Genomic DNA, 57,057 nt, shown 5'->3' on the forward strand with positions numbered 1-57,057 from the left:
CGCTGCAAGGCGTTGAGCTAACGTGTACTAATGGCCCGTGAGGCTTGACCCTATAACACCCAAGGGGTCTGGTCGTGATGATAACGAAGAGTGTGAACGCACTCGACACACCGGATACGCCGCAGTGAGCCCAAGTGCTTGCTGACAAGAGACGCACACAATACACGTCAACGAATACTCAGCATGATATGCATTACCTGTTACGCCTGACGACCATAGCACGCGTGAACCACCTGATCCCATGCCGAACTCAGAAGTGAAACCGCTTAGCGCCGATGGTAGTGTGGGGTCTCCCCATGTGAGAGTAGGTCATCGTCAGGCACTTATATCGTAGAAAGCCCCGAGCACACTGTGTTCGGGGCTTTTTGCTGTGTGCTGATATTCAAAAACCTTGATATTCAAAAACCTTAGTTACCACTCGATGGGCTCTCCTGCCCAATCCCAGAAGCTGCCGGTCTCTTCGGGCGTGCGTTGCGCCATGACTTCGAGAAGTCGATCAGCGACATACTCCGCTGTGAACAGCTTATCGCTGGGCACCCTGGCCTGAAAGGGCTTGGAGAGTAATGTGTCCGTCGTGCCCGGATGAAGACATAGTACGATGGCTTGCTTGTTGAGACGAGCAATCTCGATGGCCGCCGTTTTCATCAGCATGTTATGGGCTGCCTTGCTGGCTCGATAGCTATACCAGCCACCGTAACCGTTATCGGTAATAGACCCGACACGCGCCGAAAGGCTGGCGATGATGCAGGGGTGCTTCCCTTGCAAGCAAGGCTTGAGTGCTGCAAGCAGCATGGCGGGCGTCATTGCATTGACCTGCATGACGCGGATGAACGCTTCTTCACTTAGCTGTTCGAGGCGTTTTTCGGGCTGGATATGCAGATCTGAGCCGTGGAGCATGCCAATGGTGTTGACCAGCAGGTGAACTGGCCGGTCTCCTGCGGCTTCTGCCAAAGTGTGACGGCCGATGCTGGTCGTCAGATCCGCTACCACGGAGGTGATTTTGTCATGCTGCAGCCCCAGCGGTGAGCGGCTGACGGCGATGATGTGGCCAGGCTGAGAGGACGAGAGTAGACGCTGCAAGATGGCGTTGCCAATGCCGCCGTTGGCCCCTGTGACCACTGCATTGAACTGTTTGGGAAGATGAGGCAGCATGACGACTCCAGAGTTAGACGATATTGCCTAATTGAAGCGTCTTGTATAAAGATTGTCCAGGTATGTTTTAAGCAGAGGCGTTGATTCGCCCAGGTTGAGCGCTATTACGCCCATCAGGCTTGTAGAGGGTTTTTTCAGCGATTTGCCGAATATAATCAAGCATTTCCTGGTTGTGCTTCATGCGCACAGACAGCATTTGTCCGGTGAGGGCGTTCATGCGAGCCACTCGCTCACCTTTTTCCAGCATCTTTTCCCAAACAGGTAAACACTCGGCATCATGGGCTGCCTGGCGAGCACCTAGAGAGCCTTCCGGGTAGCCAAGCTTGTTCTGTACACCACGCCTCAGTACTTCGACACGCTCCAACTCGACCAGCAGCACCTGCTTTTTATGGGCAAGTTCAGCGAGTGCATCGCCATCGATGCTGCCCTTGGTCAGCTCTTCTTGCTCATGTGTCAGCAATCCAATCAAATCGTCAAGGCGTTGGAGTTGGCTGGAAAGAAGGCGAGATAAGCTCATGACCGGGACTATAGTTCTTTCAAGTTTGCAATGAGGCCATCGGCAATGCGATCAGCACGAATTTCCATGCGCCCTTCACGAATGGCATCACGGATTTCCTGCACTTTGGCCATGTCAATGTCTTGGCTACTATCCGCGCTGAACTGACTCAGTTGCGTCGATTCGCGGGCGGAGTTGGCACTGTCCGGCGTCTTGGGGCCGGTGATTTTTTGAGTGTCTTCACGCTGCTGTGCTTGGTTGGTGCGCACCAGCGGATTAAGGTTGTCGATTTTCACGTTGTGGGCCTCATCGTCAACGTCTGGGCATCTCGGGCTGTGTAGTAACTATCGGCCTGGGCAATGAAGACTTTAGGTGCTGAATCAAAAATCCACCACTAAAATGCCTTGATCAATGACACGTGCCGTCGCGATTTCGCGACTCCCAAAGCGTACTCGGATGATGTCGCCTCGTGCGCCGTTGGCCATGGCTTCTCCTTCACGAGAAACACGAAAACCAGACCCTTGTGCTATGACCGTGACACGCTGGCCCCGTTCAACCAGATGCGGCGCCTGTAGAAAGTGTGCCTGAAAAGAGCTACCGCTACGAATCGGTCGCTGGGCTACCTTGCCGATGATATCGGCTTGATCTGTCAGCGTCTGTGGTGCCAGATTGCTCAAGTTGCCATCCCTCTGGCTCAGCATGTCGGCAGTGATGAGTGTGCCTCGCTCGATGTCGCGTAGCGCGACAACATAGCTACCTACGACGTCGACCTGGGCTTGCATGTACCTGACTTGGCGACCATCGGTGCCACAGCGCACGCCCACCGAAACCCTGCCCACTGGCGGTTGTGCGGTATTGGCTAGAAAAGGGTCTGGCTGAACGCAAGCAGGCAGGTGTGGGGATGGTGGCGTGACGGTGATGACCGCCTCCTGCCCTAGTGCCTGGGTATGCTGATAAAGGAACATATGCACGCTCTCTTCCAACGAGAGGTCACTCGCCTGTGCCCCATGAGGAAGGGCAATGACTATTAATGCTAAGAGTGTTAATAGTTTGCGCATGGCAGCGGCAGAAACGAGAGACAGCGCATGGAGCATGAAGAGGGCCACTCAGTGTGAAAGCTCAGAGTCTACGCAGGCCGGATGCTGCATAGACTCGGCAGTGTAATGCAAAAGTACCCACCGTATCATGGGAAATGCTGGTGGAAACGCTACCTGTTCCATGCTTTAAGATGAAAGCCTCGCCTCTATTATCCATGATCAAGAATTTCCGATTTATTTTTGCCTCACGGCGAGCGAGGGTCGGCATGATTGATCAGCTTGAATCTGCCTTTAATTTTCACCAGCAGGCACTTGGCTTGCGCCAGGCGCGGCACCAGGTCCTGGCCGCGAACATTGCCAATGCGGACACGCCGAATTACAAAGCGCGCGACATCGACTTTGCCAGCGAATTGCAAAAGGCGGTCGATAATGGCCAGGCCCAGTTGCGTCAAGGCGGAGGATTGGCACTGTCACGCACGGCGGATCGCCATTTGGCTGGCCAAGGGCCTGCTTGGCAGGGAAGTGCGAACACTGATCTGCTCTACCGCATTCCAGATCAACCGAGTCTGGATGGCAATACGGTGGACATGGATCGTGAGCGTACACAGTTCGCTGACAATGCCGTTCGCTATCAAGCGGCTCTCACCATCATTAACAGTCGTATTCAAGGCCTGAAAAATGCGATGCAGCCTGAATAACCTGGTGATAGGAGAATACTAAGCCATGTCCATGTTTTCAGCGTTTGACATCGCTGGTTCAGCGATGAGCGCACAGGCGCAGCGCATGAACGTCACGGCCAGCAATATGGCCAATGCCGACAGCGTCGCAGGCCCGGATGGTGAGACTTACCGTGCCAAGCACGTCTTGTTCGAGACGCAGCTGCAGAGCAACCGCTACGGTATGGGCGGTGTTCGCGTGCGTGACATTGTCGAAGACGACTCACCGTTGCGTCTCGAATATCAACCCAACCATCCCGCTGCAGATGAAGACGGCTATGTGGCCAAGCCCAACGTCGAGCCGGTACACGAGATGGTCAACATGATCTCTGCATCGCGCTCCTATCAGGCGAACGTCGAGGTCTTCAATACCACCAAGCAAATGATGATTCAAACACTGTCGCTGGGTGAGGGCTGATCATGAATATTGATACCAGTGTCATTAACGCGGTTAATGGCGGCGGCTCAAGCGGCATGCCTGCCAGACAGTCCCAGGAATTGCGTGAAAGCTTCCTGACGCTATTGATTACTCAGTTGCAGAATCAGGATCCACTCAATCCCATGGACAATGCTGAGATGACCTCTCAGTTGGCACAAATCAATACCGTCAGCGGTATCGAAGAGCTGAATACGACGCTGAACGGCATTACCCAGCAAATGGACGCTGCGCAGACGTTGCAAGCGGCAGGATTGATCGACAAGGCCGTTCTGGTGCCTGGTAACAACGTCATGGTGAGCTCCGATGCTGAAAACGGCACGTATGCCACGCCATTTGGTATCGAACTCAGCGCTCCCGCTGAAAAAGTAGAAGTGACGGTGACCAGTCAGTCGGGTGAAGTCGTCTACACCAATAATCTGGGACGAGTAGCCGCGGGCGTCGAGTCGTTTAGTTGGGGAGGTACTACCAACGCTGGCGAAGCTGTTCCAGCCGGTGCCTATCGCGTCAACTTCAGGGCCACCAATGCCGATGGAGAGCTGCTGGAAGCCAAGCCGCTCAACTATGCCTTGGTACAAGGAGTATCTCCTGGTGCTGGGGGCCGTGATGTTCGGCTTGATCTAGGCGCTATTTATGGCCAGGTCACGCTCGACCAGATCAAACAAATTCTTTGATGACTCGCTAGCCGTCACTATTTTCAGGGGAATATCATGAGTTTCACTCAAGCACTTAGCGGCTTAAATGCTCAGCAAGAAAAATTGGGCGTCGTTGGTAACAATATTGCCAACTCGCAAACAGTGGGTTTCAAGAATTCGAATGTCCAGTTTGCCGATGTCTTCGCTAACTCCCGGGTGGGGTTGGGCGTTCGTACTTCGGCGGTTTTGCAAGATTTTAGCCAGGGTAACATCGAGTCCACTACGCGTAACCTGGACTTGGCCATTGCCGGTGAAGGCTTTTTCCGCTTTCAGCAAACCAATGGTGAAATAGCCTACTCACGCAATGGGCAGTTGACCATGACCGCAGATGGTCGATTGATCAATGCGCAGGGCGCCCAAATCATGGGCTATCCAGCCGATGCCGATGGTAACGTGCAAGAGGGCGGCAACGTCATTCCTCTGCAAATTCCGCCGGGCGACCTGCAAGCCAATGCCACGTCAGAGCTGTCGTTATCGCTTAACCTCAACTCTGGTCAGCCTGTCATCGATGCGGCGTTCAACCCGAATAACGCCAATACCTATAACTACTCTACGAATGCCACGGTATTCGATTCGCAGGGTAATGCACGTAACCTGACGCTGTACTTTACCAAAACGGCACCCAATGAATGGGATGTCAACGGCCGCCTGTCCGGCGGGCCGGCAGGGGCTGACACCTACGATATTGACTTGGGCAGCCTGTCATTTACTCAGAACGGCACGCTTGCACAGGACAATGCCAATAATGCCGTGTTCGCCAATGGTGAGTTTGGCGCGGGGAACCCATTGGCTGAACTCGATATCGACCTGTCCTTCGAGGGGACAACGCAGTTCGCGAGTGACTCAACGGTCAATGACACCATTCAGGACGGCTATTCATCGGGTGCTTTGGTAGGCATTACCATCGAAGAAGATGGCACGGTGATGCGCAACTATTCAAATGAGCAGTCACGCGCATCTGGCCAGGTGACTCTTGTGACGTTCCGTAATCCTGAAGGGCTGCGCCCCGATGGAGATAACCTGTGGGCTGCTACGGCATCCTCGGGCCAAGAGCTTCTGGGAGCGCCCGGTGCTGGCCTGAGAGGGCTGATCCAGCCCAATGCCATTGAAACGTCGAACGTGGATATGGCAAGAGAGCTGGTTGACATGATCGTAGCGCAGCGTGCCTATCAAGCGAACTCCCAAACCATCAGCACCCAGGACGAGCTCCTGCAGACCATTATTAACCTCTAATAGTGGCGTCATCGCGCTAAGGAGCACGCTGTGGATCGTATGCTTTACACCGCCATGAGTGGCGCAAAACACACCATGGACCAGCAGGCAGTGGTCAGCAACAACCTGTCTAACGTTTCCACGGCAGGGTTTCGCGCCCAGCTGCAGGCGGTACGCTCAGTGCCCGTGCAGGGCGATGGCGTGTTGCCGACCCGTGTGTCGGCCGTCACCACGACGCCGGGAACCGACTTCTCGCAAGGCCCCATCGAGCGTACCGGCCGAATGTTGGATGTCGCCATGCAAGGCAATGCCTGGATGGCGGTGTTGGCGGAGGATGGCACCGAGACGTATTCCCGGCGCGGCGACCTGCAGTTGGATAGTGATGGCGTGCTGCTAAGCGTTGGCCGCCCAGTGATGGGGGATGCGGGCCCCATTGCGGTGCCTCAAGGCGCGCAGATCTCCTTTGGCGCAGATGGGACCATCAGCGCCATTCCTCAAGGCGAGGGCCCCGCAGCGATGGTGGACGTTGGTCGCATCAAGCTGGTCACGCCAGATCAACAGGCACTGATACGTGGCGACGATGGCTTGTTCAGAGCGCCGCCCAACGAGGATGGAGAGCCTGGCACCTTGCCGGCTGACGAAGACGCCCGGTTGGTCAGTGGCGCATTGGAAGGAAGTAATGTCAGTGCCGTCGATGCCATGGTGTCCATGATCGACGTTGCGCGGCGTTATGACATGCAAATGAAAATGCTGAGCACGGCCGATGAGAATGCGCAGCGTGCCAACAGTATCCTATCGATTCAAGGCTAATCGCAGCCACTCAGCCAAGGGAACAATGTCATGATCAAGTCTTTGTGGACTGCCAAAACCGGGTTGGAGTCACAGCAAACCAAGCTCGATGTCATCGCCAACAACCTGGCGAACGTCAGCACCAACGGTTTCAAGCGCTCTCGTCCGGTATTTGAAGATTTGCTGTATCAAAACATGCGCCAACCCGGTGCGCAGAACAACATTCAGGACCGACTGCCCTCGGGCATGCAGATAGGGACCGGTGTGCGTGCTGTTGCCACAGAGCGCTTGCACACACAGGGTGGCCTTGAAGAGACCGGCAATTCTCGTGACCTGGCCATCAATGGCGAGGGCTTTTTCCAGGTGTTATTGCCCGATGGCACCATTGGCTATACTCGCGACGGTAACTTTCAGTTGAATGAAAATGGCCAGATGGTCACGGCGAATGGTTACCCCCTCGAACCCGCCATCTTTATCCCTGCCAATGCACTGGCAATCACGATTGGTGAAGACGGTACCGTGAGCGTCCGTCAGCCGGGTATTGCTCAGGATGCAGACATCGGCCAGATCAACGTCGCTTCGTTCATCAACCCGACGGGTCTGGAAAGCATCGGTGGCAACCTGTATCTGGAAACCGGTGCGTCAGGTGCGCCCAACCAGAATGTACCGGGTAACAATGGCGCTGGCCGTCTGTTCCAGGGGTATGTCGAAACGTCTAACGTCAATGTCGTTGAAGAGATGGTCAATATGATTCAGACGCAGCGCGCGTATGAAATCAATAGCCGCGCCATTTCCACCAGCGATGAGATGTTGGCGCGCTTGAGCCAGCTCTAATGCTGCCGATTCGTAGAGCATAGAGATAGGGTCGCGTTATGTTAGAACTTCATGGCAGTTTGCGTCGTTTGGCGCTCGTTGGAATGGCAGTGTTCATTCTGATGGCGGCAGGGTGTGCGCAGATACCACGCGCCTCGGTAGTCGGCGAGCAAGAGCAGATCAATATCGTCGACCGTCCGCCTCCCGTTCCTAATGGCTCTATTTATCAAGCCAGACGTGGTTATCAGCCGCTGTTCGAAGATCGGCGCCCACGTACGATTGGCGACATCCTGACCATCGTGCTGGACGAGGAAGTCAGTGCCAGCAAGAGTGCGCAGTCGAATGCCAATCGTAGCGGATCGGCTAGCCTGGATATCGCACAAATACCGGAAATCATCGATTTTCTGGAAGACTTCGGGTTCGATGTTTCGTCAGACAATATCTTTGCGGGTGGCGGTGGTTCCCAGGCCACGAACTCGTTTACCGGCACCATCACCGTCTCCGTTCTGGAAGTGATGAACAACGGTAACCTGCGGGTGCGTGGTGAGAAGCAGATCGCCATCAATCAGGGAACGGAGTTCATTCGCTTCTCTGGCGTTGTGAATCCCCGCACGATCACTGCCCAAAATACGGTGCCATCCACTCAAGTGGCGGATGCCAGAATCGAGTACGTCGGTGATGGCTACATTAATGAAGCGCAGCATATGGGTTGGCTACAGCGCTTCTTCCTCAATGTATCGCCTTTCTAGGCGTGTTGATCCGTTCGACAAAAGAGGCCTGCTGCAATATGGCGAATCTGTGGAAGGTGAGTAGTCCCATTAAAGCCCTGTCGTGCGTAATGGTATGGGTGTCTTGTTGCCTCTTGGCACTACCCGCTCAGGCTGAGCGGGTTCGTGAGCTGGCCAACTTTGCTGGCGTTCGCGACAACCAACTGGTGGGGTATGGCTTGGTCGTAGGCCTGGACGGCAGCGGCGACCAGACCACGCAAGCGCCTTTCACTAGCCAGAGCTTGACGAACATGCTTTCCCAGCTGGGTGTCACCGTGCCTCCGGGTACCAACCTGCAGCTGCGTAATGTCGCGGCCGTCATGGTGACCGCCGACTTGCCGCCGTTCTCCAGGCCTGGCCAACGACTCGATGTCGTGGTGTCGTCCATCGCCAATGCCAGCAGCTTACGTGGCGGTACGCTGTTGATGACGCCTTTGAAAGGTGCCGATGGCGATACCTATGCCATTGCTCAGGGCAATATGCTGGTGGGTGGGGCCGGCGCTCAGGCGGGTGGCAGTAGCGTACAGATCAATCAGCAATCTTCTGGCCGGATCCCCAATGGTGCTCTGGTCGAGCGTGAAGTGCCGCTCAACCTGGGTGGCAATGGTGGCGCGCTGGAACTGCAGCTCAACGACGCTGATTTTGGCACCGTGCAACGCATGGTCTCGGCGATCAACAGCGAGTTTGGACGTTCGGTGGCATATGCCAGAAATGGCCGGGTGATTGCGCTGGATGGCCCCATGGACGCCAACGAGCGGGTCAACTTCATGGCGCGTGTCGAAAATGTGCAAGTGACACCTACGGAAGCACCTGCCCGCGTGGTCCTGAATGCGCGGACCGGCTCTGTGGTGATGAACAGTGCGGTGACTCTGCGTCGTGCAGCGGTCGCCCATGGCAACCTCTCCATCATGATCGATACCCAGTTTGGGGTAAGCCAGCCCAATCCACTGGGCCAGGGTGAAACGGTGGTCGTGCCCGATGCGGATATCAACATCGAGCAGCAGGAGGCGTATTTGCAGATCGTCGAAGGCGCGCAGCTCAATGAAGTGGTCAATGCGCTGAATGCTCTCGGGGCGACACCACAAGACTTGATGTCGATTCTCGAGGCGCTCAAGGCCTCTGGCTCATTACGCGCCGAGCTGGAGATCATTTGATGAGCATGGGAGACATGACGAGCCAATTCGCATTGGACATGAATGGCTTTCAGCGCCTTCAGCATAACGCTCGGGTCGACCCCGAGGCGGGTGTGCAAGGTGCTGCGCAGCAGTTTGAAGCGCTGTTCATTCAAATGATGGTCAAAAGCATGCGCGATGCCACGCCAACGTCAGGCCTGATGAACAGCCGTGACATGAGTTTTTATCAGTCGATGATGGATCAGCAGTGGTCGCAGGTCATGGCGTCTCGCGGCATTGGGCTGGCGGATGCCTTGATCGACCAGTTGCAGCGTCAAGGTGCTATTGGCCAAGCGTCGGATGCCGACCAGGAGCTTCAAGCACTGATCGCCGGCATACCTCGTGGGACACCCAGAGTGCTGGATAATCCGCTTCAGCCACCAGAAGCATGGCGTGATGACAACACCGGCAATGGTCGTTTCTATCACGAGCTGGATATCGTTCGTCAGCGCGAGTCTCGTCAGGTCGAGAGCCAGGCCGCCACCCCGCGAGCGGCTCATCCGCATGAACACGTCGAGCGTTTCATGAACACGCTGGCGATGCCTGCGAAAGCGGCGAGTGCGGCCACGGGTGTCCCTGCTGAGTTGATTCTTGCCCAGGCGGCGCTGGAAACCGGTTGGGGAAGGCATGAGATAGCCACCCAGCAAGGGCGTAACAGCTTCAATGTGTTCGGCATCAAGGCGGGTAGTCACTGGCAGGGGAACACGACCAATATCGTGACCCACGAATATATCAACGGTCGACGCACACAGGTCGTCGATGCTTTTCGTGTCTATGACTCGTTCGAGCATGCGTTTACCGATTATGCCCGGTTGATTGGCAATAACCCTCGGTATGCGGGTGTCGTGCAGGCTGGCTCACCAGAGCAGGCCGCACATGCACTTCAGCGCGGTGGGTATGCGACCGACCCACGTTATGCCGAGAAGTTGATCGCGGTAATGAACACCATGGGTCCCCTCGGCACATCCAGCAACTTGTTGGCGGATGCTCGCTAGCATGGCGGGGTATTCAAGTTTTTCTGCGCATTGCCGATAACCAGATATCGGCCTAAGGAATTGAACCATGAGCATGTTTTCGATCGGCTTGAGCGGCCTGAATGCTGCGCAGAATGCCTTGAATACGACCAGTAACAATATCAGTAACGTATATACACCGAGCTATAACCGCGAACTCACCATCCTGGGTGAGGGGCGGACTAGCGGTGGCGTACGTGTCAACGATATCGAGCGTCAGTTCAATACCTACGTAGCCAATCAGCTCAATAACGCCAAGACTCAGTCCAGCGCACTGTCTACCTATTACAACCAAGTGTCCCAGATTGACAACTTGCTTGCTGATCGAGATGCAGGCCTCTCGCCGTTGATGCAGACCTTTTTCTCGTCTCTGGAGGACTTGGCCAGTTCTCCCTCAGACCCTGCCGCTCGTCAGGGCGTGCTGGGTACGGCGAATACCCTGAGTGCTCAGTTCCGTTCTTTCGATGGTTATTTGCAGGACATGCAGAGCAACATCAATAACCAGGTCAAGGACGAAATTACCCAAGTCAACAATACGGTTGAACAAATAGCGGGACTCAATCGGGAAATTGCCCTTGCGCGAGCAAGAACGGGGGAGGCTCCCAACAGTTTGTTGAACCAGCGTGATTACCTGGTTTCCGAGCTGAACGAACGTATGGATCTGCGCTTGAATGTGCAAGATGGTAAAACCTATAACATCAGTCTGCCGAACGGGCAGCCATTGGTGACAGGTACGAACGCATTCAAGCTGGAGCCGATGCAGGCCGATTATGACCCGCAGCGCACGATAGTTGGGTACCGTGATGGTGGTGGCAATCTGGTAGCGCTTGATGAAGACACCATCAAAGGCGGTGCACTTGGCGGGCTAATGACCTTTCGGTCTGAAACGTTGGATAAAACGCAAAGTCAGCTGGGTCAGCTTGCGGTATCACTTTCTGTTGCTTTCAACGAGCAGCATCGGCAAGGGACAGATCTTGAGGGCGTCGCTGGAGAAGACTTCTTCAATGTGCGCGCTCCACAAGCCTACAGCTATCCAGAAAATAGTGCCGTGACCATTGATACCATTGCGTTCGATGCGGACACCATAGATCAACTACGCGCTACGGATTATACCGTCAGTTTTGTGGACGGGGCACCGTCGGTCATCCGTAAGGACAGTGGCGCAACCGTAGATATTGGCAGTGGTTGGGATGCGGCTAACAGCATACTGACGTTTGGTGGTGTTTCCATCTCGTTCAGTAATGTGCCTGCCAATGGTGACCGATTCGAGGTCCAACCCGTGCGCCGAGCGGCCAATGGCATGGAGGTCAATATCAATGACCTCGACAAGATTGCCGCTGGTCAGCCGGTCAACCCGGATGATGATCCTGCTGATTGGGTAGCCGCTGGTGCCGGAGACAACCGCAACGCACTGGCACTGCAGAATCTCCAGAGCTTGAATATCGTGGGCGGCAATGCATCCGTGAGTGGTGCTTACGGCGCCATGGTCAGCGATGTGGGTAACCGGACCAATATCACGCAAGTCAATCTCGATGCTCGGCAAGGGCTGACGGATCAATTACGTGCCGTACAGCAATCAGAGTCCGGCGTGAACCTGGATGAAGAAGCGGCCAACCTGATTCGCTTCCAGCAGTTCTATCAGGCCAACGCGCGCGTGATCGATACGGCCGGTACGATCATGGACACCATTTTGAACTTGCGGAACTAACAAGAGGCTTAGGCGATGCGTATCAGTACGGTCACCATGTTTGAGCAAAGCACGGCTTCTATCAACCGTCAGCAAAACGATTTTCTAAAGATCAGCCAACAGATTGCCAGCGGCCGCCGTGTGGTCAATCCATCGGATGATCCGCAAGCCGCGTCGCGTGCGGTAGGCGTCGATCAGTCCAAAGCGATTACCGAGCAGTATGCGGATGCACGAATTTCGGCACGCAACTCCTTGGCGCAGACAGAGAGTATTCTCAATAGTATCAGTGATGCGGTCATCAGTGCGAAAACGCTGCTCGTGCAGGCATCCAGCGACACATTGAGCGATGTCGACCGAGAGTCTATTGCCAGTGAGCTAAAAGGCATCTATGAAACGCTGATTGGTCAGGCCAACGCGACGGACGGCAATGGACGCTATATTTTTGGCGGCTACAAGGATAACGCCCCGCCCTTCGTGAAGTCCGCAGATGGCAGTGTCGAATATACAGGTGACAATAACGGTCGTGAGCAGCGGGTCGATGCATCGCGGTTAATGCCGGTCACTGAAAATGGTGTGACCATTTTCCAGCAAGTACCCAGTGGTGCCGGCTACATCGCCGAGGCCAACGTGGCGAACCAGGGGAGCGTGCTCATCAATGGCCCTCAGGTGACCAACGTCAACGACCCTGATTACGGCGATAGCTTCCGTGTCAGGTTCGCAGAAAATGGCGCCGGTGAGTCTATTTACACCTTGCAGCAGTTCGATGGCGCGGCTTGGTTGGACGTTGCTGGACAAGTGGGGCAGCCCTACGATGCCAGTGGTCAACAGTTGAGTTTTGGCGGTGTCAACGTCACGCTGCGTGGGCCTTCCGAAGCAGGCGATGAAATTCTTGTCGCGCGTTCAGGGAGCGAGCAACGACCAGCAGACCTGTTCCGTACCATGGAAGCGGCCATTCGTGTTCTGGAGACGCCTGCAGAAAGCAGTAGCCAGAAGGCTGCGCTGCGCAACACGCTCAATACCTCGATGCGTGATTTGGACAATGCGTTGGACAATGTGTTGACGGTACGGGCCTCTGCAGGCGCCAGGCTGAATGAGCTGGATGTCATCGACGCGGTGGGCAGCAACCGGATGCTCAACTACGAGCAGACGCTTTCTGATCTTGTGGATCTGGACTATGCCGCGGCGATCTCCGAATACAGCCTGCGTCAGGTAGGTTTGCAGGCGGCACAGCGTGCGTTCGTCGATATCAAGGGCATGTCGCTGTTCGATTTTATGTGACCTTGTCTCGCCACGCTGCGAAACGCCCTGCCACTTGCCCAGTGGCAGGGCGTCAATTTATGGGGGCCATGGCTTCGATCAGCCCTTGAGTAAACATCACGCCTTGACTGAACAGCTGTTGTAGAAAGCTGCCCAGGTCGGTCATCAGTACCATCAGTAGCGTCAGGCCCACCAGGATAGACGTGGGGAAGCCGATGTTGAACACCGTCAGCTGTGGCGCCGAACGGTTCAGGATGCCTAGCGATAGGCTGATCACGAGCAGTGGCCCTGACAACGGCAGTGCCAGCAGCATGCCTGACGCAAAGATGGTACCTCCATAGCGGGCAAGCAGCTCGAAGGCGCCAGGGTTCAAGGTCCCGATGCCTATGGGCAGCGTGACAAAGCTCATGATCAGAGCCTCCAGCACCATCAGGTGGCCATTGAAAGCCAGAAACATCAGCAGCGTCACCGTATAGAGAATGCGCGACAACACCATGATGTTGGTGCCGCTGGAGGGGTCAAAGAAACTGGCAAAGGCCAACCCCATCTGCAAACCGATGAACTCGCCCGCCGCCTGCACCACGGCAAATATGATATGCATGACCAAGCCAATGGCCAGCCCTATCAGCATCTGCTCAATGATGATACCCACGCCTGCCCACGACATGAGCGCAACCTCTGGCATGGGAGGTAGCAAGGGAGCGATCACTACCGCGATGACGGCAGCGAGTGCCACTTTGACCTGATTAGGCACGCTGGAGTGCCCCCACAGCGGGGAAGCGGTCATGAAGGCCGTAATGCGCACGAAGGGCCAGAAAAACGCGACCAGCCAGCCCTGTAGCTGGGCAAAGGTGACCTCAACCACGGCCTACATCACCATCGCGGGAATATTACTGAATAGACGGTGTGTGAAGTCCGTGATCAAGCCGATGAGCCAAGGGCCTGCCACGACCAGTACGGTGAATACTGCAAGAATCTTGGGGATAAAGGTCAGCGTCATTTCGTTGATCTGCGTGGCGGCCTGAAACAGGCTGATCAGCAGGCCGACGAACAGGGCGGCCAGCAGTATGGGGCCTGCCAGGAGTAGCATTACCCGCATACCCTGGTAAGCAAGGCTCATTACCATCTCTGGCGTCATGTTCGTTCTCCTTATCGGCCTGGCGGTACTAAATCATGTAAAAGCTCTCAGCCAGTGAGCCGATGATCAGTTGCCAACCGTCCACCAGCACGAACAGCATAAGCTTGAAAGGAAGTGAAATCGTGACGGGGGGGACCATCATCATCCCCAACGACATGAGTGTACTGGCCACCACGAGGTCAATGATCAAGAAGGGAATGAAGATCGTAAAACCAATTTGAAACGCGGTTTTCAGCTCGCTGGTGACGAAAGCGGGGAGCAGTACACGCATGGGAAGCTCTTCCGGGCCTTGCATCGGGCCTATGTCGGCCAGGCGCACGAAAAGCGCCAGGTCAGGTTCCCGCGTCTGTGCCAGCATGAACTCTCTGAACGGAATTTGTGCCTGGAGTAGGAACTCTTCAAAGTTGATCGCTTCCTGAGTCAAAGGCACCCAGGCCGTATCGTACACCTGGCTGATAACGGGCGACATGACAAAAAAAGTCAGAAATAGCGCAATACCCAGCAAGACCTGATTAGGGGGCGTGGCCTGGGTGCCCATGGCGGTTCTCAGCAGGCTCAGTACGATGATAATGCGCGTGAAGCTGGTCATCATCAACAGCATGGCGGGCAGGAATGCCAGTGAACTGAGGAAGAGCAGCGTTTGCAGAGACAGCGACCACTGTTGGCCACCATCGCCTGTTGGCTGTGAGGTCAGGCCGGGAAGCTGTTGCGCCTCTGCGGGCACGCATAGCAGAGAAAGCCAGCAGCCCAGTAATAGCAGGCTGAGGAACCATTTCTGTGGTGCCAGAGAGCGAAACAAAAGCAGAACATGCGTCATGGTTTGGGCTGAGAGTTATTGGAGTGCTGGGTGGCGGAATGCTTATGACGATAGCCGGCCAAGGCGCTGCTGAAGCGTTGAGCAAAAGGCGCTGGTGAGTCCTCTGGATCAGGCCGCGCACGATCTTCGGGAGCGGGGCGCTCCTGGAGCTTGGTGACTTTTCCTCCACTGACTGCCAGCACCAGCCAGGTATCCTCGATTTCGACGACCACCACCCGTTCTCGGCTGCCAATGGCGGTGCTGCCCACCACGCGCAGATGGGCACCATGATCGTAACGGTGCTGCTGCCAGCGTTTGAGCAGGGCAGTGCACACCAGTATGATCGCAATCACTAGGGCCAGTGCAGCAGCAGTCTTTCCGAGAACGGCCATGCCGATAAGGGCATCGCCGCCGCTTAACGCGTCCACTGACGTTGATGTCGTCGCGACACTCATCGGTTGAGTTTATGAATGCGCTCGGAGGGCGTGATGATCTCGGTAATACGAATGCCGTACTTATCCTCGATGACCACGACTTCCCCTTGGGCAATCAGGTAACCGTTAATGAGAATGTCCATGGGCTCACCCGCTAGGCCCTCTAGCTCAATGACAGAGCCTTGGGCAAGCTCCAATAGCTGCTTGATGGTGAGCTTTGTACGGCCAAGTTCTACGGTGAGTTTGACGGGGATATCCATGATCATTTCCAGATCACGGGTGGCACCACTGCTCCGTTCACCATTCAGAGGACGGAAGACATCGTCACTGGCTGGCTTGGCCGTGGGAGCTTCTTGTTCAGGCTCTTCGCTGGCATCCGTTTGTTCGGCAGCCTCTTGCTCCGCCATCGCGGCAGCCCAGGGGTCATCATCGTCACTGGCGGCATCGGCGCTGGACGATGACTCTTCTTGTGCAGACATGGCTTCCGCCCAATCGTCATCAGAAACTTTTTGATCGGGTTTGTTTGGGTCTGTCATGCTTTGGGTTCCTTGGCTTTCTGTCGCGTTGAACCTTTAATAAAGTCCTGGGACGATACGTTATTCATGGCAGCATGGTCGATCAAGCGCAGAACACGCAGCGCTCGCTGCTGCCGCTGGCTGCCGTACTCACACTCCATGACAGGTACGCCATCGACCCGCGCGGTAATCGTGGAGGGGATGTCCATTGGCAATACATCGCCTTTTTTCAACCCCATCACGTGGGCAATGCGGCTGGGGATCTGAGCGAACTCTGCAATGAGTTCGACTTCAGACTGGCGAAGCTCGCTGGCCATGCGTCGTGACCAGGTGCCGTCGCTGTCATGGTTGCTGTCATTGATCGGGTTGACCAACAGGTCCCTCAGCGGCTCGATCATGGCGTAGGGCATGCAGATTTGGAAGCTGCTGGATAAATTACCGACTTCGATATTGAACTTGGTATTGACGACGATCTCGTTGGGCGAGTTGGTAATGTTCGCGAATTTGGACTGTATTTCCGAACGCAGAAAGTGTACGTCCAACGGGTAGACGACCTTCCAAGCTTCCTTATAGGCATCAATGGCGAGGTTCAGCAGGCGCTGAATGATACGTTGTTCGGTATTGGTGAACTCGCGGCCATCTGATTTCGTCACGAAGCGTCCATCACCGCCAAACAGGTTGTCTACCACCATGAAGACCAGGTTCGGGGGAAAGACCACCAGCGCTGAGCCACGTAGTGGCTTCATCGATACAATATTGAGGTTTGTGGGCACCGGCACGTTGCGAGAGAAGTCGCTAAAACTTTGGTAGCGCACTGACTCGACGGTAATATCCGAGCTGCGACGAATCAGGTTGAACAGCCCATTACGAAAATAGCGAGCAAATCGTTCGTTGATAAAGTCCAGTGCATGCAAGCGCTCCCTGATGACCCGGTGTTGGGTCGACGGGTCGTAGGGGCGTATGCGCGCTTCATCTGATGCGTGTGATGACGTAGCGGTCGGCTCGTCATCACCACTGACGCCCTTCAAGAGAGCATCGATTTCTTCCTGGGACAGTAGATCGTCCTGTGACATGAACGGCTCCAGTACCCGGGATTATTGAACGATGAATTCGGTGAACAGCACTTCCCGGAGATCCAGGGGCGGCTGATTCTCAGTCAGGGGAACAGATAAACGACTGATAATGTCCTGAGCCAGCGCTTCCTTACCTTCGGTGGAGGTCAGCTCACTCGCTTGCTTGCCCGACAGGAGAATCAGCAGGCGGCTGCGTACCTGGGGCATGTGCTCTTCAATGATGGCTTTGCTCTGTTCGTTGCCTACGCGTAGTGTAATACCGGTATAGAGCAGGCGTGACCCGAAACGATCATCGGCCAGATTGACAGTAAAAGGTTCGATGCGCGTAAAGACGGGGGGCGTCGGCGCTTGCGTCTGCTGTTGGGCTTCGCCTTCGGCTCCGCCCCGCTGGTCAAGAACGAGATAGATAGCCGCTGCTGCCCCTGCGGTGGAGAGCAATACCAGCATGATCATTACTATAAGCAGTTTTTTAGATCCGCCGCTTGATTCAGCCATTGATTTTCCCATGATGATCCCGGAAGACGCTCGCTAAGCATTATGCCTGACACGGGTAATTACGAAGAAATGAACAGGCTCACCGTAGGAGCCTATCTCCTGGTTTTGCTAACTGCTGATTCGCACACCATGCATCATTTGCATGATGATATACAGCTATGCGTATAAGTCTACACGCCCATCTGGGGATACGCTTACCAGGCTATCAGCGCTGTGCGGCTGGTTGTGCTCATTGGCCATGTCGCTTTCATCACCACGCTGTCCAGGCCCGCGTTGATGCTCGAACCTCTGGTCCCCAGCACCCTGGTCGCCTACGAACGTATCGCTTAACGTAATCCCTTGCTCTGCAAGCATCTCGCGTAGCTGTGGAATAGCTTGCTCCAGGACTTGTCTGACATGTGCATGTGCGGATAGAAATTGAGCCTGTGTGCCCTGTTCTGTCATTTTTAAAGAAACAGAGAGCGGGCCCAGGTCAGAGGGGTTTAGTTTCATTTGAATATGCTGTTCCCCACCGCGTGTAATGAAGTGAAGTAGTTGCTGACCAAACTGCGGGGGCCATGCAGGGCTTGAAACCAGGGCCGGTAACGCTACCAATTGAGCAGGTGTCGCAGTCGACAGCTGGCTGCCTGCTGTGGAGGTAGCCATGGGTAATAAAGTAGTTGGTTCACCCGATGTCGCTATGGGTTTTTGTGATCCATCGTCCTGTGGGTAAGGCATCGAGGCCGCCACAATAGGGCTACCGGAAAGAGTAACATTCGGCAGCGTTGACCAGGTATTGACCAACTCCGTCGAAAGTGAGGTCGGGGGGGGCTGAGTTGCCATGAACATTGCAGGCGAGGACGGCTCTGGCCGTGGCGTATGGCCCTGGATCGCAGATAAGGTATCAGCGGTGTTTGCTACCGAAGAGGTTGCCTGTGCGGCGGGCCATGATTGAGCGGAATAGCTTGATACCAGCGAGATACGCTGAGCAATTTCGTCTAGCTCAGTCAATGGCTGAGTCGGCTGGACAGAAGCATGGCTGCTGGCCGACTGCTGTGTTGGCGATAGCAGTGTTAAGGGACTGGCCTGTGCCAAGCGACCCTCTAAAGGATACGCGCGTGGATTATTTTCGGCGACGGCAAGCGAACCCGGTCTCAATAGTTGGTACAAAGTCCGCAAACCGGCCGTGATCTTCGCCACTTCGGTTGTGTTTGCCTCGCCGTTGGTGATGGATGAGGTGAACGGTCCCGGCGAGATAGCGGACTCGGTAGAGCTTTGTGCGTTAGGCGCAGTCGTCGTCAACAAGTGTGCCGTCGGCTCGTCAAGGTAGACTGAACGCGTATCGCTGGATGATGACGCTGAAGTCAACGCCACGATTATATCGGCAATGGCATCACGTATTTCGGCAAGACGGGCGCTATCTGTCAGCGTTTCGCTGTTGGTGGCCTGTGAGTTTGATGCGTCAGGCAAGAGCGCCGGCTCAGCAGGGTTTTGTACGTCGGGCGCAGTGGTTGCCAGGCGTGCTATTGGCTCGTCAAGATAGACTGCGCGTGTATCGCTGGATGATGACGCTGAAGTCAACGCCACGATCATATCGGCAAGGGCATCACGTATTTCGGCAAGACGGGCGCTATCTGTCAGCGTTTCGCTGTTGGTGGCCTGTGAGTTCGATGTGTCAGGCAAGAGCGCCGGCTCAGCAGGGTTTTGTACGTCAGGCGCTGCGGTTGCCAGGCGGGCTGTTGGCTCGTCAAGATAGGCTGCGCGTGAATCGCTGGATGATGACGCTGAAGTCAACGCCACGATCATATCGGCAATGGCATCACGTATTTCTGCGAGGCTGGCTGCGTTTACGGAGACTGAGGATGGCCGGCTGAAAAGTAATGTAAGGGCATCCTGCTCATCTGCGGTGCTGGCCAAGGTGGGGCGCGCTCCAGGTGCACGAGCGGTCTGTTCAGGCGTCGACGATGCCTCTAACGAATCGTTGGAAGTGCCGGGGAGGGCTGTCGGAACAGCTTGCACCCTTTCGCTATCCGTTGGTTTTACGATGGAGCCATCTGCGTTTGTTACGTGCCGAGTAGTATCAAGCGCTATGGATCCCTGCTGTGGAGCCGGCACTGCTTGAGTGGGGCGGCGACTCAGACTCTCCAGGCTAGAGGCGATTGATGCGAGTGTTTCAGCCAATACCAGGTCACGTGACGATAGTGAAGCGGGTGTCAGGGGCTGTGAGGGGTCCTCTGACAATGATTGTGTATTCTGCCGCTCTGCTGATGGAGATGTCGTCAGTGGCTCCAACACAGTCTGAGCTTTGAAAGAGTCTGGGGCGCCAACAATGTCCTGCGCTTGTGAGGAGTGGTTCTCAGGTATTGCACTGGGGGTTAATCTGGCCACTGCCTGAAGCACCATAGTTGCGATGCTATCTACAGACGGGAGCTGCTTACTTGCCGAGGTCGTCTTCGCAGTTGCTGGTAGTGCCTGACCTGCTTGCATGGGGGGCTGCTGTGCCACTATATCTCGGGCAGCAGACAATGCCGTGCTGGTACGGTCCTGCGGTTGGGCGAGTGCCTGCAGGTGAGCGATTGAATGCGCTAACTGTTTTTCTGATGATATCGAAAGAGCGCTTGCTGTGCCGCGCGCTGCTTCCGAAAGCGCTTGATGCGTATTCAAGCCAGCGAAGAGCGCGGCGACCGAGTCACTGGACTCGCTGGGAGCAAACCTGGAAAGCATGCTTGATGCAGGCAGTGACAGTGAGGCCCCTGGCGAGGGAGTGGCGCTGGACAATGTTGCATGACTGGCAAAGCCAGGCTGACGATAGTGAGCCGTGGGGGCATCGTGCTCTAAACCTGATGAGAAGGGTGCTCCCCTGTTGGCAAGTGTTGCCAGGTCGTCTGGCATTGGGGTGCGCCCCATGCGTGATGCCTCTAGCATGCTTTGATGAAACGCACCATGTAAAGGGCTCCCCTCGTTCTCTCTAGGCAGGACAGCCGGGCTGAGGCTCTGGCCATTGTTGGATAAAAATAGTTGAGCGATAGGATGCATTGGGTGTCCCCGGGACGGCGTCAAAGTGGCTTATCAGGGCTCTGACGAGCCATACGGTTAGTGACCAACTCATCGTTAGCTTTTTGTTCATGCCTTGCCTGACGTCGATGCTCCTCCAGTAAGCGTCGTGAAGCCAGTGTATCGTAAGAAGAGAGCCGACGCTGCTCCTGCTGCCAGTTCTGCTGGCTTTGCTGTACGCGTTTCTGTTGCGCTGCCAGGGCTTGACGTGCTCGGCTCAGTGCCGCATCGAGAGACGCCAGAAATTGCTGATAGTTATACATGGTGGCAGGGTCGATACCTTCTCTCATCGCCTGCTGCAGGCGTTCGGCGTACTCCACACGATAACGGCTCAGTGACGCTAGCTGCGCCTCCGTTTGCTGTTCCGTTTGACGCTCCTGAGCTAGCAGCTTTCCCGCCTGGTCCCGCGCATCACGCGCCAGGTCGGTCAACATGTCGATCTGATGGTTACTCATTTAGCCTCCCACCACCGTGCGTAGCGCCTGGCGAGACTCGGCCAGCGTTGCGCACTCATCAATGTTTTGTTGTAAAAAGCGTTCCAGGCTTGGAAAGCGGTTGACCGCCTCGTCCAGTCTGGGGTCGTGTCCTGGGCTATAGGCGCCCACACTGATCAGGTCTCGGTTGCGCTGATAGCGCGAGAAGATCTGCTTGAAGGTGCGTGCTTCTTGCTGTTGCTCGGGCGTGACGATGGCCGTCATGGCGCGACTGATCGAGGCTTCGATATCGATGGCGGGATAGTGACCAGCCTCCGCCAGGGTGCGCGACAGCACGATATGGCCATCCAGTATGGCGCGGGCAGAATCGGCAATGGGATCCTGCTGGTCGTCGCCTTCCGTCAGTACGGTGTAAAAGGCAGTAATAGAGCCGCCGCCGCGCTCTGCGTTACCGGCTCGCTCTACCAGCCCCGGTAACTTGGCAAATACGGAAGGTGGATACCCCTTGGTGGCAGGAGGCTCACCAATGGCCAGTGCAATCTCGCGTTGGGCCATGGCGTAGCGGGTAAGCGAATCCATGATCAGCAGGACATTGCGCCCTGAGTCGCGAAAGCTCTCCGCAATGCGCGTGGCGTAGGCTGCCCCTTGCAGGCGCTGCAACGGCGAGGTGTCCGCAGGTGCGGCGACCACGACGGCACGTCGACGACCTTCCGGGCCCAGTATGTTGTCAATGAAGTCCTGTACTTCGCGGCCACGCTCGCCAATCAGGCCGACCACGATCACGTCCGCTTCGGTATAGCGTGCCATCATGCCCAGCAGGACGGATTTGCCCACCCCGGAGCCCGCAAACAGGCCCATCCGCTGCCCTCTACCCACACTCAACAGCGCATTGATGGCACGAATGCCTACATCGATTTGTGCTTCGATGGGCGCTCGAGACAGCGGGTTCAAGGGCCTCGAGCTGAGCGTCGTGCGTGGCGCTTCCTCGAGGTTTTCTCGGTCATCGAGGGGCGTGCCGTTGCCATCGAGTACCCGCCCAAGCAGTTCGTCGCCCATTGGGAAGCGGCGCGCGCTATGCCCGTTGCCATCGACCAGCGGTGTGACACGAGCGCCGGGCATCAAGCCGGAAATCTCTTCAAGTGGCATCAGGAAAAGCTTTTCGCCTGAAAAGCCAACGACTTCCGCTTCGGCAAATTTATCGCTGTCGTTCAAGCGACCATCGGCGCCGGGTAATTCAATGTGGCAGGCGCTCCCGACGGCGACGCGTAACCCGACGACTTCTATGACCATGCCCGTGGCCCTGACGACCCTACCGCTGGTGCGGTAGTGAGGCAGGCGGCTGATGCGCTGAGTGGTGCGCTGAAGGGCTTTACGCCAACGGTGCTGATGCGGGCAGGAGAGCGAGTTCATCGTATCAACCTGCGGAGGGAGCGCTATTGCGCTTGCGCAGCTGTGTCTGGACGCTTTGCCAGCGACTTTCAAAGGTTGCGTCCAGCTCCCCTTGAGCGCTGGTGACTCGACAGCCTCCACGGGAGAGTTGATCATCAGGCTGGAGTACCCACTGGGCAGCTTCCAGCTCACTCCCCAGGTGTTTTTCAACGAGGGTGTGGTCTGTCGGGTTCAGCCATAGGCGTTGCTTACCTACCAGAGGCGGTTCAGTGTGTAGAAGCTCACGCACGATCTGCAGGATGTGGTCAGGGTGTTCATCAAGCGCACCACCGGCCAGCTGCTTGCCAGTCGCTAGCGCCAGCTCGGCAAGATCATGGGCGATGGTGTCGTCCAGGCGCTCGAGTGCCTCGGAAAACTGCTTTGCCAAGGATGCCAGTGGCGCTAACGCTTTTTTCAACTGTGCATTGAGCTCCTCGGTCGCTTGTGCACGGCCCTCCTCAAGCCCCTTGGCCAGCCCTTCTTCATGGCCGCGTGACAGGCCGGCCTGGTACCCCTCTTCTTCGGCCGCCTCGCGAATCTGCTCATAAATTCTTTGACGCTCCTGCTCTTCACGGGCGCGTGCTTCTGCAGCGGCTCGTTTAGCCGCTTCGACCTTGCGTTGGTGTGCCGTTGGGCCTTGTCCGCGGTCATTATCCGACGCTTGTGAGGCGAGCAGCTCCTCCATTTGCCAGCGGCGCCACTGGCCGTGGCGGTCGAACTCGGGTGAGTGAGTATTAGACATACTCATCATCTCCACCGGCTAGCACAATTTCGCCTGAGTCGGCCAAGCGCCGCACGATCTGCAAAATGGCTTTTTGCTCGGTTTCCACTTGCGACACCCGGATGGGACCGCGGGCTTCCATGTCTTCGCGTACCAGATCGGCAGCACGCTGCGACATGTTGCGCAGGAACTTGTCCACCAGTGCGTCCTGGGCTCCCTTGAGTGCCACCACCAGTGAGTTGGTTTCCACTTCCTGAAGCACCATCTGAATGGCACGATTGTCCAGGTCGAGCAAGTTTTCGAACAGGAACATTTCGTCGATGATCTTTTGGGCCAGATCTTCGCTGTGAGAGCGCACCGTCTCGATGGCGACTTCTTCCTGGGACGAGTTCATCAGGTTGAGAATCTCGGCAGCGGTTCTCACGCCGCCCATCTTGCTGCGCTTGAGGTTCTGGCCGTCCAGCATGCTGGTGAGCACTTCGGTCAGCTCCTGCAGGGCTGCCGGTTGAACACCGCTAAAGGTGGCAATACGCAGTACGACATCGTTGCGTAGCTTCTCTTCGAACAGTTCGAGAATGTCAGCCGCCTGGTGACGATCCAGATGCACCAGAATGGTCGCGATGATCTGGGGGTGCTCGTCACGAATCAGCTCGGACACCATGGAAGCTTCCATGAGGTTGAGCGCATCGATACCAGAGTTGTTGCCCGTAGATTCGAGAATGTCCTCGATTAGACTGGTGGCGCGCTCGCTGCCCAATGCCTTGGTTAGGACGGAGCGGATATGCTCGCTGGAGTTGAGGTTCAGTGCGACAAACTCTTCGGTTTCCCGATGGAACGCCTCCAGCACGGCCTTCATATCTTCATGCGACACTTGATGCAGTCGTGCCATCTCGGTGCTGATCTCCTGCACCTCGCCGGCGCTGAGAAACTTGAATACCTCGGCGGCGCTGTCTTCGTCCAGGGCCAGCAATAGAATGGCGCTTTTACGTGCTCCGCTCATCTCCGTGATGCTAGTCATTGGCATTCATCCAGCTGCGGATAATCATGGCCACCATGCGTGGGTCTTCCTGGGCCATTTCGCGCAGATCATTGAGATTGTGTTCATACAGTGATGTCTTGCGTCGACGTTTGGGCTTGCCGCTGTAGGTGTCCCCGTCATTGACATCACCGTCTCTTTCATCAGCATCACTGTCATCGTCACTGCCGACACTGGTGTTCAAAATACCACCGGGCGTCGCTGTGGCCACCAAAGGCGGCTGTGTGTAGCGTTTGATCAGCGGGCGAAGAATCAACCAGTAAAGCAGGAAAGCCACCAGCGCCACCAGCAAGTAGCGACCCAAATTGGCTGCCATGGCCAATGTGTCTGGCTGCTGCCACCAGACGGTTTCGGTGCGCGGGTCTTCATCGCTAGCAAACGGCGTATTGACGATTTCGACCTGGTCTCCGCGTTGGCCAGAGAACCCCATGGCTTGCTGAACCAGGCGCTCCAGCTGTGCCACTTCTTCAGCACTGAGAGCGACTTGCTCGGTCTCTCCCTCTTCATTGGTGACCGTACGGAAGTTAACGACTACTGCTGCCGTCAGACGCTCTATCTGACCCAGTCGATGCTGAATGTGCTCAATACTGCGATCAACTTCGTAATTGACGACATCTTCCTGGCGCAAGTTGCGTAAGGCGCCTGCCTCAGTAGCCGTGTCTTCTGCGCCATCATCGGGTTGATTAATCGGGGAGGGGGCAACGCCTGGCGGCGTATTGCTCAGCGCGCCGGGAATGCCGGATGCCAATGGATCATCGCCATCATACGACAGACTTAACTGGCGGCTACGTACGGCTGACTCGTTGGGTGTCTGGTTGGGGCGATAGCGTTCCGATGTCTCTTCGCGGCGCGAAAAATCGATTTGTGCAGCGACCTGCGCGCGGACGTTGTCGCGACCTACTATCGGCAGCAGAATGTTTTCGATGCGCTGCTGATAAGAGCGCTCGACTTCCGTAATGTAAGCAAGCTGGGTGCCGTCCAGGTCATTGCCTTGTTGTGAGTTGGCGGTCAGCAGGCGCCCATTTTGATCCACAACAGTCACGTGTTCGGTAGAAAGCTCCGGAACGCTACTGGAGACCATGTGAACAATGGCGCTGACCTGCCCCTCTCCAAGCACACGACCGGGCAGCAGTGTCAAAACAACGGACGCCTTGGCGGGCTCTCGGTCACGTATGAAGACAGATGGCTTGGCCATGGATATATGAACACGCACGCGCTCCACGGGGCCCAGCGATTCAATCGAACGTGCCAGCTCGCCTTCCAGGCCGCGTTGAAAATTGACCTGTTCGGCGAACTGACTGATTCCGAAGGCTTGGTTGTCCATCAATTCCAGCCCAAGGTTGCCGCCTCTGGGAAGCCCCTGCTCGGCAAGCTGGAGTCTTAACGTGTGTACTTGAGCGCTTGGCACCAGTAGGGCCTGACCGCCTTGACCGAACTGGTAAGGCACGCCGCGGCTGTCCAATTCGGCAATGATGCGCCCACCGTCCGCTTCGTTCAGGTTGCTGTAGAGTACACGGTACTCTGGGCTGCTGGCCCACATGAAAAGCGCAGCCACCACCGCGATGGAAGCTGCTGAAGCGATCAAGACAACCACCAGCGGATTGCCTCGCAGTTGCTTCATTGCGCGTTCGAGGGCTGATGGAGATGCGGACTCGCTAGAAGACACCCCGCTTTGCGAAGCGTTTGCTGTCGTACTGTTTGGACGGCCTGCCGTAGCACCGGTTTCGCTCATGCATCCCTCCAGCAGGGTTGGCAAAACGGGTGTCGGCCCAGGCGCATCACTAAAGAAGGCATAGGCTCTTTCCGTCAATCGCGGTGATCCACCAAAAAACAGGGCGGAATTATGATGAACGCCATTATGATGAGGTGTGTCCACCATAAATGAACGAAAAGCCTGGCTTTTCGCGCGCATTTGTTCGTATGAGATGGGCTGTGTCAGTGGTAGGCTCCTGCTAACACATTAAACGTCGCGATATGAGGAGTTGGTATGAGTTCGCCCTCCCTACAGTCTGCCCTTCAGCAAATGCATAGTCTGGCGGCACAGGCTGCCCAGCCCGTTCGTGGTGAACAGGTCTCGACGGTTGTGGGGCAGGCTGGATTTGGCAGTGAACTACAGGCGTCTATCCAGAGAATCAATCGGTTGCAGCAGTCGGCCAATGCCAAGGCGATGGCCTTTCAGGCGGGAGAGCCGAATATTGAGCTCAACGATGTCATGGTGGATATGCAAAAAGCCAGCGTGGCCTTCCAGATGGGTATGCAGGTGCGTAATCGGTTGGTGACTGCTTACCGAGACGTCATGAATATGCAGGTGTAAGGCGACGTACAGAGCGTGATGCTTTGGTGTCGCGACGCTAGAAAGCGCCATCCGTAGGATGCGCTATTTTATAGTGTTTTGTCCTGTAGCTATCGTGAGGTTCACTGTGTTATGAGGTGGCCAGCGCAAAAGAGCGCTGGCAACGTCATACGTTCAAGGAAATCAGGTTGCCCTGTAGCTCTCCCAGCCGCTCTGCCATCGTAATGACCTCCTCGGCAGGAATCTGGCGAATGACATCGCCGGTTTCGCTGTCGATAACGCGGGTAATGATGCGTGAGGAGTCCTCGCTGATATCGAACTCGAGTCCGCGTGCCCTCATGGCTTCATTGATACGCTGTATCGGTTCCAGGAGTTCTTCCCTTGTCGTGCTCAATGCCAACGACTGATGTTCCTCCTGGGTGGGGGCGGTCAGCTCGGGAGGCGTGCGTATTGGTCGCTCCTGTGAGCCGGGAATACTTGACGTGGCGACCGCTAGGTCGATTGGCAGTGGGCCCATAAACAACGTTCCTCTTTGCTAAGCCATTCAAGGCTGGGTAACGTAAACTTAGAGGCCGATGCAGGTGTTGGATAGCCTCCAACAGAGTTATCGGCGAGATGTTCACAAACTTTATCTTTTTCAGTATAGACAAAAAGAAAAGCCTGATAGGCAGTAATCGGCATGCGGAGCCATTGGGGCTTCTGCTATGCTCGGTTCCCTTATATCAAGGGTGGGTTCACATGACCACCGCGGCTGTGAAAGCGAGGCACGCATGGCAGTCCAGCAAGATGAGTATGAACGTATTTCAAATCCATCCGCCATCAGTTCTCTGCTGAATACCATGATAGAGGGTGGTGGGGTGTCGCTTTGCCTTGATACCCCGGAGGCGCGTCCAGAGCCCATTGTATTAATGGAGCAGCACGAGGGTGAGACGCTGGTAATGGACTTGTCTTCCGTTGACTATTTGCTGTATCGCTTGGAGCAAGGCGAGCGTTTCTTTCTGCGGGGGCAATCTCAAGGCAAGGTGTTGCGTACACCGCTGCTTGCCCTCACCGAAACGCGCCGTTCTGGTGGGCGTTTTTTATGCTGCAGTGAATATCCGGACTCCGTAGATGTGCTTCAGCGGCGTGAGTCATATCGCGCTGAGCTGCGTATGGGCATGGTGGTCTCCGCGACCGTTTATGGCGCAGGCGAAGAAGGAGCGCCAGGCGAGTTGCGAGACCTCTCTCAGGATGGGTGTCAGCTTGAACTGCCGTTGACAGCGAGCGGCGTGCTAGCCGAGTCATCGGAGCCCATGCGTCTGGTGTTGGCATTTCCAGACGGTACTCAGTTCGAAGTGCATGCTATCGCTCGCCATCAAAAAATGGATCCAGAGCGTCACCTGTTACGCGTTGGCTTTCGTTTTGCAGGCTGCACCTCCGAGCAAGAGCGGCAGATCTGGTACTTCGTATGCGAAATCGAGCGGGAGGCTGCTCGCTACAAGAAGGAAGCCCAGGAGGAGCGTCAGCCCTCTCCGCTGTTCGCACAGCCTAGCAAGCGTGTGCCAAACGGTGAGCAAGTGGGGCGGCGTGACATTCGTCGTTACGCGACGCCAACGGCAAGGCGTGTGGTCAAAGTGGCAGCCTATCTGGATGCTCAGCTGCTAATGCTTCAGCAAGGCCATGATGTTGACTCACGACAGCTATCGCGCAATGCCGACCGTATTCTGCAGCTTCATGAAGAGGATCGCGAGGCGCTGCTGTTCGCTTCGCGCTGCTTGTCCATGGAGCCACTGCTGGTGCGGCATGGTATCGCCGTGGCGGTCCATCTGCTGGATCTTGTGGGCGGAAATATGCCGCGTGATGTGCGTAAGGCCGTCGTGGCCAGTGGTCTGGTGCATGATCTGGGGAAAGCGCTGATACCTCAGGTGGTCTTCAAGGCGCCCAATTTCGAGCCCCGTCATCGTCACATGTTGAGTGAGCATGTGTCGCTGCTAATGGCTCGATTGAAGACTTGCCAGTGGTTATCTGCCACGGTGGCGCAGGCGGTCATTGGTGGCATTAACGAGCGCCTCGATGGTAGTGGCTATCCTGATGGGCTGACCGGGAGCGATATCACTGAGCTGGCTAAAGCGAGTGCCGTGGTGGATGTAGTGGAAGCGATGAGGCGGGATCGGCCGGACCGACCGGCGCGAACTGCCCAGCAGATCTATCGACACCTGTTGAATCATCCTCATCAGTTTGATGCGCGATGGATCAAGCGCTATATCGAGCACTTCAAAACGTTACCCATTGGCTCGCTCGTGCTTTTTTCCAGTGAACAGCTGGGGTGGATTGTTCGCCTGGATGACGCGGGAGCACCTTTTGAAGTGGCGTTGACCCAGCAGGCGGAGCCACCCATGCGTGAAAACTTGCTTGGAAGCGTGCGGGGTGATGTGCGTGAGCGGCTTGGTAAGCCGATGAGAGAAGTTGCTGTCTCTACTTGAGCCCGTACCGCACCTTTGGAAAGTCACCTGTCGTCAATGAAATAGTGTCGGTACTCATTAAAGTCTGCTGACAGGGCGCCGATATATCAGTTAGCGAGCAATTATGCCAAGTCTCAATTATCCAGCAGCGTATCGCCCTTTGTCGGCTGCTGCTTTTACAAGGAGAGCCCTTTAATGACCTATACTCGCAGCGGTGCGGCCTATGGTCGTGGGGCAGGCGCTTATGCCCGCGTCGGCGTGGAAAGTGGCGTCATGTCGGCGGACCCGCATCAACTGATCGTCATGCTTTTCGATGGTGCCCAAGCGGCGATTCGTGCAGCCCGCATTCACATGCAGGCGGGCAACACCGTGGAGAAAGGAAAATCCATCTCCAAGGCGCTGGATATCGTCAATAATGGCTTGGCCGCCGCGCTGGATCAGGAAAAAGGCGGCGAGATTGCTGAGCAGCTGGCATCGCTGTATGACTATATTGCTCGTTTGCTGTTAGCTGCTAACCTGCGCAACGATGAAGAGAGCCTTGATCAGGCGGAGCGGCTGCTCGAGGATATTGCCTCTGCATGGCGTGAAATCGGCCAACGGCAAAGTGCGTGAGGCAATATGACAGCTTCCGAAACGGCTCATGACAACTCCAGGCAAGCGCTCATTGATGCCTATGCAAGGCTGCTGGCGAGTGTGCGCTATATGCATGAGCTTGCAGATAAAGAACAATGGGCAGAGCTGATCGAGCAGCGTAGTAACTACGTCATGCTGGTGGAAAAGTTGCGTGAATTGGACAGCGTGGTTCGGTTGGATGATGACAGCAAGCGGCGCAAAGCGGAGTTGCTTGAGCAGATCCTGGAGCATGATGTAGACATTCGCCGTCGCCTGGTTGCCAGACGAGATGAACTCGGTAAATTAATCAGTGTGACGCAGCGGCAGCGAGATTTGCATCGCGCTTATGCCCCTCAGCAGGGGAACAGTGCTTTCCCTGTGGATGCCGAAAAGGATGAGGGTGTCTCGTGAGCGGCATTACGCCGCTCATCGATACACTGTTACATCAGGTGCTGGGTCGGCAGGCTGAGGCGTCCTCTCTGCGTGCTCTGAGCTCGCCGGTTCAGGCGGTTTCTCCGGGGGAGGGTCCAAGAGCCTTGCAAGGCGATGCAAGCCTTGACGGTAGGCCCCTGCCTCCGCTACTGGGCGATCTGCGCCACCTGCCCGGAGCTGCCGACAAGCTTCGACAGCCTCCCGCTGGCCATACGACGCCAAATGCCTCGCCCAGCTCAACACAAACGCACTTCAGTCCTGCGGCACGTACGATTGCCGATGTGTTGCTACGCTTTCCTGCGCCTCCTGCCGTCATCAGGCCGGCAGCCCCGTTGTTATCACTTCAGGAGTCGCCGTCGACCACGCTGTTGGCGAGTCGTCTGGAAGGTAGTATCCGTGACAGCGGGTTATTTTACGAATCGCACCTCAAGCGTTGGTTTCAGGGCGAGATGTCGCGTCAGCAACTGTTGCGTGAGCCACAGATGCAGCCGGGGCCGCGCCCTGCGCTGCCTCTTGTTTCAAGCATGGTGCCACAGACTTCTGCTGGTATGTCGCTAGCGGCGCCCTTGCCCCCAGGCAGCACCATGGCAATCTTGCCTGATCTTCCTCTATTGCCCGCCAAGGGCACCGCTGCTCTGTTAGACCGGTCGTCGCCTCTTCCCGTTGTTTCTTCTGCCATGGCGGCGCCCTCGGCACCTGCCGCCCCGGCGTCTAACCAGCCTGCCATGCCTTTTGTGACCGAACGCCGGGAAGCCCCCAGCGTTCAGCCGGCCACGGTAGTTGCGGAGCAGGAAATGGCTTCTCGGAGTGTGAGAGAAGTGGTGCATGACAGCTTGCAGGGAGTAGTGCGTCAACAGCTTGAAATGCTGGTCACCCCGACACTACGTTGGGAGGGTGACGTATGGGCCGGTATCTTCATGGCCCTCGTCGTTAACCTGCCTGGGCGTGACACACATGATGAAAAGCAGCCAGCCGATGACGCTCCGTCTGAGTGGCGCTCAGAAATGCAGCTCGATGTGCCGGGGCTGGGGGTCTTTAGTGTTGCGCTTTGGCTGCATAAACAGGTGCTGAGCATTGATTTGACCGCTGGTAGCCTGGAAACGTATGAGCGGCTCGATAGCGGGCTTGATCGCTTGGAGCAGCGTTTGAAAGCGCTGGATTTTGCCAAAGTGCAGGTCAACGCTCGCTATATTCCACCTGAGGAGCCTTCCGATGTTGCCCGGTGAGCGTCGGCGCCAAGCCGTTGCGCTGGCCTACAAGGAGGGGGAGCAGGCGCCGCGCGTAGTGGCAAAAGGGTACGGTGATTTGGCTGACAGAATCATGGCCGAAGCTCAGCGGCAGGGTATCTACGTCCACGATGCGCCTGAACTCGTTGCCTTGCTGATGCAGTTGGAGTTGGATGCTGAGATCCCAGCCAGCCTGTATCAAGTGGTGGCGGAACTGTTGGTGTGGGTGTTCGAATTGTCAGACGGCGAGCTGAATCAGCGTGAAAGGCGCAAGTAGCCAATACAATCGTTGTATGCAACCATGATGCGAGGTAAAGAAAAAAGTCATCAATGGCGCCACTATAACGGTCACAACGACGCGCCCGGGTCGTTCGATGGGACACTATGAGTCAAACAAGCTTTCTTGATGAAATACAAGAGATAAACCTCGCTTACCTTCTGCTTGCTCAGCGCCTGTTGAGCGAAGATCGGGAGGCGGCCATGTTTCGTCTCAAAATTGACGGTGAGCTGGCAGATCTGTTGGTCTCACTGAATGCCTGGCAACTCACCAAGCTGGCCCGCAGCAACCAGTTGGTCTGTCGCTTCAATCACGCCAGCGGCGAGCGGCTGCGTCAGATTCTTGACAACCCACGAGATCAGGGGTTGGCAGGATTGCATGCTTCACTGCTATCTGCCTGTGAGCCTTTTTCCTCACTATCGTCAGGAGAGTCGAAGTGAGTCAAAAGAGCCTTGTGGATGAAATGCATCAGGTGCAGCTGGCCATTGAGCTGATCGAGCTGGGTGCTCGTCTACAAGTGCTGGAGACGGAAACGGAGTTGAGTCGTACCCGTTTGATCAAGCTCTATAAGGAAGTGCGCGGCATGTCACCACCTAAAGGCATGTTGCCTTTTTCGGCAGACTGGTTCGTCACTTGGCTGCCGAATGTGCACTCATCACTGTTTTATAATATTTACCTTGGCTTGCTCGAAGGTACGGAGTGTGAACGTATCGACGCTTTCGTCAAAGCGTACCGGTTATATGAAGAGCAGGTATCGCTTGAGGGTGCAGAGTCGGTGTTGGGTCTAACGAGAGCGTGGACGCTGGTGCGTTTTTTCGAAAGCGACCTGCTGCAATTGACCACTTGCACTCGTTGTGAGGGCCGCTTTGTGGCACATGCCCATAGTCCCGTTCATGACTACGTGTGTGGTATTTGCCAGCCCCCCTCGCGGGCCGGCAAAACACGCAAATCAGGGCGTTGAACGTATAAAATTGTCACACCTGTGGCGGCCGGGAATAAAAGCAATAAACTGCGCTTTAACGCATAGATAGCGGTAAAAGTCGTTGATACTTTCTCATTAAACCGTGCTGTCACCTGAGTATGATAGACCTAAGCTGCATTTTAGATAGGGCTGCCGACATCTTTTGGTTGGGTGTCGAGTATGGCTCTGTTGATAAACCACTCATATCGCAAGGACACTGCTTGTGCTGATACTCCTGGGTTATGTCGTTGTCTTGTTCTGCGTCTTTGGCGGCTATGTGATGGCTGGTGGTAGCCTGGGGCCGCTCTATCAGCCCTTGGAGCTACTGATAATTGGAGGCGCTGGCGTGGGGGCGTTCCTGGCGGCCAACAACGGTAAGGCGATCAAGGCCACGTTCAAGATTTTGCCAAGGCTCAAGCGTACCAAGAAGTACAACAAGGCCTTGTACATGGAACTCATGGCTCTGCAGTACAAGATTCTGTCCAAGGTGCGTCGAGAGGGCATGCTGGGGATCGAGCGCGATATTGATAACCCCCAGGAGAGCCCGCTATTTCAAGAGCATCCTGACGTACTGGCCGACTCTCATATCATGGACTTCCTGACGGATTACCTGCGCTTGATGGTCAGCGGTGGCATGGAACCCATGGAAATCGATGAGCTGATGCTCCACGAAATCGAAGTCTTCGAGCAAGAGGCGCACATCCCTATTGATGCGATTGCCAAAGTGGGAGATGCCATGCCTGCTTTTGGTATCGTGGCAGCCGTCATGGGGGTTATCAAGGCGTTGACCTATGCGGACGCTACGGCAGAACAGATGGGGCAAATGATCGCCATGGCGTTGGTGGGCACCTTCCTCGGTATTTTGATGGGCTATGGCTTCATCAGTCCGATTGCCAGTTATGCCGATCGCCAGGCCAAGGAAGCTGAAAAAATGCTTCAGTGCATTCGCGTGACGCTGTTGGCCAGCTTGCACGGCTATGCTCCACAGTTGGCGGTCGAGTTTGGGCGCAAGGCGTTGCATAGCACCGAGCGCCCCAGCTTCTCTGAACTGGAGGAGTACGTGCGCGATGCCAAAAAGGGCGGTAATGCATGAGCAAGGGAGGGGATAAGCGCCCGATCGTCATCCGGCGCAAAAAGGTGGTCCATGCCCACCATGGGGGGGCATGGAAAATCGCACTGGCAGATTTCATGACGGCGTTGATGGCGCTGTTCCTCGTCATGTGGATTCTTAGTGTATCCAGTGAAGAGACGCGCAGAGGCGTTGCCGAGTATTTCAGCACGCCGCTGGTCACGGCGATTACCGGTGGTGATCGTTCGGGGAGCACTCGTGTTATACCGGGCGGTGGGCCGGATCCCACCCATAGTGATGGTGAGCATGCGCGGATCGGCGTCTTGCAGCAAACGCGGCCCAGTGCACAAGAGCGTCGTTTCTTTGAAGATTTGCAAACGCGTATAGAGCGGGCAATCGAGCGTGATCCCGATCTGCGTGAGTATCGTAACCAGATGCGCTTCGACCTGACGCGTGAAGGCCTGCGTATTCAGTTACTGGATACCGCGCAGCGGCCAATGTTCGAGCTGGGTAGCGATCAGGTAGCCCCTTACATGCGCAGTTTGTTACGCACCATGGCGCCGCTGCTCAATGATTTGCCGAATGACTTGAGTATCAGCGGGCATACGGACAGCGTTCCATATGCAGGCGGATATCGTGGTTACAGTAACTGGGAGCTTTCCAATGACCGTGCCAATGCATCACGCCGTGAGCTGGTGGCGGGAGGGCTTGATCCAGATCAGCTGCTGCGCGTATCTGGCTTTGCAGACCGAGTGCTGCTCGCGGACACTACGCCGACGGATCCCATCAATCGACGTATCGAACTTGTGGTGCTGCTGCCGGAAATCGCCGAGGCTATACGTAATCCGGGTGTTTTAGCGCCTAGCATGCCGCCCTCGACCGAGAGTGTGCCGGAAGAACTTTTGCAACAAAACATACCGCAAGCCAGCGACAGCCCATGAGCCTGGCTTGCCACATAATGATGACGTTCAAGTGGAGCGGTGCATGGACATAGCGGATTTTTTTGACACCTTCTTTGAAGAAGCCGAGGAGCTGCTGGCGGACATGGAGCAGCACTTGTTGGAACTGGATGTCGATAATCCGGATGGCGAGCAGCTGAACGCTATTTTCCGCGCGGCGCACTCCATCAAAGGAGGTGCAGGTACCTTTGGTTTCAGCGTGCTGCAAAAAACCACGCATATTTTTGAAAACCTGCTGGATCACGCGCGCAAGGGCGAGCTTGCGCTGCGTGCAGACCTCGTTGATACCTTTCTGGAGGCTAAAGACATCATGCATGAGCAACTCAATGCCTATCGCAATGAGGAAGAGCCGAACCAGGAAGCTTATGAGCGCATCTGCGAGACACTGCAGCAAATTGCGCTGGAAGAAATTGGCAAAACGCTGGATGCGCCAGCCGCTCCCAAGGCAGAAGAAGCGTCTGCCAAAAAGGCGACTCCTTCTGTCGACAGTGGTGCAGGGGATAGTGAAGAGGAGAGCCCGGCAGGCGAGCATCGCCTCAAGGTGGCCCTTCTCAATGTCGGTGAGAAAGACCGCCTGCTGCTGGTAGAAGAGTTGGAGCAGCTGGGTGACGTAGAGTCTCAGTCGGGTGATGAAAAGCGCTACGAAGTCGTCCTGAAGGGCGGCGTCAGCGCCGATGATATCGAAGCCGTGATGTGTTTTATCATTGAAGCAGATCAGATCGACATTACCTCACTGGCTGCCAGCGCGCCTGCTGACCCCGTCGGGCCTCCAGCGTCAAGCGCCGATGCAGCGCCTCAGGAAAGTGCCCCAGCCGCTAAAGCGCCTGCGCCTGACAAGCCGGCTGCTGCAAAGACCGCCAACAAAAAAACCGCAGAGCAAGCGCCCAAAAAGACGGCTGCCGAAAGCTCGTCGATCCGTGTATCGGTCGATAAGGTGGATCAGATCATCAACCTTGTCGGCGAGCTGATCATTACTCAGTCGATGCTGGATCAGACGGTGAGTGACCTGGAAGGTCAATCGGTCAGCAACAGTTCCTTGCAGAACGGCATGAGCCTGCTGCAGCGTAATGCCCGTGACCTCCAGGAAGCCGTCATGTCGATCCGCATGATTCCCATGGAGTTCGTATTCAGCCGCTTCCCAAGGGTTGTGCGTGATACGGCCAGCAAGCTGGGCAAAGAGATCGAGCTGATCACCGAAGGCAAGTCCACCGAGCTGGACAAGAGCCTGGTAGAACGCATCACCGACCCGCTGACACACTTGGTGCGTAATAGCCTGGATCACGGTGTGGAAATGCCGGATGTGCGTGAATCGCTGGGCAAACCGCGTGTGGGCAAGCTGGTGCTTTCGGCGCGCCACCAGGGCGGGAACATTCTGATCGAAGTGCGTGATGACGGTGCAGGCATGGACCGTGATCGGCTGTTGGCCAAGGCGCGTGAAAATGGCCTCAACGTGTCGGATACGATGTCCGATGAAGAGGTGTTCCAGCTCATTTTTGCGCCCGGCTTCTCCACTGCCAAGGAGGTGACCGATGTCTCTGGTCGTGGCGTTGGCATGGATGTGGTCAAACGTAACATCCAGGGCATGGGTGGACGTGTCGAAATCCAGTCGAAAAAAGGCGAAGGCACCAATACACGCATCGTGTTGCCGCTGACCCTGGCCATTCTGGACGGCATGTCCATCAAGGTAGGCAATGAGACGTTCATTCTGCCGCTATCCACCGTGTTGGAGTCGCTACAGCCCGCCAAAGGGGACATGTACGCCATGGCAGGGGATGACGTGGTACTCAAGGTGCGCGACGAGTATCTGCCGGTCATCGCCATTCATGAAGTACTGGACGTCGAAAATGCCATCACTGACCCCACCCAAAGCATTGCCGTCATCGTGCAGGGAGAAGGACGTCGCTATGCCATGTTGGTCGATGAGCTGATCGGCCAGCAGCAGGTCGTCGTCAAGAATCTGGAAGATAATTACCGCAAGGTGCCGGGCGTATCGGCCGCTACCATCCTGGGGGACGGTAGCGTTGCGTTGATTCTCGACATTACCGGCTTGCATCGCTTGAGCCGGGCGAAAAAAGAAGCAGGTAAAACCGCTAATCAACCCCATCTCTCTTATTACAAAGAGGCTGAGCCGTCATGAGTCACTCATCCAACGAAGCAGTGTTAGCCGCTGCTGAAGCAGAAAACCGCGAATTCCTGGTGTTTTCACTCGGGGATGAAGAGTACGCCATCGATATCCTGAAGGTTCAGGAAATTCGGGGCTATGAAAACGTGACCCGCATTGCGAACGCGCCCGATTTCATCAAAGGGGTCACGAATCTGCGTGGTGTCATCGTGCCCATCGTCGACCTGCGCATCAAGTTCCATCTCGAGAATGTGGAGTACGGTGGTCAGACAGTCGTGATCGTGGTCAATGTTGCCGATCGCATTGTTGGTATCGTGGTCGACGGAGTTTCCGATGTGATGACGCTCGTGCCTGATCAGATCAAACCTGCACCTGAGTTTGGGGTGACGCTCTCCTCCGACTTCCTGAGCGGCTTGGGCAGTTTGGATGACCGGATGTTGGTGCTGGTAGATATCGATAAACTGCTGACCAGTGAGGAGATGGCGCTGGTGGATAGCACGAGCCATCGCTAATACCTGACATGGGCACAGGGAGCGTGCCCATGTTGTTCCAGCTAACCCGCCTTGGCGCCAGGGACAGCACTCGCCGGTATGGTGGCGTTTGGAGTAATGCGTGTGACACAGCTAGTGCGTCAACTGATGAGTAATATGACGGTGCGTCTTAGTTGGGGGTTGGTGTTGGCCACCTTTTCACTGCTGGTCGTGCTGGCCTGTGGTATTGGCCTTTACGCGCTTCATCATGGCGCTACGCTGGTTCAGGCAACGGCGGACGCTCAAGCGCAGCAGCAGGCATTTACGGCCTTTGCCGAGCGTATCCGCTGGGCGCTCATTGCCATCGTGTTAATGACGATTGCCACTGTTGTCATCGTATTGTGGGGCGTCACGGTCAACGTTTTGCGTCCACTGGATCGCCTGGTGGGCTACTTCGAACGCATGGCTCAGGGCGATTTGAATCAGCAGATCACCTCGCCAGGCAAGAGTGAAATCGGCAAGCTCTACAGCGCCATGGCGCACATGCAGGCAGCGCTTTCGGAAACGGTGGGGGTCGTTCGGCGCAGTGGGACCACCATCTTCGAGCGCTCCCAGCAGATTGCCAGTGGCAATAATGACCTCTCCTCGCGTACCGAGCAGCAAGCCTCTTCTCTTGAGGAGACGGCTTCCAGTATGGAGCAGCTCGCCTCCACCGTCAGCCATAATGCCGACAATGCCCGTCAGGCGAGTCAGTTGGCGGGCGATGCAACCCTGACCGCGCGGCGTAGCGGGGAAGAAGTGGGGCAAATCGTCGAGACCATGCAGGATATCAGCGCCAGCTCGCACCAGGTGGCGGACATCATTACGGTGATCGATAACATCGCTTTTCAGACCAATATTCTCGCGCTCAATGCCTCGGTAGAAGCCGCGCGGGCAGGTGAACATGGCAAGGGGTTTGCCGTCGTGGCCCAGGAGGTGCGCAGCCTGGCCAGCCGCAGTGCCAATGCAGCCAAAGAGATTCGCACACTGATCGATACGTCATTGGGTAAAGTGGATGCGGGCACCCAGCGCGTCAATCAGGCGGGCCAGACCATGCAGGATCTGGTCACCGCGGTACAGCGGGTCAGTGACATCATGGATGAGATTGCGGCAGCTTCTGAAGAGCAAAGCAACGGCATCGGGCAAGTGAACCAGGCGGTTGCCCAGATGGATCAAGTCGTTCAGCAGAACGCTCAGCTGGTGCAGCAAGCGGCACGCAGCGCCAACGAGCTGGAAAGCGAAGCAGCAAGGTTACGTGAAGCGGTGGAGCGCTTTCGTGTGGCGGAAGGGGCCGCTCCCCCATCTACCGCGCCTGTGCTGTCTCAGCCGATGAAGCGCCCTTCTGTCTCTGCGTCGGCCGCTCCTGCACTGACAAGGAAGGCGTCCCAGGAAGAGTGGGAAGCGTTTTAAGCACAACCAGTTTCTGCACAGCCAATGCCCTGAACCAGCGCCAAGCGCCTAAAATTAACAATAAGGCAGTAAGATGCGTAACAACCAGCCAGTTACTCAGCGCGAAGTCGAGTTGAGCCAGGACGACTTCCTCGTTTCTCGCACCGATCTCAAGGGGCGTATTACCTACGCTAATCCGGCCTTTATCGAGATTAGTGGCTACCGTCATGATGAACTGATGGGCGCGCCTCACAACCTGATCCGCCACCCTGATATGCCCGCCGCCGCCTTCGGAAACCTGTGGAGTACCCTGAAACGTGGCGATACCTGGCGGGGGCTGGTCAAGAACCGGTGCAAGAGTGGCGACCATTACTGGGTAGATGCCAGCGTTACGCCGATCGTGGAAAACGATCAGGTGGTGGGTTACACCTCCGTGCGTGTGCAGGCGACGCGCGAAGCCATTCAGCAAGCGGAGCAGCACTACAGCGATATTCGTGAAGGGCGCAACAAGCGCCTGTATCTGGATAAAGGGCGTGTTCGCCAGCGTGGGCTCGTTGCCAGGGTCCGGCGTATGCGTCTGGATACCATTCGCGCCAAGCTGATAGGAATGGTGTGCATTGCGGCTCTCCTGCTGATCGCCAGCGGTGGATTGGGGCTATACGGTTTGAACGTGGCGGGTGAGCGCCTGGAGGGCCTGAACAACGACGGCCTGCGTGATGTCATTCGGCTGCAACAGATCGATCAGACCATCGCTCAGACGCGCCAGTCGATGATCGAGCCCGAGCGTATGCAGCTCATCACCCAGCGTTTCGACATGGGGGATACCGTGGCAGCCAGTGCTGCCCAGGTGGCGGATGTGTGGCAGGCCTATTACAGCCGTGAGGTGAATGCCACGCCACTGGCCAGCCAGTTCGATGAACAGCTGCAGGCCTTTCTGGATAATGGCATGCGCCAGGCAGTGGGTGTGCTTCAAGCGGAAGAGACCTACCAGGCATTTACCGGCCTGGACGCCGTGATCCGTGTCATGAACGAGGATGGCCGGGCGCTCTCTTCCCTGGTCAATGAACTGATTGCCCAAAAGCAGGCAACCGCGGAAGTGATGGCCTCCGAGGCCGAGCGGGGACAAACCGTCATGCTGAGCGCTCAGGTCGGTGTGCTAGCCACCGGCTTGGCACTGTTGATCGTGATCAGCCTGCTGACGCTGCGCTCCATTACACGACCGCTGAAGCAAGCCTCGCGGTTTACCTTGCAGATTGCCGGCGGCAATCTTGCCGCCAGAGTACCGCCCAGACGGCGTGATGAAATAGGCCAGCTCATGGATGCTCTCGACACCATGCGCAAGAGCTTGAGCAGCATCATTGGCGAGGTCAAGACAGGCATTGATGTCGTCACGCCAGCGGCCAAGGATATTGCCAGCGGTAACGAGGCGCTTTCATCACGTACCGAGCAGCAGGCGGCATCGCTGCAACAGACGGCGTCCAGCATGGAGGAAATGACCACTACCGTTCGTCAAAACAGTGATAACGCTCAAGAAGCACGACGTCTGGCCGATAATAATGCAACAAGGGTGTCACAAACGGGTGAGTTGATGACGCAGTTGGTCGATAACATGCAGCGAATCACGCAAAGTTCGCAGAAGATGACCGACATCATCAACGTCATTGACTCCATTGCCTTCCAGACCAACATTCTGGCCCTCAATGCGTCAGTCGAAGCCGCACGAGCGGGAGAGCATGGGCGTGGGTTTGCCGTCGTGGCCGAAGAGGTACGCAAGCTGGCGGGACGTAGTTCCGATGCGGCTCAGGAAATTCGCGGCCTGATTGATGACTCGAGTCAGCAAGTGGGCGAAGGGGCGGGCCTGGTTGAAAGGGCCGAAGTCGCGATCAGCGAAGTGGCTGAGGCTGCCCGTAGCGTCACGCAAATCATGCACGACATTTCGGCAGCCTCCCAAGAACAGAGCAGCGGTATCGCCGAGGTCAATCAGGCGGTGGCCGAAATGGATCAAGCGACACAGCAGAACGCTCTGCGTGTTCAGGAAACGGCACAAGCAGCGCTGGCCCTGGAGCAGCAGGCCGAGCTTCTTGCGTTATCGGTCGAGGCCTTTCGCTTGTCAGGCCATCGTCAGGTGCCGCCGCAACGTGAGCAGTCGCAGGCAGCCGCGCTGCCGAAGGTGACTGCGCAACCTCGCAGCGCCACACCGCCTGTGCCGGTCAAGAAACGGCCAATGGCTTCTGTAGAGGAGTGGGAAACATTTTGACAGACCAACGCGAACGGGGAGTCGACGCTGGACAGTGGGCAACCAGCGGACAGATTGAACGTGATCTGGTGCTCACCGATGCGGATTTCACACGCATCCGTGAACTGATTTATCAGCGTGCTGGAATCGTGCTGGCAGAGCACAAATGCGAAATGGTGTATAGCCGCTTGGCCAAGCGGCTGCGGCACCATGGCATGACGCGTTTTACCGACTACCTTTCGCGGCTGGAGCGGCAACCCGATGCCAAGGAGTGGGAGGCGTTCACCAATGCGCTGACCACCAACCTCACGGCTTTTTTCCGAGAGTCGCACCACTTTCCGCTGTTGGCAGAGCATATCAAGCACAAGCAGGAGCCGGTCACTATCTGGTGCTCAGCAGCATCGACGGGGGAAGAACCCTACTCGATTGCCATGACGCTGCTGGAGAGTCTGGGAGCCCGCGCGTCACAGGCCAAAGTGATTGCCACCGATATCGACACCGATGCCTTGGCCAAAGCGCGCCGCGGTATTTATCCCCAGGAGCAGGTACGCAAGCTGGATGAAGCACGCGTGAAGCGATTTTTCCAGAAAGGCACGGGTAACCACATCGGGCTGGCGCGGGTACGGCCAGAAGTGTCTGCGCTGGTAGAGTTCATGCCGCTCAACCTGCTGGCGCCGCAGTGGCCTGTCAAAGGTCCCTTTGATGCCATTTTTTGTCGTAATATCATGATTTATTTCGATAAAGATACACAAGCGAAAATACTCAAGCGGTTTGCACCACTGATGAAGCCCGATGGCCTGCTCTTTGCTGGACACTCGGAAAACTTCTCTTACATCAGTGATGCTTTCAAGCTTCGTGGACAAACCGTCTACACCCTTGCCAATCGATGATCGTTGTGTGTGACGCTGCTGATGAGGCCACGGCCCACAGGAGTAATGCCGAAATGGCGACTGTTAAAGGAGGCGTGCTTTGAGCGCAGCCAAGATCAGAGTGTTGTGCGTCGATGACTCGGCGCTGATTCGTGACCTGTTGACCGAAATCATCAACTCGCAGCCTGATATGGAAGTGGTCGCGGTGGCCCCCGACCCCATTGCGGCCCGTGACCTTATCAAACAGCACAACCCGGACGTCTTGACGCTGGATGTCGAGATGCCGCGTATGGACGGGCTGGATTTTCTCGAGCGCCTGATGCGCTTGCGCCCCATGCCGGTGCTGATGGTTTCCTCGTTGACCCAGAGTGGTTCCGAGATCACTTTGCGGGCATTGGAGCTGGGCGCGCTGGACTTCGTTGCCAAGCCGAGCCTGGGTATTCGTAGCGGCATGATGGAGTACGCCAACGAAATCGCTGAAAAATTGCGCGCGGCGGCCCGCTCTCGGCCGCGACAGGCGCGCAACAAGAACACCCCCCCTCCCAGCCAGCTCAAGGCGCCGATGATCTCCAGTGAGAAACTGATCATCATTGGCGCATCGACGGGGGGCACCGAAGCGATTCGCGCCGTGCTGGAGCCGTTGCCAGCCAACGCGCCTGCGATTCTGATCACTCAGCACATGCCCGGCGGTTTCACCCGCTCGTTTGCCGAGCGGTTGGACAGGCTGTGTCGCATCACTGTCAAGGAAGCCACCGATGGTGAGCGCGTGCTGCCAGGCCATGCCTATATCGCCCCTGGTGACCAGCATCTGGAGTTGGTACGCAGCGGCGCCAACTATGTGGCGCGGCTCAATGATGGCCCGCCGGTGAACCGTCATCGCCCGTCGGTCGATGTCTTGTTCCACTCCGCAGCCAAGCATGCCGGGAAAAACGCGGTCGGTGTGATCCTGACCGGCATGGGCAAGGACGGAGCTGCCGGGCTTCTGGAAATGCGTCAGGCAGGGGCCCCGACCATTGCCCAGAACGAAGAGACCTGTGTGGTGTTCGGCATGCCTCGGGAGGCCATTGCCGTGGGCGGCGCAGTGGAAGTGCTGCCGCTGGACGAGATTCCATCGAAAATGATGGCGCTGGTAGCCGCCTCAGGACGCGCTCAGCGCGTCTAGGGCCTTAGAGACAAGACAAGTGATCCAAGGAAATTCATAACAATGACACGTTTACTGCGCAACCTTAGTATTCATCTGGCCGTCATTTTCGCGCTAGTCTGCTTTGTGGGCTTGATTCTACTGATTGCCGGTTTGAGCATTGCCTCGGACCGCAGTGCACAGAGCAATTTGGCCACGCTGGATCTTATCGGCAATCAGCAGCTCAATGAGCTGAATCGCGCTGACTCGCTGCTCAACCAGGCCATGCTGGCGCTGGAAACCGCTTCGAACCTGCTGATGGTGGGGCAGGCCCGTCAATCCAACGAGCAGGTGGATATCGCTGCCAATCGTCTGGAGCGTGCCGAGCGTCGTTATACGAACTTCATGGCCACACCGCGTAGCACTGAGGGCGAGTTGCTAGGGGGGGCGGTGGATGAAAGTTTCGTGCGGGTATTGGCGTTGGTCAAGGAGCAGCATGCCAGCTTCGACACCATGGACATCTCTACCTTCAACCACCTGCGCGGCGAGTTGATCGAGCCCTTGGACGAGTTGGCTGCCAATACCACGGCGTTTATCGAATATGCTTTTGGCCGCGTGGGCACCGTACGTGAAGACGCTCAGGCGCAAGGTAATCTCTTTACCACGATCAGTATCGCTGCTGTTGGGCTCGCGCTGCTGGTCACACTGGCCATCTACCTTGGCCTGCGCCGTACGGTGATCAGGCCGCTGAGCGATGCCGCTGCGCGCCTTGGACGCATTGCCGAAGCCGATTTAACCCAGCCGCTCCCCCAGGCGGGTAAGAACGAGATAGGTCGACTGTTCGCTGCCATGGCCACCATGCAGCAGAACTTGAGTGCCACCGTGTCGAGGGTGCGTGAGGGCAGTCAGGCAATCCATCACGGCACTCGAGAAATTGCCAGCGGCAACGCAGACCTGTCCTCCCGCACCGAGCAGCAGGCCGCCTCCATCGAGCAAACTGCGGCCAGCATGGAACAGATGACGGCCACCGTGAAGCAGAATGCCGACAATGCTCGCCAGGCAAGCACGTTGGCAGCAGATGCATCCACTACCGCCGAGCAGGGAGGGAAAGTCGTCGAACAAGTGGTACAAACCATGCACGGTATTTCGACCAGCTCGCAAAAAGTGGCTGATATTACCAGTGTGATCGACTCGATTGCTTTCCAGACCAACATATTGGCGTTGAACGCTTCCGTGGAAGCTGCGCGGGCGGGTGAGCAGGGGCGTGGTTTCGCGGTGGTGGCTGGCGAAGTACGTAATCTGGCCAGCCGCAGTGCGGACGCCGCCAAGGAGATCAAGTCCCTCATCGAGGCCTCGGTCAGCCAGATTCAGCAAGGCTCCTCGCTGGTCGAGCAGGCAGGGCAGACCATGACGGAAGTAGTCACGGCAGTGCGGCGTGTCACGGATATCATGGATGAGATATCGGCGGCCTCGCAAGAGCAGAGTGATGGCATCGAGCAGGTCAGTCAGGCCGTTGGCCAGATGGATCAAGTGACTCAACAAAATGCCGCGCTCGTTCAGCAGGCGTCCGCAGCGGCAGCCTCGCTGGAGGAGCAGGCCAATCGCCTTGAAGAGGCCGTTGCGGTCTTTCAGGTGCTCAATGCGCGGGCTGAGCGCACTCACGCGCCAGCGTCCGTGGCAACGTCGGCGCTGCCCAAGGCCGCCGCCAACCCGCCAGCTCGTCGTGTTGCTGCTCAACAGCACCACGATGAGTGGGAAGAGTTTTAACCCTGACTGAATCAGCAGTCCCCCTGTAAATATTGTGATGTGAGAGGATGACCAATGGCCGATAAGAACATGAGTTTCCTGGTAGTAGATGATTTCCCCACGATGCGCCGCATTGTGCGTAGCCTGCTGAAAGAGCTGGGTTTTACGAATGTGGACGAAGCGGAAGATGGCCAGGACGCCCTCAACAAGCTGCGGGCAGGCAATTTTGAGTTTGTCGTTTCCGACTGGAACATGCCCAACCTCGACGGCCTGGAGATGCTCAAGGAAATCCGCCAGGATGAAGCGTTGAAAGACTTGCCGGTGCTAATGGTGACGGCCGAAGCCAAAAAAGAGAACATCATTGCAGCAGCCCAGGCCGGTGCCAATGGTTACGTGGTCAAGCCGTTCACTGCGGCCACTCTGGAAGAGAAGCTGAATAAAATCTTCGAGAAGATGGGGAAATGACGCAGCTGGGCTTTGGTGCTCGGTCAACGAGGAGACAACATAATGAGCCAGAATGAGCAGGGTGGTGCTACCAAACTCTCTGAGGAGGCTGCTGAGGACCTGATCGTCCGGATTGGCAAGCTCACCCGCATGCTGCGTGACAACATGCGTGAGTTAGGGTTGGATAAGGAGATCGAAAAGGCCGCAGAGGCAATACCTGACGCTCGTGACCGTCTACACTACGTGGCCACCATGACCGAGCAAGCGGCAGACAGGGCCTTGAATGCCATTGATCGTGCCCAGCCGCTGCAGGATCAGCTCTCCGAGCGTGCCGAAGCCCTGGACAAGCGTTGGGCCGAGTGGTTCGAGGCACCCAAGGAGCTGGATGAGGCCAAGTCGTTGGTTAAAGAGACACGAGCTTACCTGAGTGATGTGCCCGAGATCACCGCAGCGACCAATAAAGAGCTGCTGGATATCATGATGGCACAGGACTTCCAGGATCTGACGGGGCAGGTCATCAAGAAGATGATGGACGTGATCCGTGAGATCGAGCATCAGCTGGTGCAGGTGCTGATCGACAACGTCCCGGGTGCCGAAGCCCGTGAAACCATGCAGCGCAAGGCGAACGATCAGTGGAAAAACGAGAATGCGCGGCGCAATGAAGATCTGCTGAACGGTCCTCAGGTAAAAGAAAACGCGCCTGACATCGTGACCGGCCAGGATCAGGTAGACGACTTATTGGATGAATTAGGCTTTTAATGCTGGGTTATTGACACATTGTAAGTGGTCGCATCTGGCACAATAGCTACCTGCTCAGCCGTCCTTTGGGGCGGCTGAGTGCATAGTATGGCGTAGTTTGATTCATCGTCCCCTCGTCAGCCGGATGGCCGCATGGCAGATAACGACAGCGATCAGGAAAAGACCGAAGAGGCGACGCCCCGACGGCGGGACAAGGCCCGTGAAGAGGGGCAGGTTCCTCGGTCCCGAGAGCTGACGACTTTCATGATTCTTCTGGGAGGCGTGGTTGGCCTCTGGAGCATGGGGCAAATGCTCTATGACCAGCTGGGGGCTGTCATGGAGCAAGCATTTCTGTTCGAGCGGCGCCAGGCCATGGAAACCACCCCCATGCTGGTCAATGCGCTCGACCTGGGCCAGCGAACGCTCTTCGCGATGTTGCCGCTTTTTTTGCTGCTCGCGGTGATTGCGTTGATGGCCCCCGCGTTACTGGGCGGGTGGCTGATTTCCTCCAAGTCGATGAAGCCAAAATTCTCCAAGCTGAACCCTGTGAAAGGGATCAAACGCCTGTTTTCGATGCAGTCGTTGACCGAGCTTGCCAAGGCGATAGCCAAATCCATTCTGGTGGGTAGCGTTGCGTTCAGTTTTTTGTATTTTAATATTGGCAGGTATTTGGGGTTGATGGATCAACCTGTCCAGCAAGCCTTGGTCACGGCACTCAATATGGCGGCCCTGGCGGCCGGCCTGATCGTGCTTTCCCTGATCGTGGTCATTCTGATCGATGTCCCCTTCCAGCTATGGAACAACGCCAAGCAGCTCAGGATGACCAAGGAAGAGGTCAAGCGAGAGCACAAGGACTCGGAAGGCGACCCCCATGTCAAAGGGCGCATTCGTCAACAGCAGCAGGCCATGGCGCGTGGGCGCATGATGAGCAAGGTGCCCGAAGCGGACGTGATCATCACCAACCCGACCCACTACGCCGTGGCCTTGAGGTATCAGGAAGGGAAAATGGGCGCGCCCAGGCTAGTGGCCAAGGGTGCCGATGCCGTGGCTGCCAAAATCCGTGAGATCGGCGCCGAGGCTGGCGTGCCGCGATTGGAAGCAGCGCCGCTGGCGCGTGCCCTGTATCATCATGTGGATCTGGAGGCGGAAGTGCCGGCCGAGCTGTATACCGCAGTGGCCGAAGTCATGGCCTGGGCCTACCGTCTCAAGCACGTAGCACAACAAGGAGGCGAGGTGCCCCCCACCCCCGATAATCTGCCGGTCCCACCGGAAATGGATACGCCCGGCCGTCGTGCCGATGGCAATGAGGCGCAGCCATGAAAAGTTTTAGTCAGCTACTCAATCAGCGTAACTGGTCCAACGATGTCAGCATGAAACTGCTGGCCGGACCGCTGCTGATCCTGATGATCCTGGGCATGATGATCCTGCCCTTGCCACCGTTCGCGCTCGATCTGCTCTTCACCTTCAATATTGCCTTGGCCATCATGGTGCTGCTGGTCAGCATGTTTGCCGAGCGACCGCTGGATTTTGCCGCGTTTCCTGCCGTGCTGCTGTTCACCACGCTGCTGCGCCTTTCGCTCAACGTTGCCTCTACGCGCGTAGTGTTGATGGAAGGGCACCAGGGGGGCGATTCGGCAGGCAAGGTCATCGAAGCGTTTGGCACTTTCCTGGTGGGGGGCAATTTTGCCGTTGGTCTGGTGGTCTTCCTGATTCTCGTGATCATCAACTTCATGGTCATCACCAAAGGTGCGGGCCGTATTGCCGAAGTGGGGGCGCGCTTTGTGCTCGACGCCATGCCGGGCAAGCAGATGGCCATCGATGCGGACTTGAACGCAGGCCTGATTGGCGAAGACGAGGCCAAGAAACGTCGCGCGGAAGTGGCACAGGAAGCCGATTTTTACGGCTCCATGGATGGTGCCAGCAAGTTCGTGCGTGGCGATGCAGTGGCCGGTCTGGTCATCATGGTGGTCAACATCATCGGTGGTCTGCTGATTGGCATGATGCAGCACGACATGGGCTTTGCCGATGCGGCGCGCACCTACACGCTGTTGACCATTGGCGACGGTCTGGTCGCCCAGATTCCTGCGTTGGTGATCTCCACGGCGGCGGGCGTGACCGTGTCTCGGGTGAATACCGAACAGGACGTTGGTCAGCAGATGATCAGCCAGCTGTTCGTGAACCCACAAGTCATGATTCTGGCGGCCATGGTGATGGGGCTATTGGGCCTTGTGCCAGGCATGCCCAACTTTGTATTTCTGCTGTTCACCAGCCTGTTGGCCGGTCTGGCCTGGTACCTGATTCGCCGCAAGAACCAGACGCTGGTCAATCAAGAGCTGACCGCTGCCCCGCCACCCATGCTGCAGGAGACCCCTGAGGCGAGCTGGGAGGATGTCCAGCTCGTCGATACGCTGGGACTCGAGGTTGGGCACCGCTTGATTCCCCTGGTGGACTCGCGCCAGAAAGGCGAGCTGCTGGGGCGCATCAAGAGCGTGCGCAAGAAATTCGCCCAGGAAGTGGGCTTTCTGCCGCCCGTGGTGCATATCCGCGACAACCTGGAGCTACCGCCGAATACCTATGTGCTTTCCATGAAAGGCGCCGAGATCGGGCGTGCCGAGGCACAGCCAGGCAAGTGGTTGGCCATTGACCCAGGCCAGGTATCGGGCGAGCTACAGGGCACGCCGACGCAGGACCCGGCCTTTGGCTTGCCAGCGGTCTGGATCGACGCCAATCAACGTGAACACGCACAGGTGTATGGTTATACGGTCGTGGATGCCAGCACGGTCATCGCAACCCACCTCAACCACCTGCTGCACCGCCACTCCCCCGAGATGCTGGGGCGCCAGGAAGTGCAGAAACTGCTCGACAAGCTGGGCGACGATCAAAAGTCACTGGTCGAAGAAGTGGTGCCCAAATCCATCTCGTTGACGGTGCTTCAGCGTATCTTGCAGAACCTGCTGGATGAGGATGTGTCGATTCGTGATATGCGCAGCGTGCTGGATACCCTGGCCGAACATGCAGGCCAGCAAAAGGATCCCAACGAGCTGACGGCGCTGGTACGGATTGCGCTGGGGCGCGCGATTACCCAGCAGTGGTTCGCTGGGCAAGAGACGCTGAATGTCATGGGCCTGGATGCGCAACTAGAGCAAGTGCTGCTGCAGGCCATGAATGGCAACGGCGCCATGGAGCCCGGACTCGCGGATACGCTCATGAATCAGGCGCAGCAAGCGTTGGAGCGTCATGAAGGCAGTGGTGAAGCCCCGGTGCTGGTGGTGCAGCACTCGCTGCGTGCCGTGCTCTCGCGTTTTCTGCGCCGTCGCATGCGCCACCTGGTGGTCATGTCGCAGGCAGAAATTCCCGATGATCGCACGCTGCGAGTCGCCACGCTGGTGGGCGGGCGTTGATGTCACTCGTGATGGCTATCCGTCTTTCGTACATAGGTAACAGGTGATGCATGAGCGTTAGGCGTTTTGTCGGAGCCAACAGCCGCGATGTCATGCGCCAGGTGCGAGAAGTACTTGGCGATGATGCCCTGATCGTGGCCAACCGGCGCACCGAAGGCGGGGTCGAGATTCTCGCCATGGCGGACGATGCGGTCGATCAGTTCGATCCTGCTCCCAGTCCGGCCACCCAGGAAAAGCCCGCTGTGCCGGTGTTTTCATTGCCCAAACAGCCAGATCCGCTGGAAGCCATGAGCGAGCGTCTGCTGCGTGAAATGCAAGAAATGCGCGAGCTGCTGTCGCGACGACAGCCCGACCCCGCGCCAGGGGCGGCCAGCGCGTCAGAGCACTTGCAGCAGGTGATGCTGCGCGTTGGTTTCAGCCATGAGCTGAGCCAGGAAGTGGTCGAGGCCTTGCCCGATGAGCTGGCATCGTTACCGGCCTCCAGCGACCGCTTGATGACCTGGCTACGCGAACAGCTCATGGCGCGGTTGAGTGTACTGCGTCAGGAAGAGGCGTTTTTCGACCAGACCGGCATCGTGGCTCTGGTAGGCCCTACCGGGGTCGGCAAGACGACCACCACGGCCAAGCTGGCGGCGCGTTTTGTGATGCGCCATGGCACACGCCCGGTGGCGTTGGTGACTACCGACAGCTTCCGAATTGGTGCCCACGAGCAGCTGCGGATCTATGCGCGACTGCTGGATACCCCCATGTATGCGCTGGATGTCGAGCAACCCATTGACGAGCTGCTGGGACGGCTTCAGGGCAAGCAGTGGGTGATCATCGATACCGTCGGCATGAGCCAGCGCGATCAGCGGGTGATCGAGCAGATTGCACACCTTCAGGGGGGGCAATCCACCGTGCGTCTGGTGCTGATGTTGAATGCCGCCAGCCAGCCCGAAACGCTGGAGGAGGTCGTGTTGCGCTATCGCCAGGCAGCCAGGGCGGCTGGGGCGACGCTGGACGACTGCATCATCACCAAGCAGGATGAAGCGGGGCGCTTGGCCCCGGCGTTGGATATCGTCATGCGCCATGGCATGCGTGTGCTGTTTGGCTCCCATGGCCAGCAGGTGCCGGAAGACATGTCCGTGGCCGACCCTCAGGCGCTGATCGCTCAGGCGTTGGCCGCACAGCCCCGCGCCGTGCACCAGGCCGAACCCTCGGCGCCGCTCAGCTTGCCACGCTGGTCGCGGGATGTGCTGGGGCAAGGGCGCAGGCTCTCATCGGTGCTGGCTCGACTGCGCAAACGGGTGGATGACTTTTACCTGCTGGAAGCCGCCTGGGATATCGGCGCACTGCCTGGGGTCATTCAGGATCAGCGGGTGGATGAGCTGTTGTCCGGGGCAGATGCCAATAGCCGCGCCATGGGGCTGGCCTGGTCGCCACGCCGCCAAGGGCGTGGCTGTGACTGGACGATGCCGGATGTTCGGCTGGATGCGCAGGGCCGTTGGTTGGCCCTGACGCGGCTTCAGCACCGTCAGCCTGCCGGCTGGCAGCCGCGTCTGGAAGAGTGTGGAGAAGATATGGCAGTACACCTGCTGCCCGCTCTGCCAGAACCCGACGTGCTCACCTGGCTGCACGACCAACGTTTGACCTGGGTCAGCGCGGTGCATGCCAGCCAGCGAGTAGACTATCAGGGCGAGCGCTACGCCCTGAAGAATCTGTTTCAAGAGAGTACGCTGACCCACAGCGTCACGGTGCGTTTTCGCGGCCAGCGCATGCAGCTGTGGAATGCCTATGTCGAAGTGCAGGCCGCCTCGGGCCACGCTCTGCTGGCCTGGGTGGGCGACATCCGTGACCCTGAAAGTGACAAGCGCGTCGCGCGTCGCTATTGGTTGACACCCGCCCGGTTGGGTAGCGATGTACTGTCACTGCTGGTCACTCAGCTCGAAAGCGATGGGCTGGCCGCACTGACCAAGCGAGCGTGGCAACAGCTCAAGGAAAGCGACGGTGGCGAAGTGAGTCGTGAGCTGCGCCTGTTGATGGCCAGCGGTGCAGCGGCCGTGGCAGGCCACCTCGACCTGGCCGATGATGAACCAGGCCAGGCGCTGAGAACGGATCTGGTGCGGCTGTTGGGTAGCCAGCGCAAGCGCCGGGATACGGCCCTGCTGGACGCGCTGCTGCATGTGTTGATGGCCCGAGATGCCATTCGGCAACTGGGCAGTGTCAGCCTCGAGGATGTGCTATGAATGGCCAGGATCAGGCTGCCGGGCTGAGAAAATGGGCAGATTTGCAGCGCCAGCAGCGAGGCGAGCAACCCGACGAGCCTGCGGCCGACGCGCCGAGTGTCGATACTTCCACTTCAGACAAGGAAGTGGCGCAAACGAACGTTGGCACGGACGCTTCGGAAACCGCTCCCAAGGAGGTCGCAAGTGCGGCAGCGAGCGTAGCGGCCCCCCGCCCGACACGCACACTGGTCATTGTGGGGTTGAGCTCAGCGGGTGCCCTGCACGTCGACAAGGTCAAAGGTCGCTTGGCGCAGTGGGCATCGTTGGGGCGCCAGTGGGCGGGCGATCCTCAGGAGTGGGACGTCAAGGTGGCAAGCCCCGAGGCAGGGTCGATGGCTGCCTTGGCGCATCACCCTCACTGGGCGCTATGGGTGAGCAGTGACGCCGAGGCCTTCGCGAGCATGTACCGTGCCCTACGCCAGATGCGTGAGCAAGGGGGGCCGCGCCGCCTGCTGGCCCTGCACGAGCCGCACCTCCCGCGTCAGGGCTTGCTGAACAACCTGCGTGATGCCGCTGCGCACTATTTGCAAATAGAGCTGTTGCTACTGGCTCGTTGATGACCCCATGACAAGGGACCGGCAATGCCTCTACAGACGATGTTGCTACGAACATTGATCAACACCGCAAAGTGGTCAACAGTGACATGGAGCGTGTTTCTCTCCAGCGCCGCGTGGGTGCTGGTGTTATCGCTGGTTGTGGGTGAATCGGCGCGGGCAGCGACAGGTAGCTGGAGCAGTCAAATGCCCGCGGTGATGGTGGCCATGAGCGATCGGGCGAGCAGCAGCCAGGCCATCAGACCTCCGGCGGGCATACCGCTGGGCGACGCGACGTTGGCGAGGGTGCAATGGCGTTTCGAGGCGCCGGCCCATGCGCCTGTCAACGCCTGGCTGTGCCATCCTGCACAATGCGTGCCCCTGAGTGGCATGCGTGGCAGCACCATGGCACTGGCAGGTCTGGAAGCCAACGCGCCGCTTCATTTGCGCTTTGCGCTGTCACCGGGGCAACGGCCCGTGCGCGTACAGGGGCTTCAGGTCATCGTGAATTATCAGTAAAGATCGTTTAGCCGTGAGGCAATAGGATGTATACAGCACAAGGCAGGATCAAGCAGAGTGAGCTGTTAACTCAATACATGCCACTGGTGAGACGTCAGGCCTTGACACTGCAGGTCAGGTTGCCCGCCAGTATCGAGCTGGATGATTTGATTCAAGCGGGCATGGTGGGCTTGCTGGAGGCGCTAGGACGCTTTGATGCCGCACAGGGCGCGACGTTTGCCACGTTCGCCAGCCAACGCATTCGGGGCGCCATGATGGATGAACTGCGCACTCGGGACTGGCTGCCGCGCAGCGTGCGCCGCTCTGCCCGCGCAGTCGATGAAACCGTACGCCGTTTGGAGCAGACGCTGGGCAGGCCCCCTGAAGAGGTGGAAATTGCCCGTGAGCTGGAGATGCCGCTGAGCGACTATCAACAGCTGCTCAACGACACCAATAGCGGGCAGCTACTGCCCTTCGAGGAACTGGTGGCCGATGGCGGTGAGCCAGCCGGGGACGAAGGCAGCGCCAATCGTCCTTTCGAACAACTGCTCGACGAGCAGCAGCGGCACACTCTGATCGAAGCGATCGAGGCGTTGCCCGAGCGTGAAAAACTGCTGATGGCCCTGTATTACCAGGAAGAGATGAACCTCAAAGAGGTGGGGGCGGTACTGGGCGTCACCGAATCGCGGGTATCGCAACTGCATAGCCAGGCCGTCAGCCGCCTTCGTGCCCGCTTGAGCGACCACGATTGACCTTCTTATCCTCTCACGTTAACCGGCAAGGAGCCGTTGATGAACCCCTCTACGTTGATCGGCATATTTGCCAGCATGCTGTTGTTGATAAGCGTGCTGTTCTTTACCGCAGAGTCGCCAGAAAGCTTTATCAACTTGCCTGGTCTGGCCATCGTCATTACCGGTACCCTGGCGGCGACGTTCATCAGCTACCCCTTGAAGGAGGTACTGCGAGTAGTGCGCCTGGTAGGCCTGGTATTCCGCCGCGAGAACACCTATGTGCGCGATGATATCGGCGAGCTGGTGGCCATGTCGCGGTTATGGTTCAAGGGCGATGTCCGAGCGGTAGAGCGGGAGCTGGAGCATACGCGCAACCCGTTTCTGCGCACCGGTATTCAACTGGTGATTGCCAACACCAAGGAAGATGAAATTTTCGACATGCTGCGCTGGCGGATCGCACGGCTGAAAGCGCGTGAGCATGCCGAAGCGCAGATTTTCCGCACCATGGCCACCTATGCGCCGGCCTTCGGCATGATCGGTACGCTGGTGGGGTTGGTCAACATGCTGGAAGTCATGGATGCGGGCGATCTGCAAGTGATCGGTCCGCGCATGGCCGTGGCGCTGCTCACCACGTTCTACGGTATTTTGCTGGCCAATCTGGTCTTCAAACCCATTGCCGTCAAGCTGGAGCGGCGCACCGAAGAGCGGTTGATCACCATGAACATGGTGTTGGAAGGCATTTCACTGATTACCAAGCGTCGCCTGCCGTCGTTCATCGAAGAAACGCTGAACTCGTTCGTGGCCAACTACCACGATGAAATTCGTGATGCGAGCGTCAAGCCGCGCCCGGATGCCGACCCAGCGCTGAAGAAAGGGTAGCCCCATGCTCAACCAGGATGCACGGCATGCGCTGGAGCTGCCTGCGGCAGCAAGCGAGGACGATGAAGGGTGGCTGACCAGTTACCTGGACGTCTTGACGCTGCTGATTACCCTGTTCGTGCTCTTGCTGGCGCTGACGCCTCCTGGCGGTGGCGAAGGGAGGGAGAGCGATGCCATGGGGCCGGCCAGTGCCATCATGGCCATGCCGTTGGCCTCATTGGCCACCGGTATTCATCCACGTCACGACGGTGTGCAGTCGCAGATGGCGGGGCTGGATATTCCTGGGGTCAGTGTCTCGCAGGGTCGTGAGGGCATCACCCTGCGCATCGACGACAGCCTGTTGTTTTCCAGTGGTAGCGATGTGCTAACGCCTCAGGGCCTGATCGTGTTAGAAGGTCTCACGTCAGTACTCCAAACGTTCGAAGGCCAAATATCGGTGGAAGGGCATACCGATAACGTGCCCATTGCCACCCCGCGCTTTCCCTCTAACTGGGAGCTTTCCACGGGTCGCGCCATTGCCGTGGTGCGCCAGTTGGAGCGTCAGGGTATCGCCATTTCTCGTATGCGGGCGGTTGGCTATGCCGACACCCAACCCATGGAAAGTAACGCTACCTCGGAAGGGCGAGCTGCCAACCGACGCGTTGAACTGCTGCTCAAACAGCAGGTCGAGGGGTAAAGCACTATCTCGAGGCTATCTTCGTGTCGACGCATCATTCTCGACTGCAGTCCTTTGGCGCTGTCTTGGTACTGGATACCGACGTGCGGCAGGTTCAGGCCGTCAGCCGCAACCTGGCGGCATTACTGGGGTTACCCACCAACGAGCAGCCGCCCCCTACGCTGACGTCTCTGCTGGGCAAGCGGCTCAGCCAGCGGCTGCGCCATGAACTGCAAGGGCAGCCCCGCCTATCCGGCCCGCTCACTTTTCGCCGAGCCACCGTCGATACGCGCTTTCAACTCCAGGCCTATCGAACAGACCGACACGTCGTCGTCGAAATAGAGCCATTGCCCCCGATGGGCAAGCAGCGCCTGCTGGGAACCCTCAATGAGCGCCTGGTGCGCCTGGCCGAAGCCACGCACCAGGAGGAACTGCTGGACTACCTGGTCGGTGCCGTTCAGGAGTTGACCGGGCACGAGCGCGTCTCGGTGTGCCATTTCGACGGCGATTGGCATGGGCTCATCGTGGCCGAAAAGTGTACGGGGCGCTTGGCAGGGCTGCGCGGGCAACGGTTTCCGGCCAGCGATTTCCCACTGGCCTTGCGGCATGCCTACGAACGTCATCCGGTGCGCTTGATTCAAGACGTCACCGCCGACACCGAGCCCCTGGTGCCCGCAGACGTCACGGCCAACCTGCGCAACTGCTTCTTGCGTGCGCCGGCTGCCGAGCGGCGCGTCTATCTGCAGCGGCTGGGGGCACACAGTGCCTTCAGTGTGGCCATGCAAAGTGATGCTGGCCTGTGGGGGCTGCTGTTCTGTCATTCGGCCCATGCCCACCCCGTGGCACCGCCCTTGCGCGATGCGGTGCGGACACTGGTGCAAATGGCGACGCAGCGGTTGTTGTTGCTGCGTGCTCGCCAGGAGGCACGTTACCTGCAGCGCGTGCAGGATAGCCTGGTGCTGTCGGTCTCTGCCCAGCAAGAACCCAAAAGCCCCCAGCAGATTCTTCACGAGCAGGCTGCGTCCTGGTGTGCGCTGTTCCGTGCTCAGGGGGTTGCCCTGTGGCTCAATGGCAGCGTGTGTTCTGCCGGTGTGGTGCCGCTCTCCACGGTGGTGTGCCAACTGGTGAAGCGTATCGACAGGGGGCATCGCCATGGGGGGCCGTGGTGTACCCGTGAGGTAGCGGTGGAGCCGCTGACAGCGTCACTCCACATGTCAGAGCAGTGTGGGATTCTGGCTGTGCCGCTCTCCATCAGCCCAGCACAGCGAGGCTGGCTGTTGTTCTTTCGGCCCGAGCAGGTGGAAACCCTCTATTGGGCCATGGGCCCTGTCTCGGCTGCCGTGGCCTCATCCACGCAGCCGACGCCCCCCTCGGCTGCGTGGAGTGAAGACGTGGTCGGCAAAAGCGAAGCATGGCAGCGTGTCGAACGCCTGGCGGCCATCGACTTGGGGGAAGATTTGACGCTGGCTATTTCTGCCTATGAGATCAGTACGCTCAACATGCACCTTGAGCAAGAGCGCAAGGCACTGGCCACAGCCAACCAGCGGCTCGAGCAGTTGGCCCACTTTGACCCATTGACTCAGGTCTGGAATCGCTACCGTATCGAGCAGGCTATCGATGCTGAGTTGGTGGCGGCCAAGCGCTACGGCGCCGCATTTGCGCTGCTGCTGTTTGATGTGGATCACTTCAAGCAGATCAACGACGCCTATGGGCATGGCGTGGGGGATGACGTACTGGTCTCGCTGGCCCGGCTGGTGGAAACGTCGCTGCGGGGCTGCGACCATCTTGGCCGCTGGGGCGGCGAAGAGTTCGTCGTGCTGGCGACGCACTCCGATGAAGAAGCGGCCATGGGTCTGGCTGAACGCCTGCGCAGCCTGGTGGCCACGCTGCATGTCAGCGGGTTGGACCAGCCCATCACCGTGAGTATCGGTGTGGCAATATGGCAGCCGGGCGATAGCTGCAAGACGCTGATGTCGCGGGCCGATGTGGCCATGTACCGAGCCAAGCGCAGCGGTCGCAATCGCGTGGAAGTCGCTGAGCCGCGATCAGATTAACCTTCTGTCGTGCTGTCCTCGCACAGCTGTTGCATACGCGCGATGGCGCGGTCTGCGCCGTTGAGGCTGAAGGTCATGTACCAGGGCTCCTGCTCGTTTTGGTCGAAGCCCAGGAACAGCTGCTCACCGGTGCGCATCTGGGCCATCAGTGTGTCGAGATCGCTCAGGTAAAAGTGCGCGTAGAAGCCATCGTCGCCGCGCTCGGTGATGAACTCGGCCATGGTGTCCACGATGGGTTGGTCATCGATACGCAG

General features: G+C 57.4%; 58 protein-coding genes and 1 rRNA gene (1 of these 59 only partly in view). 40 read left to right on the forward strand and 19 right to left on the reverse strand.

Annotated features, from left to right (window positions below):
* Positions 1–205: 205 nt before the first annotated feature.
* A 5S ribosomal RNA gene (gene rrf, locus IE061_RS16745) occupies positions 206–321 on the forward strand.
* A 90-nt stretch (positions 322–411) separates the two neighbouring features.
* On the opposite strand, the gene IE061_RS16750 is transcribed toward rrf, so the two are convergent.
* The 4 genes from IE061_RS16750 to flgA form a co-directional block, all read right to left on the reverse strand.
* Complete coding sequence (locus IE061_RS16750; protein WP_193462105.1) at positions 412–1,152, reverse strand: SDR family NAD(P)-dependent oxidoreductase; 741 nt, start codon at positions 1,150–1,152, stop codon at positions 412–414.
* Positions 1,153–1,219: 67 nt separating this feature from the next.
* Complete coding sequence (locus tag IE061_RS16755; protein ID WP_189462933.1) at positions 1,220–1,669, reverse strand: flagella synthesis protein FlgN; 450 nt, start codon at positions 1,667–1,669, stop codon at positions 1,220–1,222.
* 8 nt (positions 1,670–1,677) lie between these two features.
* On the reverse strand, positions 1,678–1,944 hold the full coding sequence (gene flgM, locus IE061_RS16760; RefSeq protein ID WP_096921695.1) for a flagellar biosynthesis anti-sigma factor FlgM: 267 nt from the start codon (positions 1,942–1,944) through the stop codon (positions 1,678–1,680).
* An 84-nt stretch (positions 1,945–2,028) separates the two neighbouring features.
* Positions 2,029–2,619: a flagellar basal body P-ring formation chaperone FlgA gene (gene flgA / locus IE061_RS16765; RefSeq protein ID WP_268747220.1), complete on the reverse strand. Its 591-nt coding sequence runs from the start codon at positions 2,617–2,619 to the stop codon at positions 2,029–2,031.
* Between the two features lie 332 nt (positions 2,620–2,951).
* Here flgA and flgB point away from each other — a divergent pair, with 332 nt between their 5' ends.
* The 11 genes from flgB to flgL all read left to right on the forward strand — a co-directional run bounded on the left by flgB (position 2,952) and on the right by flgL (position 13,263).
* Positions 2,952–3,383, forward strand: a complete 432-nt coding sequence (gene flgB, locus IE061_RS16770) for a flagellar basal body rod protein FlgB (RefSeq protein WP_193462106.1) — start codon at positions 2,952–2,954, stop codon at positions 3,381–3,383.
* A gap of 25 nt (positions 3,384–3,408) precedes the next feature.
* Positions 3,409–3,819: a flagellar basal body rod protein FlgC gene (gene flgC, locus IE061_RS16775; protein ID WP_039180900.1), complete on the forward strand. Its 411-nt coding sequence runs from the start codon at positions 3,409–3,411 to the stop codon at positions 3,817–3,819.
* A 2-nt stretch (positions 3,820–3,821) separates the two neighbouring features.
* Entirely contained in the window at positions 3,822–4,511 is a 690-nt protein-coding gene (locus IE061_RS16780) for a flagellar hook assembly protein FlgD (protein WP_039180897.1), read from the forward strand.
* 36 nt (positions 4,512–4,547) lie between these two features.
* Positions 4,548–5,765: a flagellar hook protein FlgE gene (gene flgE, locus IE061_RS16785; RefSeq protein WP_039180896.1), complete on the forward strand. Its 1,218-nt coding sequence runs from the start codon at positions 4,548–4,550 to the stop codon at positions 5,763–5,765.
* Positions 5,766–5,795: 30 nt separating this feature from the next.
* Entirely contained in the window at positions 5,796–6,554 is a 759-nt protein-coding gene (locus tag IE061_RS16790; RefSeq protein WP_193462107.1) for a flagellar basal body rod protein FlgF, read from the forward strand.
* Between the two features lie 30 nt (positions 6,555–6,584).
* The gene (flgG, locus tag IE061_RS16795) at positions 6,585–7,367 is read left to right on the forward strand and encodes a flagellar basal-body rod protein FlgG (protein WP_039180890.1); all 783 of its coding nucleotides are present in this window, start codon (positions 6,585–6,587) and stop codon (positions 7,365–7,367) included.
* A gap of 38 nt (positions 7,368–7,405) precedes the next feature.
* A complete protein-coding gene (locus tag IE061_RS16800; protein ID WP_039180887.1) occupies positions 7,406–8,095 on the forward strand; it encodes a flagellar basal body L-ring protein FlgH in 690 nt (229 codons plus the stop codon).
* Between the two features lie 89 nt (positions 8,096–8,184).
* The gene (locus tag IE061_RS16805; RefSeq protein WP_167385731.1) at positions 8,185–9,267 is read left to right on the forward strand and encodes a flagellar basal body P-ring protein FlgI; all 1,083 of its coding nucleotides are present in this window, start codon (positions 8,185–8,187) and stop codon (positions 9,265–9,267) included.
* On the forward strand, positions 9,267–10,280 hold the full coding sequence (flgJ, locus tag IE061_RS16810; RefSeq protein ID WP_039180883.1) for a flagellar assembly peptidoglycan hydrolase FlgJ: 1,014 nt from the start codon (positions 9,267–9,269) through the stop codon (positions 10,278–10,280). Before IE061_RS16805 ends, flgJ begins: the two co-directional genes overlap by 1 nt.
* Positions 10,281–10,347: 67 nt before the next feature.
* Positions 10,348–12,006, forward strand: coding sequence for a flagellar hook-associated protein FlgK (flgK, locus tag IE061_RS16815; RefSeq protein WP_193462108.1), 1,659 nt, complete (start codon positions 10,348–10,350; stop codon positions 12,004–12,006).
* Positions 12,007–12,021: 15 nt separating this feature from the next.
* Positions 12,022–13,263 carry a flagellar hook-associated protein FlgL gene (gene flgL, locus IE061_RS16820; protein WP_193462109.1) on the forward strand — a complete coding sequence of 414 codons (1,242 nt, stop codon included), beginning with the start codon at positions 12,022–12,024 and terminating at the stop codon, positions 13,261–13,263.
* Positions 13,264–13,315: 52 nt separating this feature from the next.
* Here the strand turns inward: flgL and fliR are convergent, their stop codons facing one another.
* The 13 genes from fliR to fliF form a co-directional block, all read right to left on the reverse strand.
* The gene (fliR, locus tag IE061_RS16825; protein ID WP_193462110.1) at positions 13,316–14,107 is read right to left on the reverse strand and encodes a flagellar biosynthetic protein FliR; all 792 of its coding nucleotides are present in this window, start codon (positions 14,105–14,107) and stop codon (positions 13,316–13,318) included.
* A 3-nt stretch (positions 14,108–14,110) separates the two neighbouring features.
* Positions 14,111–14,380: a flagellar biosynthesis protein FliQ gene (fliQ, locus tag IE061_RS16830; RefSeq protein ID WP_193462111.1), complete on the reverse strand. Its 270-nt coding sequence runs from the start codon at positions 14,378–14,380 to the stop codon at positions 14,111–14,113.
* Positions 14,381–14,408: 28 nt separating this feature from the next.
* Positions 14,409–15,197, reverse strand: coding sequence for a flagellar type III secretion system pore protein FliP (gene fliP / locus IE061_RS16835; protein ID WP_230478494.1), 789 nt, complete (start codon positions 15,195–15,197; stop codon positions 14,409–14,411).
* On the reverse strand, positions 15,194–15,604 hold the full coding sequence (fliO, locus tag IE061_RS16840; RefSeq protein ID WP_373295002.1) for a flagellar biosynthetic protein FliO: 411 nt from the start codon (positions 15,602–15,604) through the stop codon (positions 15,194–15,196). The genes fliP and fliO overlap by 4 nt, the downstream gene beginning before the upstream one ends.
* A 23-nt stretch (positions 15,605–15,627) precedes the next feature.
* Positions 15,628–16,146, reverse strand: coding sequence for a flagellar motor switch protein FliN (gene fliN / locus IE061_RS16845; protein WP_016915697.1), 519 nt, complete (start codon positions 16,144–16,146; stop codon positions 15,628–15,630).
* Entirely contained in the window at positions 16,143–17,198 is a 1,056-nt protein-coding gene (gene fliM, locus IE061_RS16850) for a flagellar motor switch protein FliM (protein WP_193462113.1), read from the reverse strand. Before fliM ends, fliN begins: the two co-directional genes overlap by 4 nt.
* A 21-nt stretch (positions 17,199–17,219) precedes the next feature.
* Positions 17,220–17,693, reverse strand: coding sequence for a flagellar basal body-associated protein FliL (fliL, locus tag IE061_RS16855; protein WP_193462142.1), 474 nt, complete (start codon positions 17,691–17,693; stop codon positions 17,220–17,222).
* Between the two features lie 156 nt (positions 17,694–17,849).
* On the reverse strand, positions 17,850–19,589 hold the full coding sequence (locus IE061_RS16860; RefSeq protein WP_193462114.1) for a flagellar hook-length control protein FliK: 1,740 nt from the start codon (positions 19,587–19,589) through the stop codon (positions 17,850–17,852).
* A 1,139-nt stretch (positions 19,590–20,728) separates the two neighbouring features.
* Positions 20,729–21,181 (reverse strand): flagellar export protein FliJ, encoded by a 453-nt coding sequence (gene fliJ, locus IE061_RS16865; protein WP_016915702.1) that lies wholly within the window; start codon positions 21,179–21,181, stop codon positions 20,729–20,731.
* Complete coding sequence (fliI, locus tag IE061_RS16870) at positions 21,182–22,570, reverse strand: flagellar protein export ATPase FliI (RefSeq protein WP_016915703.1); 1,389 nt, start codon at positions 22,568–22,570, stop codon at positions 21,182–21,184.
* Between the two features lie 4 nt (positions 22,571–22,574).
* Positions 22,575–23,330: a flagellar assembly protein FliH gene (locus tag IE061_RS16875; protein WP_193462115.1), complete on the reverse strand. Its 756-nt coding sequence runs from the start codon at positions 23,328–23,330 to the stop codon at positions 22,575–22,577.
* Positions 23,323–24,327 (reverse strand): flagellar motor switch protein FliG, encoded by a 1,005-nt coding sequence (gene fliG / locus IE061_RS16880; RefSeq protein WP_016915705.1) that lies wholly within the window; start codon positions 24,325–24,327, stop codon positions 23,323–23,325. Before fliG ends, IE061_RS16875 begins: the two co-directional genes overlap by 8 nt.
* On the reverse strand, positions 24,320–26,077 hold the full coding sequence (gene fliF / locus IE061_RS16885; RefSeq protein ID WP_100730898.1) for a flagellar basal-body MS-ring/collar protein FliF: 1,758 nt from the start codon (positions 26,075–26,077) through the stop codon (positions 24,320–24,322). Before fliF ends, fliG begins: the two co-directional genes overlap by 8 nt.
* Positions 26,078–26,332: 255 nt before the next feature.
* Here fliF and fliE point away from each other — a divergent pair, with 255 nt between their 5' ends.
* Positions 26,333–26,659, forward strand: a complete 327-nt coding sequence (fliE, locus tag IE061_RS16890; RefSeq protein WP_081139185.1) for a flagellar hook-basal body complex protein FliE — start codon at positions 26,333–26,335, stop codon at positions 26,657–26,659.
* Positions 26,660–26,804: 145 nt separating this feature from the next.
* Here the strand turns inward: fliE and IE061_RS16895 are convergent, their stop codons facing one another.
* Positions 26,805–27,155: a flagellar protein FlaG gene (locus IE061_RS16895; RefSeq protein ID WP_016915708.1), complete on the reverse strand. Its 351-nt coding sequence runs from the start codon at positions 27,153–27,155 to the stop codon at positions 26,805–26,807.
* A gap of 253 nt (positions 27,156–27,408) precedes the next feature.
* Between IE061_RS16895 and IE061_RS16900 the strand changes: the two genes are divergently transcribed.
* The 27 genes from IE061_RS16900 to IE061_RS17030 all read left to right on the forward strand — a co-directional run bounded on the left by IE061_RS16900 (position 27,409) and on the right by IE061_RS17030 (position 56,803).
* Positions 27,409–29,100, forward strand: a complete 1,692-nt coding sequence (locus IE061_RS16900; RefSeq protein ID WP_193462116.1) for an HD domain-containing phosphohydrolase — start codon at positions 27,409–27,411, stop codon at positions 29,098–29,100.
* Between the two features lie 174 nt (positions 29,101–29,274).
* Positions 29,275–29,691, forward strand: coding sequence for a flagellar export chaperone FliS (gene fliS / locus IE061_RS16905; RefSeq protein WP_016915710.1), 417 nt, complete (start codon positions 29,275–29,277; stop codon positions 29,689–29,691).
* Between the two features lie 6 nt (positions 29,692–29,697).
* The gene (fliT, locus tag IE061_RS16910; protein ID WP_081139190.1) at positions 29,698–30,102 is read left to right on the forward strand and encodes a flagellar protein FliT; all 405 of its coding nucleotides are present in this window, start codon (positions 29,698–29,700) and stop codon (positions 30,100–30,102) included.
* Positions 30,099–31,349, forward strand: a complete 1,251-nt coding sequence (gene fliK / locus IE061_RS16915) for a flagellar hook-length control protein FliK (protein WP_193462117.1) — start codon at positions 30,099–30,101, stop codon at positions 31,347–31,349. The genes fliT and fliK overlap by 4 nt, the downstream gene beginning before the upstream one ends.
* On the forward strand, positions 31,336–31,626 hold the full coding sequence (locus IE061_RS16920) for an EscU/YscU/HrcU family type III secretion system export apparatus switch protein (protein ID WP_193462118.1): 291 nt from the start codon (positions 31,336–31,338) through the stop codon (positions 31,624–31,626). The genes fliK and IE061_RS16920 overlap by 14 nt, the downstream gene beginning before the upstream one ends.
* Positions 31,627–31,733: 107 nt before the next feature.
* Positions 31,734–32,066 carry a flagellar transcriptional regulator FlhD gene (flhD, locus tag IE061_RS16925; RefSeq protein ID WP_026001928.1) on the forward strand — a complete coding sequence of 111 codons (333 nt, stop codon included), beginning with the start codon at positions 31,734–31,736 and terminating at the stop codon, positions 32,064–32,066.
* Entirely contained in the window at positions 32,063–32,587 is a 525-nt protein-coding gene (gene flhC / locus IE061_RS16930) for a flagellar transcriptional regulator FlhC (RefSeq protein WP_016915715.1), read from the forward strand. Before flhD ends, flhC begins: the two co-directional genes overlap by 4 nt.
* Positions 32,588–32,810: 223 nt before the next feature.
* On the forward strand, positions 32,811–33,680 hold the full coding sequence (gene motA, locus IE061_RS16935) for a flagellar motor stator protein MotA (RefSeq protein ID WP_016915716.1): 870 nt from the start codon (positions 32,811–32,813) through the stop codon (positions 33,678–33,680).
* Positions 33,677–34,597 carry a flagellar motor protein MotB gene (motB, locus tag IE061_RS16940; protein WP_193462119.1) on the forward strand — a complete coding sequence of 307 codons (921 nt, stop codon included), beginning with the start codon at positions 33,677–33,679 and terminating at the stop codon, positions 34,595–34,597. The genes motA and motB overlap by 4 nt, the downstream gene beginning before the upstream one ends.
* Before the next feature lie 43 nt (positions 34,598–34,640).
* Complete coding sequence (cheA, locus tag IE061_RS16945) at positions 34,641–36,752, forward strand: chemotaxis protein CheA (protein WP_193462120.1); 2,112 nt, start codon at positions 34,641–34,643, stop codon at positions 36,750–36,752.
* On the forward strand, positions 36,749–37,249 hold the full coding sequence (cheW, locus tag IE061_RS16950) for a chemotaxis protein CheW (RefSeq protein WP_016915719.1): 501 nt from the start codon (positions 36,749–36,751) through the stop codon (positions 37,247–37,249). The genes cheA and cheW overlap by 4 nt, the downstream gene beginning before the upstream one ends.
* A 126-nt stretch (positions 37,250–37,375) precedes the next feature.
* Complete coding sequence (locus tag IE061_RS16955; protein WP_230478495.1) at positions 37,376–38,656, forward strand: methyl-accepting chemotaxis protein; 1,281 nt, start codon at positions 37,376–37,378, stop codon at positions 38,654–38,656.
* 73 nt (positions 38,657–38,729) lie between these two features.
* Complete coding sequence (locus IE061_RS16960) at positions 38,730–40,892, forward strand: methyl-accepting chemotaxis protein (RefSeq protein WP_193462122.1); 2,163 nt, start codon at positions 38,730–38,732, stop codon at positions 40,890–40,892.
* Positions 40,889–41,761, forward strand: a complete 873-nt coding sequence (locus tag IE061_RS16965; protein ID WP_193462123.1) for a CheR family methyltransferase — start codon at positions 40,889–40,891, stop codon at positions 41,759–41,761. The genes IE061_RS16960 and IE061_RS16965 overlap by 4 nt, the downstream gene beginning before the upstream one ends.
* A 79-nt stretch (positions 41,762–41,840) precedes the next feature.
* A complete protein-coding gene (locus IE061_RS16970) occupies positions 41,841–42,902 on the forward strand; it encodes a protein-glutamate methylesterase/protein-glutamine glutaminase (RefSeq protein WP_039180800.1) in 1,062 nt (353 codons plus the stop codon).
* Positions 42,903–42,944: 42 nt separating this feature from the next.
* Positions 42,945–44,627 (forward strand): methyl-accepting chemotaxis protein, encoded by a 1,683-nt coding sequence (locus IE061_RS16975; protein WP_193462124.1) that lies wholly within the window; start codon positions 42,945–42,947, stop codon positions 44,625–44,627.
* A gap of 54 nt (positions 44,628–44,681) precedes the next feature.
* Positions 44,682–45,071: a chemotaxis response regulator CheY gene (gene cheY, locus IE061_RS16980; RefSeq protein ID WP_016915725.1), complete on the forward strand. Its 390-nt coding sequence runs from the start codon at positions 44,682–44,684 to the stop codon at positions 45,069–45,071.
* A gap of 42 nt (positions 45,072–45,113) precedes the next feature.
* Positions 45,114–45,809, forward strand: a complete 696-nt coding sequence (gene cheZ / locus IE061_RS16985; RefSeq protein ID WP_193462125.1) for a protein phosphatase CheZ — start codon at positions 45,114–45,116, stop codon at positions 45,807–45,809.
* Between the two features lie 132 nt (positions 45,810–45,941).
* Positions 45,942–47,108 carry a flagellar biosynthesis protein FlhB gene (gene flhB, locus IE061_RS16990; protein WP_193462126.1) on the forward strand — a complete coding sequence of 389 codons (1,167 nt, stop codon included), beginning with the start codon at positions 45,942–45,944 and terminating at the stop codon, positions 47,106–47,108.
* Positions 47,105–49,189, forward strand: a complete 2,085-nt coding sequence (flhA, locus tag IE061_RS16995; RefSeq protein ID WP_039180792.1) for a flagellar biosynthesis protein FlhA — start codon at positions 47,105–47,107, stop codon at positions 49,187–49,189. Before flhB ends, flhA begins: the two co-directional genes overlap by 4 nt.
* Before the next feature lie 50 nt (positions 49,190–49,239).
* Positions 49,240–51,414, forward strand: coding sequence for a flagellar biosynthesis protein FlhF (flhF, locus tag IE061_RS17000; protein ID WP_193462127.1), 2,175 nt, complete (start codon positions 49,240–49,242; stop codon positions 51,412–51,414).
* Positions 51,411–52,010: a hypothetical protein gene (locus tag IE061_RS17005; protein ID WP_189462954.1), complete on the forward strand. Its 600-nt coding sequence runs from the start codon at positions 51,411–51,413 to the stop codon at positions 52,008–52,010. Before flhF ends, IE061_RS17005 begins: the two co-directional genes overlap by 4 nt.
* 81 nt (positions 52,011–52,091) lie before the next feature.
* Positions 52,092–52,505: a flagellar protein FlhE gene (locus tag IE061_RS17010; RefSeq protein WP_227407420.1), complete on the forward strand. Its 414-nt coding sequence runs from the start codon at positions 52,092–52,094 to the stop codon at positions 52,503–52,505.
* Positions 52,506–52,531: 26 nt separating this feature from the next.
* Positions 52,532–53,236 carry an RNA polymerase sigma factor FliA gene (locus IE061_RS17015; protein ID WP_039180785.1) on the forward strand — a complete coding sequence of 235 codons (705 nt, stop codon included), beginning with the start codon at positions 52,532–52,534 and terminating at the stop codon, positions 53,234–53,236.
* A gap of 39 nt (positions 53,237–53,275) precedes the next feature.
* Positions 53,276–54,094, forward strand: coding sequence for a motility protein A (locus IE061_RS17020; protein ID WP_193462128.1), 819 nt, complete (start codon positions 53,276–53,278; stop codon positions 54,092–54,094).
* 4 nt (positions 54,095–54,098) lie between these two features.
* Positions 54,099–54,770 (forward strand): OmpA/MotB family protein, encoded by a 672-nt coding sequence (locus tag IE061_RS17025; protein ID WP_193462129.1) that lies wholly within the window; start codon positions 54,099–54,101, stop codon positions 54,768–54,770.
* Positions 54,771–54,793: 23 nt separating this feature from the next.
* Positions 54,794–56,803, forward strand: a complete 2,010-nt coding sequence (locus IE061_RS17030; RefSeq protein ID WP_193462130.1) for a sensor domain-containing diguanylate cyclase — start codon at positions 54,794–54,796, stop codon at positions 56,801–56,803.
* Here the strand turns inward: IE061_RS17030 and IE061_RS17035 are convergent.
* Positions 56,800–57,057, reverse strand: the final stretch of a protein-coding gene (locus IE061_RS17035; protein ID WP_193462131.1) for an invasion associated locus B family protein. 303 nt of this gene lie beyond the right edge of the window; only the last 258 of its 561 coding nucleotides appear in the window; its start codon lies off the right edge, out of view; it ends in the stop codon at positions 56,800–56,802. The two genes, IE061_RS17030 and IE061_RS17035, sit on opposite strands and share 4 nt — an antisense overlap.

The sequence above is a fragment of the Vreelandella hamiltonii genome (genome assembly GCF_014651795.1).
In the GTDB taxonomy this organism is placed as follows: Bacteria; Pseudomonadota; Gammaproteobacteria; order Pseudomonadales; family Halomonadaceae; genus Vreelandella; species Vreelandella hamiltonii.

What these genes read in the sequence shown, in the direction of transcription:
- flgL (WP_193462109.1), top strand. Translation starts at nt 12,022, where the DNA reads ATGCGTATCAGTACGGTCACCATGTTTGAGCAAAGCACGGCTTCTATC.
- IE061_RS16755 (WP_189462933.1), bottom strand. Translation starts at nt 1,669, where the DNA reads ATGAGCTTATCTCGCCTTCTTTCCAGCCAACTCCAACGCCTTGACGAT.
- flgE (WP_039180896.1), top strand. Translation starts at nt 4,548, where the DNA reads ATGAGTTTCACTCAAGCACTTAGCGGCTTAAATGCTCAGCAAGAAAAA.
- cheW (WP_016915719.1), top strand. Translation starts at nt 36,749, where the DNA reads ATGAGTCACTCATCCAACGAAGCAGTGTTAGCCGCTGCTGAAGCAGAA.
- IE061_RS16975 (WP_193462124.1), top strand. Translation starts at nt 42,945, where the DNA reads ATGACACGTTTACTGCGCAACCTTAGTATTCATCTGGCCGTCATTTTC.
- fliT (WP_081139190.1), top strand. Translation starts at nt 29,698, where the DNA reads ATGACAGCTTCCGAAACGGCTCATGACAACTCCAGGCAAGCGCTCATT.
- fliI (WP_016915703.1), bottom strand. Translation starts at nt 22,570, where the DNA reads ATGAACTCGCTCTCCTGCCCGCATCAGCACCGTTGGCGTAAAGCCCTT.
- flgJ (WP_039180883.1), top strand. Translation starts at nt 9,267, where the DNA reads ATGAGCATGGGAGACATGACGAGCCAATTCGCATTGGACATGAATGGC.
- IE061_RS17015 (WP_039180785.1), top strand. Translation starts at nt 52,532, where the DNA reads ATGTATACAGCACAAGGCAGGATCAAGCAGAGTGAGCTGTTAACTCAA.
- fliJ (WP_016915702.1), bottom strand. Translation starts at nt 21,181, where the DNA reads ATGAGTAACCATCAGATCGACATGTTGACCGACCTGGCGCGTGATGCG.
- IE061_RS16900 (WP_193462116.1), top strand. Translation starts at nt 27,409, where the DNA reads ATGGCAGTCCAGCAAGATGAGTATGAACGTATTTCAAATCCATCCGCC.
- fliG (WP_016915705.1), bottom strand. Translation starts at nt 24,327, where the DNA reads ATGACTAGCATCACGGAGATGAGCGGAGCACGTAAAAGCGCCATTCTA.
- fliE (WP_081139185.1), top strand. Translation starts at nt 26,333, where the DNA reads ATGAGTTCGCCCTCCCTACAGTCTGCCCTTCAGCAAATGCATAGTCTG.
- motB (WP_193462119.1), top strand. Translation starts at nt 33,677, where the DNA reads ATGAGCAAGGGAGGGGATAAGCGCCCGATCGTCATCCGGCGCAAAAAG.
- flhA (WP_039180792.1), top strand. Translation starts at nt 47,105, where the DNA reads ATGAAAAGTTTTAGTCAGCTACTCAATCAGCGTAACTGGTCCAACGAT.
- IE061_RS16805 (WP_167385731.1), top strand. Translation starts at nt 8,185, where the DNA reads ATGGTATGGGTGTCTTGTTGCCTCTTGGCACTACCCGCTCAGGCTGAG.
- fliQ (WP_193462111.1), bottom strand. Translation starts at nt 14,380, where the DNA reads ATGACGCCAGAGATGGTAATGAGCCTTGCTTACCAGGGTATGCGGGTA.
- fliF (WP_100730898.1), bottom strand. Translation starts at nt 26,077, where the DNA reads ATGAGCGAAACCGGTGCTACGGCAGGCCGTCCAAACAGTACGACAGCA.
- cheZ (WP_193462125.1), top strand. Translation starts at nt 45,114, where the DNA reads ATGAGCCAGAATGAGCAGGGTGGTGCTACCAAACTCTCTGAGGAGGCT.
- IE061_RS16960 (WP_193462122.1), top strand. Translation starts at nt 38,730, where the DNA reads ATGCGTAACAACCAGCCAGTTACTCAGCGCGAAGTCGAGTTGAGCCAG.
- flhB (WP_193462126.1), top strand. Translation starts at nt 45,942, where the DNA reads ATGGCAGATAACGACAGCGATCAGGAAAAGACCGAAGAGGCGACGCCC.
- fliN (WP_016915697.1), bottom strand. Translation starts at nt 16,146, where the DNA reads ATGACAGACCCAAACAAACCCGATCAAAAAGTTTCTGATGACGATTGG.
- IE061_RS16895 (WP_016915708.1), bottom strand. Translation starts at nt 27,155, where the DNA reads ATGGGCCCACTGCCAATCGACCTAGCGGTCGCCACGTCAAGTATTCCC.
- IE061_RS16780 (WP_039180897.1), top strand. Translation starts at nt 3,822, where the DNA reads ATGAATATTGATACCAGTGTCATTAACGCGGTTAATGGCGGCGGCTCA.
- flgG (WP_039180890.1), top strand. Translation starts at nt 6,585, where the DNA reads ATGATCAAGTCTTTGTGGACTGCCAAAACCGGGTTGGAGTCACAGCAA.
- fliM (WP_193462113.1), bottom strand. Translation starts at nt 17,198, where the DNA reads ATGTCACAGGACGATCTACTGTCCCAGGAAGAAATCGATGCTCTCTTG.
- IE061_RS16955 (WP_230478495.1), top strand. Translation starts at nt 37,376, where the DNA reads ATGAGTAATATGACGGTGCGTCTTAGTTGGGGGTTGGTGTTGGCCACC.
- IE061_RS16875 (WP_193462115.1), bottom strand. Translation starts at nt 23,330, where the DNA reads ATGTCTAATACTCACTCACCCGAGTTCGACCGCCACGGCCAGTGGCGC.
- fliL (WP_193462142.1), bottom strand. Translation starts at nt 17,693, where the DNA reads ATGGCTGAATCAAGCGGCGGATCTAAAAAACTGCTTATAGTAATGATC.
- fliS (WP_016915710.1), top strand. Translation starts at nt 29,275, where the DNA reads ATGACCTATACTCGCAGCGGTGCGGCCTATGGTCGTGGGGCAGGCGCT.
- IE061_RS17005 (WP_189462954.1), top strand. Translation starts at nt 51,411, where the DNA reads ATGAATGGCCAGGATCAGGCTGCCGGGCTGAGAAAATGGGCAGATTTG.
- IE061_RS16800 (WP_039180887.1), top strand. Translation starts at nt 7,406, where the DNA reads ATGTTAGAACTTCATGGCAGTTTGCGTCGTTTGGCGCTCGTTGGAATG.
- fliP (WP_230478494.1), bottom strand. Translation starts at nt 15,197, where the DNA reads ATGACGCATGTTCTGCTTTTGTTTCGCTCTCTGGCACCACAGAAATGG.
- flgK (WP_193462108.1), top strand. Translation starts at nt 10,348, where the DNA reads ATGAGCATGTTTTCGATCGGCTTGAGCGGCCTGAATGCTGCGCAGAAT.
- IE061_RS17020 (WP_193462128.1), top strand. Translation starts at nt 53,276, where the DNA reads ATGAACCCCTCTACGTTGATCGGCATATTTGCCAGCATGCTGTTGTTG.
- flhD (WP_026001928.1), top strand. Translation starts at nt 31,734, where the DNA reads ATGAGTCAAACAAGCTTTCTTGATGAAATACAAGAGATAAACCTCGCT.
- cheA (WP_193462120.1), top strand. Translation starts at nt 34,641, where the DNA reads ATGGACATAGCGGATTTTTTTGACACCTTCTTTGAAGAAGCCGAGGAG.
- IE061_RS17025 (WP_193462129.1), top strand. Translation starts at nt 54,099, where the DNA reads ATGCTCAACCAGGATGCACGGCATGCGCTGGAGCTGCCTGCGGCAGCA.
- flhF (WP_193462127.1), top strand. Translation starts at nt 49,240, where the DNA reads ATGAGCGTTAGGCGTTTTGTCGGAGCCAACAGCCGCGATGTCATGCGC.
- flgC (WP_039180900.1), top strand. Translation starts at nt 3,409, where the DNA reads ATGTCCATGTTTTCAGCGTTTGACATCGCTGGTTCAGCGATGAGCGCA.
- IE061_RS16920 (WP_193462118.1), top strand. Translation starts at nt 31,336, where the DNA reads ATGTTGCCCGGTGAGCGTCGGCGCCAAGCCGTTGCGCTGGCCTACAAG.
- cheY (WP_016915725.1), top strand. Translation starts at nt 44,682, where the DNA reads ATGGCCGATAAGAACATGAGTTTCCTGGTAGTAGATGATTTCCCCACG.
- IE061_RS16750 (WP_193462105.1), bottom strand. Translation starts at nt 1,152, where the DNA reads ATGCTGCCTCATCTTCCCAAACAGTTCAATGCAGTGGTCACAGGGGCC.
- flgB (WP_193462106.1), top strand. Translation starts at nt 2,952, where the DNA reads ATGATTGATCAGCTTGAATCTGCCTTTAATTTTCACCAGCAGGCACTT.